Consider the following 57433-nt stretch of genomic DNA (forward strand, 5'->3'; position numbering starts at 1 on the left):
CCTTCGGGAACGGATCGCTCGGATCGAGGAAGTACTGGGCCGTGCCGGTCACCCAGGCGCGGCCGGTGATCGTGGGCACCACCGCGGCGCGGCCGGCGACCTCGGCGCCGGCGACGAGGCGGCCAGTGAACTGCGAGCCGATGTACGACTCATTGATGAAGTCCTGGTGCAGGGGGAGTTCTCCGCGCGCGTGCAGCTGCGCCATGCGCGCGCTCGTCCCTGTGCCGCACGGGGAGCGGTCGAACCAGCCCGGGTGGATCGCCATCGCGTGCCGCGAGTGCGCCGCGGTCGAGCCAGGCGCTTCGAGGTACACGTGGTGGCAGCCGCGGATGTCGCTGCGCTCGGGGTGGACGGGCTCGTCCGCGGCGTTGACCGCGTCCATGATCGCGAGCCCCGCGGTGAGCAGCTCGTCCTTGTTGGCGCGGTCGGAGCGGAACTCGATCCCCAGCTCCGCGAGCTTCACGATCGCGTAGAAGTTCCCGCCGAAGGCGAGGTCGTAGCGCACGGTGCCGAGCCCGGGCACCTCGACGCTCGCGTCGAGCCGATCAACGTACGAGGGCACATTGGTGATGGTCACGCGCTCGGCGCGGCCGTCCGCGACCGCCACCTCCGCGACGACGAGGCCGGCCGGGGTGTCGAGCCGGATCGTGGTGATCGGCTCCTGCACATCCACCATGCCGGTCTCGACGAGCACGGTGGCGACACCGATCGTGCCGTGCCCGCACATGGGCAGGCAGCCGGACACCTCGATGTAGAGCACGCCCCAGTCGGCGTCCGGGCGGGTGGGCGGCTGCAGGATCGCGCCGCTCATCGCCGCGTGGCCGCGCGGCTCGAACATCAGCAGCTGGCGGAGCTCGTCGTTGTGCTCCATGAACCAGGTGCGGCGCTCGGCCATCGTGGCCCCGGGAAACACCCCGACGCCGCCAGTGATGACGCGGGTGGGCATGCCCTCGGTGTGCGAATCGACGGCGTGGTACACGCGGGAGGTGCGCATGGGACTCCTTGCAATGCGATAGGACGGGGACGTCCGGGGAGTGGAACGCGGGACGCGGCCGGCCCATCCGCGCGGGACGAGCCGGCCGCAGCCCGCAGGGCTCAGGCTACTTGGCGTAGCCCTTCGCCGCGGCCTCGCGGGTGTCCGCGATGATCTGATCGGCGACGTCCTGCGGCAGCGGGAGGCGCGGCGGGCGGCTCGGGCCGCCGTACAGGCCGAGCACGTCCATCGAGAGCTTGATCGACTCGACGAACTCGGTCTTCGTGTCCCAGCGCAGCAGCTTGTGGAGATCGCGGTAGATCACCTTGGCGCGCTCGAGATCCTGCACGTTGCCCGAAGTGGAGAGGCGGTAGAGCTCGACGGTCGCCTGCGGGATCGCGTTCGGGTAGCCGGCGACCCAGCCGACGGCGCCGGCGATGCCGACCTCAAGCACGCTGTCGTCGGTGCCGATGAGGATGTCGATGTTCGGCGCGAGCTCCTGGATCTGGTAGATCCGGCGCGGGTCGCCGGTGAACTCCTTGACGCCCACCATGTGGCCGGCGTCGTGGATCTCGGCGATGAGGTCGGGCACGAGGTCGACCTTCGTGTCGATGGGGTTGTTGTAGCCGACGATGGGGAGGCCGGCCTGCGCGACCGTCGCGTAGTGGTGCTTCACCTGCTCGCGGTTCGCGCGGTAGGTGTTCGGCGGGAGCAGCATCACGCAGTCCGCGCCGGCTTCCGCGGCCTGCTCGGCCCAGCGCAGGGATTCGAGGGCGCCGTACGCGCCGCAGCCCGCCATCACGGAGAATCCCTCGGGGGCTGCGTCGACGGCGACCTCGATGACCTTCGCGCGCTCCTCAGCGGTGAGGTTCTGGTACTCGCCGAGCGAGCCGTTCGGGGCGATGCCGTCGCAGCCGTTCTCCGCGAGGAAGCGGACGTGGTCCGCGAAGCGGTCGTAGTCGACCGCCAGGTCCTCGGTGAAGGGGAGCGCGGAGGCGACGATGACGCCGTGCCATGGCTTCTGTTCGGTCATCGGTGTGAGTCCTTTCGAGTGGCCGGCGATCCGGACCGCGTGTATGACGTGTGACATTGCACACTGTAGCAGGGGGTGGGCGCGCGGCGCAATGAGGAGGGGTGCTGCGTGCGTGTGTGCTTGCTTGTGTGTTTGTGTGCCAGCCGGCTCCGCCGGTCTCGCCGTACCTCAGCGATTCGGCGTATCCAAGCCGCGACCCGGGGGACCGGGCTTGGATACGCCGAATCGCTGTGGGTGCGTGCGGCGGGCGGGCTGGCGGGGTGCGTGGGTGCGGCGGGCGGGCCGCCGCCGCGCGCTACTCCGCCGAGGCGTGTGCCGGTGCGCGCTCGGGCTCGTTCATGGCCAGGAGTACCGCGAAGCCGGCCCACAGCGTCACGATGCCCATCGCGGTGTCCTTGCCGTTCCAGGTGCTCGACTGCCACATCGCGAACCACTCGGATCCCACCACGATGAAGCCGAGGAACCAGATCGCGAAGCCGAGGCCGTACGCGGCGTAGCCCCAGCTCCGTGCAGCGTTGTAGCTGTGGATGTCGCTGTCGCGTCGCAGGAAGAGCTTCACCGCGCCCACCAGGGCGAGCGCGGCGAACGCGCCCTCGGCGATGATGATCCCGATGTACCCGACCGTCCACGCCCATGGCGCGTCGATGGCGCGCCACATGAGCGCGTTGCCGTCGAAGGTGTCGTCCATCGACAGTACGTGTTTCACGAACTGATAGTTCGAGTCGTAGTCCATGAGGTTGCCCAGGAACACGAACAGGCCGAACAGGCCGGCCGAGAACAGCGTGAATGCCTGCAGTATGCGAAGTGGATGTTTCATGCTCACTCTCCCTTGACGAACACGAGCTCCCAGTGGGGCTCGGGATCCGAAGTGAAGGGAATCGCCTGCGTGAACACCCATCCCCGTGCGGCGTGCTCGCGGATCACCTCGCGGTGATCGCGCTCGAGCGTGAGGCCCTCGCGGCTGCGTAGCGCCCGGATGCGAACAAATGTGTATGTGTGCATGCCATCACCCCTCTGTGCAGCTCAACTGTTGCACTCGGAACCGCGTCTGTCCAGGGATTTTGCCAAGTTGAGACGTTAGCGGAGCACGAAACCGTCGCCGAGCGCATCCGCGGGATCGAGGATGAAGCGGTGCTCGCCGGTGCGGTAGGCGGTGCCGGAGACCTCGGGGATCACCGGCGCGGCGAGCGTCGCGACGGGGGAGGCGCCGGCGAGCGTCGGCGTCCAGCGCGCAGCGAACTCGGTGTCGACGATGGAGCGGTGCTCGAGGGTCTCGTCGGCCGCGAGGGTGCCGTCGGCGGCGAGCAGGGCGACGCGCGCCCCCGTGCCGGAGCCGCAGGGGGAGCGGTCCACCTCCCCGTCCGCGAAGACGGTGATGTTGCGCTGGCGTGGGCCGGCGGAGCCCCGCCCCAGGTCCTCCCAGATGATGGTGCCGTACACCCCGGAGAGTCGCGGGTCGGCAGCGTGCTGCGCCTCGGGCGAATCGTTGAGCGCCCACTTGATCTCGCGGCCGATCGCGATCAGCTCGGTGTAGTGCGCGGGATCGACGGTGAGGCCGAGGTCCGCGGCGGAGACCGAGGCGTAAATGGCCCCGCTGAAGCTGAGGTCGGCCGACACCGTGCCGCGCGCGGTGCGCACGGGAACGGCGCGCGCGATCTCGTGGGACGGGACGTTACGGAACGTCGCGCGCACGAGTGCCCCGCCCGCGCGCTCCACGAGCGCGGCCACCCGCCCGGACGGCACGTCGATCCGCACCTCGGTGACCCCGTCGGGGTCGGAGGGGACGAGGCCGGTGTCCGTTGCCCACACGCCGAGCGCGATGGTGCCGTGCCCGCACGCGGTCGAGAAGCCGTCCTTGTGCCAGAACAGCACGCCGAAGTGCGCGCCAGCGTCGTCTGGCGGTGTGATGAAGCCGCCGTACATGTCCGCGTGGCCGCGCGGCTCCTGGCACAGCAGCCGCCGGATCGCGTCGGCGTCCGCGGCGTTCGCCATGGCGGCAACGCGCCGCTCGCCGACGGTGGCGCCCGGCGGGACCGGTCCGTTCTCGTGCACGATCCGGAAGGGCTCGCCCGCGGTGTGGTAGTCCGTGGTCGAGACACTGGTCGACGGGGGTGCGGTGGTGGCGGTGGTCGGCATCATTGCGGAGCGCTCCTTGGGTGCGTGGGACGGTCGCCGAATCGGCATGTCGTGTGACATGGTACACGCGGGACACGGCCGCTAGAGTATGTGCATGGCGAGCGCCGATGTCCCCTCACCGCAGCCGCGCGGCGGCGCACTGCTCATCCTGGGCGCCGCGGTACTCTGGGGCACCACCGGGACGGCCGCGACCTTCGCGCCGAGCGCCGGGCCGATCGCGATCGGTGCGGCCGCGATGGGGGTCGGCGGCCTCCTGCAGGCGGGGATCGCGGCCCCGCAATTGCGACGCTCGGTCGCGCGGCTGCGATCCCGCGCTGGGCTCATCGCCGTCGGGGCGCTCGCGGTGGCGATCTACCCGCTCGCCTTCTACGCGGGCATGCACCTCGCTGGGGTCGCGGTGGGCACGGTGGTCGCGCTGGCGGCCGGTCCCGTGTTCGCCGCGGTACTCGAGCGCGTGTTCGATGGCGCGCGGCTCGACGCGCGCTGGGCGGTGAGCGCCGGATTCGGGATACTCGGCACGCTCCTCTTGACGCTCGACGGCGGCGGGGCGGCGCGGGACCAGGCTCCACTCGGGATCGCACTCGCGCTGCTCGCTGGGCTCAGCTACGCGGTGTACACCTGGGTGGCCAGGCGCGTGATCGCCGCCGGAGTGGGGAGCCGCGCCGTGCTGGGGAGCCTCTTCGGGGTGGGCGGGGCGCTCCTGCTCCCCGTGTTGTTGGCGACGGGCGCCCCCTTCCTCTCGGACCCGCGCAATCTCGCCGTCGGTCTCTACATGGCGCTCGTGCCCATGTTTCTCGGTTACGTCCTCTTCGGTGCTGGGCTGCGGAGCGTCTCAGCGCGGGCGGCGACGGCGCTGACGCTCGCGGAGCCGGCTGTCGCCGCCGTGCTCGCGTGGTGGCTGGTGGGGGAGCGAATCGGCGCGCTCGGGGTGTTCGGGCTCGCGGCGATCGCCGCCTGCCTCGTCGGGCTCACCGCCCCGCGGCGCTAAAACCTGCACGATATGTATGATAAACCTCACGGGCTCAGAGCGAGCCCGAAGTGATGGAGGTTGCAATGACGCAGCATGTTCGTGTTTCGGAAGTGTTCGAGCGCATCCCCGCGGCTGGTCCGCTCGGTGCACCGCTCGGGATCCCCGTGTCCGGCGAGCCGCAGACCTGGCTCGAGGAGTTCACCTCGGACGCCGAGCGCGGGATCCACACCGGATTCTGGCGCTGCGATCCCGGCCTGTCTGAGTGGGATTTTGTCGAGATGGGTGAAGTGATCCACGTGCTCGCCGGGCGCCTCGTTGCTACCGAGCGCGGCGGCGAGCCGGTGGAGCTCGGGCCGGGGGATGTCGCATCCTTCCCCCGCGGGTGGCGCGGGACGTGGGAGATTCTCGAGCCGCTCGAGAAGTTCTACGTGATGCTCTGAGCTGGGGCTGAGGCGGCGCGTCCGGCGCGCCGACGTGCGTCTGTGCGCGCGTGGCGCCGGGCGCGCCGCGTGCATTTCATCGTGTTTTCCCGAACGCTTGCCCAATAAAACATTCACATGTAGGTTTATTCCAGTTCCCGCCAGCGGGAGCGACCTCACCGTCGATGTACAAGGGAGTACCACGCGACCATGACACACGAAAATTCAGTCCTCGAGCACGATGAGGACGCCGCCCACCTGGCGTCGCTCGGCTACTCGTACGACACCACGTTCAAGCGTGAGATGAGTTTCTGGGGCAACGTCTCGCTCGGTTTCACGTACCTGTCTCCGATCGCGGGCATCTACTCGATGTTCGCGATCTCTCTCGGCCAGGCCGGCCCACCCATGGCCTGGGCGCTCGTCATCGCGCTGGTCGGTCAGTTCTTCGTTGCGCTGATCTTCGGCGAGGTGGTATCCAACTACCCGGTCGCCGGTGGCGTCTACCCGTGGGCCCGGCGGCTGTGGGGTCGCAAGTGGGCCTGGATGAACGGCTGGATCTACGTCGTCGCCCTGGTCGGCACGATCGCGGCGGTGGCATACGGCGCGGCCCCGTTCGTCGCATCCGTGATCGGCGTCGAGCTGAGCGCGGGCGGCACGGTGCTCGTTGCGCTCGGCACGCTCGTCATCGCCACGATCCTCAACTTCTCCGGCACGCGCGTGCTGAGCCTCGCCGCGACGGTCGGACTCATCGCCGAGATGATCGGCGCCGTGGTGATCAGCCTCTACCTGCTGCTCTTTCACCGCAAGCACGACTTCTCGATCTTCTTCGACAACCAGGGGATCGGCAATGACGCGCCAGGCGGCTACCTCGGCGCCTTCGCCGCTGCCGCGCTCATCGGTATGTTCGCCTATTACGGCTTCGAGGCGAACGGCGACGTGGCCGAGGAGATCAAGGATCCGAGTCGCCGCGTGCCGCGCGCGATGCGGATGACCCTCTACATCGGTGGCTTCGCGGCCAACCTCCTCGTGTTTTCGCTCGTGCTCGCGGTGCCGAACTTCCAGGCGGTCGCGAGCGGCGAGTCCGCCGACCCCATCGGCGAGCTGCTGCACGAGGCATTTGGCCCGATCTTCCCGGTCGTCATGTTCGTGATCGTGGTCGCCTTCCTCTCATGCATTACGAGCCTGCAGGCCGCGGCGAGCCGACTGATCTACTCGATGGGCCGGGACGGCTTCCTGCCGGCGTCCGCGTTCCTCGCGAAGTTCAACGAGCGCCGCCACGTGCCGCACAACGCCCTGCTGATGGCGGCGTTCTTCCCCGCGCTCGTCGTGGTGTTCTCGCTGTTGCTCGAGAACGCGCTGACGGCGATGGTCGGCTTCGGCACCGTAGGCATCTACATCGGGTTCCAGATGGTGGTGCTCGCGGCGCTCCGCGCGCGGATCATGGGGTGGAAGCCGGCGGGCAAGTTCACGCTCGGCGCGTGGGCGTACCCGGTGAACATCATCGCGCTCGTCTGGGGGATCGCCGCGGTCGTCAACATTCTGTGGCCGCGGCCCACCGGCGGCGGCTGGACGGAGGACTACCTCCTCATCATGACCACCGTCGGTGTGATCGGCATCGGCTGGATCTACATGCTCGCCTCGAAGGCGTACCAGCGCGGCGACGCGCCGGCCGCCGATGCGAGCGGGCCGATCAAGACGGTCGTCTAGCCACTCCTCGGCGCGGGTGCGCCCCCGGTCCGCTCGGGCCGGGGGCGCACCCGCGCTACGCACGAACGAAAGGACCCACCATGCCCGACCTCGTCGTCGACCCGGCGCCCTTCCGCGACACCGCTGGCGAGGACCCCGCCGGGCCGCTAATCCCGCTCGTCGTGTCGCTCACGTTTCCCGGCATGGACCGCGGGGCGCACGAGCTGCAGGAATCGTTCACGCGGATCGCGTTCGACGCGGTGCGGCGGGCGGGCGGGCGGCCGCGCCTCGTCGACTCGGCCCAGCCGGAGCTGCCCGGCCAGGCCGAGCTGCTCGAACGGGCCGACGCGGTCGTGTTCCTCGGCGGGGGCGACGTCGCCGGCGCCTGCTACGGCTGGACCGGCCCGCCGCCAGCGAACGAGTACGGCGTCGATCAGCGCGCCGACGAGTTCTGCATCGCTGCGCTCCGGGAGAGCGTGCGCCGCGACCTCCCCACGCTCGCGATCTGTCGGGGATCGCAGCTCCTCGCCGTCGCCTTCGGCGGCACGCTGATCGGCGACATCGAGAACTGGCCACTGCACCGTGGAACCTCGCCGCTCTTCATCGATGAGGAGGTGCTGCTCGAGGCGGACTCCGAGATCGCGCGCGTGCTGGGGCGCACGCGCGCGACCGTGCGAAACGGGCACCATCAGGCCGTCGCGTCCATCGGACCCGAGCTGCGTGTGAGCGCTCGCGCCCACGACGGCATCATCGAGGGGACGGAGCACCGCACCGCGACGTGGGTGGTGGGGATGCAGTGGCACCCCGAGGAGCCGGCCGCCGATCCCGCTGACCGCGCCAGCATCTTCGGCGAGCTGGTCACGCGGGCGCGGGATCGCGCGGCGGGCGCGGCGTAGCGGCGCCGGGCGCGCTACGCCGTGACGCTCGCGGCTGCGAGCACCCCGGGCAGCCACTCGAGTGCGACGTCGCTGCCGAGGTCCCAGGACGAGGCGTCGTGGCGCCCGTACTCGCCGACGCGCTCGGCGCCCTGCGCGGCGAAGCGCCGGTCGAGGTGCTCGCTGCCCTGACTGTAGGTCTCCTCGTAGAACGTGTCGCCGAGGCCGAACATCGCGTAGCGCACGCCGGCGAGCGCCGGGGGTGCGGCGTCGAACGCCTCGATGAACGGCAGCGCCGTGTTGGGCGGGTCCCCCTCTCCGTGCGTGGAGCAGACCACGACGAAGAAACGGTCGGCGCTCAGATCGGCCGGGTCGACGTTCTGGAGGTCGAACACCTCGACGTCGTCGTGCTCCTCGCGCAGCTTCGCGCCGAGATCCTCGGCGATCAGCTCGGAGTTGCCGGATTCGGTGCCGTACAGAACGGTGAATTTCACGGGCTGGATTCCTTTCGTTGTGGTGGCCGTCATGCTGGAGTCTGCGTCTGCGTCTGCGTCTGCGGCTGCGCTGGTGTCTGCGTCGCGCCGCGGGCGATCGCGACCATGGCGGCGTGGTCGGTGAGCTTCCGTCGCACCCGGTCCGGCGCGGCGCCCGCGCGCTCGTGCTCGTCGAGCACCTGCCACTGCGCGAACGAGACGGCGCGCTCGCGCACGTGCGCCGGCAGGCCGGCGAAGCCGCGTTTTGCGGGGTCGGGAACGAGCTGTCCGGAGCTCACGTCGGCGATGATCTCCTCGGCGACGGACTTCGCGCACGCCCGGTTTTCGGGGATCGCGCCGATCGGCCCGCGCTTCGCCCAGCCCGTGCGGTAGCGCCCGGGGCGCAGCCTGCCCGTGTCGGCGGGCAGCGCGCTGGGAAGCTCACCGGACGCCTCCGTCCCGTCCGCGTCGAAGCCGATCGCCGTGAGCACCGAGGTAGCGGGGATCACGAGCTCCTCGTCTCCTGCGCGCACCGCGACGCCCGTCACAGCGGTGTCCCCGAGCACGCGCTCGGGGATCGCACCGAAGCGGAGCGTCACCCGCGGCCCCGGCGCCGCGCCGCGCGACGCCGCCGTGAGTTCCGCGTACGCCGCGGCCCGCGAGGCGACCGTGCGGTCGGCTGCCTCGGGCGCCGCGAGGGATCCGTGCGCGGTGTAGCTGCCGCGCGGCAGCGCGCTCAGTTCCCGGATCATCTGCGGGTCGCCCTTCGAGTGGGCCGCGTCGGAGCGGCTCAGCACGGTGATGCGCAGCGCGGGGTCCGCGAGGTAGGCGTCGAGGACGGGGTCGGCGACGTCGCTCGCGACGTAGCCCGAGCGATCCTTGACGAGGAAGCGCAGGAGGTCGAGTGCCACGTTGCCCGCGCCGACGATCACGATGTCGCTGCCGAGCGGGGGGAGCGGTGACGCCGCCGGGTGCGCGTTGAGCGCGCGGGTGATCGCCCCGGCGCCGAGCACGCCGGGGCGATCACCGCCCGGGATCGGGAGCGCGCGGTCGGCACTCAGCCCGGTGGCGAGCACGACCGCGTCGTACTGCGCGTCGAGTTCGTCCAGTGTGAGGTCCCTGCCGACACTGACGTCGCCGGCGAAGCGCACGCCTGGGGTGGCGAAGAGTCGCTCGAACTGGCGGGTGACGGCCTTGGTGTGCTGGTGGTCGGCCGCGACCCCGTACCGCACGAGCCCGAATGGCGAGGCGAGTCGGTCGAACAGCGTGAGCTCGCAGCCGGGCAGGGCGCGCGCGAGCGCGGTGGCCAGGTAGCAGCCGGCTGGGCCGCTGCCGACGATGGCGATGCGCGGGGTCGAGGGTGACGGCATCACAGCTCCTTCGCGTGATTCTGGGGAACGCTGCGTGCGGCGCTGCACGTTGCTCCGCCCCAGTGTACCCGCAAACATTGATTATGTGAATGATTTATGAGCAGCATTTTCATGGGAAGAATGCGATGTTTGCGAGTGCTTGCAAATTAAAACATTCACCGATAACTTATTTGCTACCGGCTCCGCAGCGACAGCGCGGGACCACGTTCGACAAAGGAGTACGAATGCCAGGATCACCGGTGGACACCGATCTGCCCTACCTCGACATTGCCGCACCCGAGTTCGCGATGAACTCGGAGGCGGTGCGCGACGCCCGTGCGCGGAGCTGGGTGGCGCGAACGAACTACGGCTTCGGCGTGCTCCGCTATCGCGAGGTCACCGAACTCCTCAAGCACCCGAGCCTCAACCAGGGCAGCGCGAAGTGGCCGGAGCACCACGGCGTGCACACGGGCGTGTTTCACGACTGGTGGGTAAAGAACCTGCTGGTGCTGGAAGGCGACGAACACCACCGCATCCGGCGCCTCCTGAACCCTGCGTTCTCCCCAACGGTGGCGCGCCGGCTCGAACCCGAGTTCGCCGAGATCGCCGGCGAGCTCATCGACGACATGATCGCCGCGCAGGAACGCGGCGACGACGTCGATTTCGTCGCCGCGTTCGCCGAGCCGTTCGCCACGCGCGCCCTCTGCGCCATGATGGGGCTCTCCCACGAGCACTGGCCGTTCATCGCCGACCGCGCGAACACGGTCGGTTACGCGCTCTCCGTGTCCATCAAGGAGGACATCGAGCGCGTCGACGTTGCCGTGCAGGAGCTCTACGACTTCGTCGAGCGGCTGATCGCCGAGCGCCGCGCTGAGCCGGGACAGGACGTCGTGTCGCGCCTCGTCCAGTTCTCCGAGGCGGGCGACAAACTCAGCGACGCCGAGCTGCGCAACGCGCTCGTGCTCATGCTGTTCGGCGGCATGGATACGACACGCAACCAGCTCGGCCTGATCCTGCAGACGTTCATGCGCAACCCCGAGCAGTGGGAGAAGCTCGCAGCTCGCCCGGGGGAGCTCGCGAAGCCCGCGCTCGAGGAGGGGCTGCGCGTCAACCCCACCACACGCTGGGTGACCCGCGAGGCCAACGAGGACTTCGAGTACGAGGGGCTCTCGATTGCGAAGGGCACCACCGTGCACCTGTTCACGATGTCGAGCGGCACGGATCCCGCGGCGTTCCCCGACCCGGAGATCGACATCGAGGCCGAGGACCGCAAGCCGCACCACACCTTCGGCGGCGGCGTGCACCACTGCCTGGGTCACTACATCGCGCGCGCCGACATGGGGATCGCGCTCCCCATGCTCGCGGAGCGGCTCACCGATATCAGCTGCCCTGGCGGCGACACGTGGCTGCCAGACTCCGGAAACCACGGCCCGATCCGGCTGCCCATCACCTTCTCGGTGCGCTAACCGCGGCCGCGGCGTGCAGGCGTCCACACGTCGCCCCGCGTCGCACCCGCGCCGGGCTCCCCAGGGAGCCCCGGGCAGTGCTGCCCGAATGACCCCTTCCAACGATGAAAGGAACACCTGCTCATGTCTGATCCCACCTCCGGCGGGAGCTTCGGCGCGGCGCTGCGCGAGATCCTCGCCGACACCACGGCGTTCGCCCGGCACCAAGCGGCCAACACCGAGCCAGAGACCGTCGCAGCGCTCGGCGAGCGCATCCGCGAGACCGGCGTGAAGTACATCTACTACATGATCCCCACCCTCGGCAGCCGCACCGTCGCGAAGGTGGTGCCGGCCGAGCACTTCGAGCGGATGCTGCGCAAGGGCATCGCCTTCCACCGCACTGCGCTCACCGACCTGCAGACCAGCCGCGAGGGCGAGCTCATCGGCGGTGGCGTCGACGCGCACGAGTTCTGGGGGCTCCCGGAGCCGGAAACGTTCCAGGTGCTGCCGTGGGACCCCGAGGTCGGCCGCATCTTCTGCACGGCGTACGATCCGCCGCAGCTGGGGGAGGGCTCCGGCTGCCTGATTCCGCTCGACACGCGTGCGCTGTTCCGCGCGGCGCACCGCTCGTTCACCGAGCGCACCGGCTTCGAGCTGCGCTCCGGCCTCGAACCTGAGATGACCTGGACCGGGCCGGGCATGGACGTGAAGTGCAAGGACGATCAGAGCCCGGCGTACCAGGTGGAGAACCTGGAGAAGATGCGCCCCGTGTTCAAGAAAGTGATCAGCTACGCGCAGGGGCTCGACTTCGCGATGATCCAGGGCGACTACGAGGACGATGGCCAGCTGGAGCTGAACTGGGACTTCGATCGTGCGGAGCGGACCGCTGAGCGCATGACGACGTACCGCCAGATCTGCAAGCAGGTGGCGCGTGAGCTGGGCATCCACGCGAGCTTCATGGCGAAGCCGTACAACGGCAAGATGGGCAACGGGTGCCACCACAACCTCAGCCTGTGGCGCGGCGACGAGAACGTCATCGAGGACGGCCGCGTCGAGCTGCACGTCACGGAGACCGCGCGCCACGCGATCGCCGGCATGCTGCTCCATACCCCGGGATCGATGCTCGTCATGGGCTCGACGGTCAACTCGTACAAGCGCTACTGGGACGCCGGCCAGTTCGCGCCCTCAGGCGCGGACTGGGGGCTCGACACCCGCGGGGTCGCGGTGCGGATCTCCGCGAACGGGCGCATGGAGTACCGCCTCCCCGACGCGAGCGTCAACCCGCACCTCTCGCACCTCTACCTGCTCGCCGCGATCGAGCACGGCCTCGAGCAGCAGCTCGACCCTGGCGAGCCAGGCGCGCTGAACCCCGCGCTCGGGGAGGTCGTTGTGCCCAACACCCTCGGCAGCGCCATCGAGGCGTTCGAAGCCGACAGCTACCTCATGGCCGCGATGCCCGAGGAGCTCACACGCATCTTCCTGCAGCTGAAGCGGGATGAGTGGGCGCGCTACTGCGGCCAGATTTCACAGTGGGAATTCGATCAGTACTGGGAGGCAATTCCGTGACCACCACACTTCGCACGCTCCGACTCGCGTGCATCGACTCAGAGGCGCTGCCGCTCTTCTCGAAGAGCACCGACGGGATCACGCGCGACGGCTACGAGCCGGCGGCTGCGGCGCTCGTCGCCGAGCGCATCGGCGCCACCATCGAGTGGGTGATGCTCCCGTGGGAGGACATGATCCCGGCCGTGCGTCGCGGCGACGCCGACGCCGTGTGGTGTGGCCAGGGCATCACGGCTGAGCGCGCGGCGCTCGTCGACTTCACCGAGCCGTACGCGGTGTTCAACGAGACGCTGATCGTCCGCGCGGACGATCCGGCCCGCTCGGCCGACGCACTCGCCGGGTACCGCATCGGCGCGATCGCGAACTCGACGAACATGAAGCTCGCTGAGACGTTCACGGGTGCCGAGCTCGTGAGCTTCGGGGCCAGCGATGACGTGTTCAGCGACATGATCGAGGCGACACGTTCCGGCGAGATCGACGGCTTCGTCGACGACGACGTGGTGATGATCCCGCTCGGCCAGGAGGACCCCGACTTCGTCGAGGCGTTCACCGTGCTCACCGGCAACCGCTGGGGCATTGGGGTCGCCCCGGGCAACGACGCCCTCCGCGTGGAACTCAACGCCGCGCTCGCCGGGGTCATCGCGGACGGCTCGCTCGCCGCGGTCTGGACGCGCTGGATGCCGCTCCTGCCCTTCCCGCTCGCGCCAGAGGTGTGATCATGCGCGCACCACGCATCGCCGTGCCGGGAATGTGGTCGCGGCAGATCCACGGGCTGCGCTTCGACGGCAGCGCCGTCGCGACCGCGGTGCTGCGCTCCGTGGTGCGCGCCGGCGGTGAGCCCCTCACCCTGTTCGCTGAGGGGCCCACCGCGGCAGCGGAGCGGCTGCGCGGCATGGACGGCCTCCTGCTGCCAGGCGGCTTCGATCTGGATCCTGCCAGGTACGGGCAGGCGGCGCTGCCGACGACGGTCACCGCCGACTTCGCGGCGCAGGATGAGTTCGAGGCCGGGCTGCTCGCCGCCGCGATCGAGCTCGGGATCCCCGTGCTCGCGATCTGCCGCGGCTTCCAGCTGCTCAACGTCGAGTGCGGCGGCAGCATGGTCCAGGACCTGGCGCAGGACAGCGTGCACCGCAACAGCGTGCACGCGGTCTCGGTCGCGCCGGGCTCTGCGCTCGCCGCGGCGCTCGGGGTGACCGAGCTCAGCGTGTCCTCCTACCATCACCAGGCGGTCGATACGATCGGAGCGGGCCTCCGGGTCGTGTGCCGCGCCCCCGACGGTGTCGTCGAGGGGCTCGAACATGAGACCGCCGAGCTGATCGCGGTGCAGTGGCACCCCGAGGACACCGCTGCGAGCGATGCGACGCAGCAGGCACTGTTTGCGTGGTTGGTGGCGCGGGCGAGCGTTCGCTCGGCCGCGGAGAACGAAAGGGTGGTGGTGCGATGACTGCGCACGCGCAGCCGCGTGTCCTGATTGTTGAGCATCAGGAGAACGCCGGCATCGGGCACTTCGCCGAACGGCTCAGCGCGAGCGGCGTCGAGCTCCGCACCGTCGGCCCGGCGACGGGGGAGCCGCTCCCCGCCTCGCTCGACGGGGTGGACGGACTCATCGTGCTGGGAGGTTCGATGGGGCCGACCGACGACGCGGACGCCCCCTGGCTGCCGGCCGCACGCGCGCTCCTCGCCGAGGGCGTGGCCAACGAGGTACCCACCCTCGGCATCTGTCTCGGGGCGCAGCTCCTCACGACCGCGCTCGGGGGAGCCGTGCGCCTCATGCCAGGCGGCCCCGAGGTGGGGCTCGCGAGCGTGTCGTTCGACGAGGCAGCCGCGACGGATCCGCTCTTCGGGGAGGTCGCGGGCGCGCGGCTGCCGACGGTGCAGTGGCACTGGCTCGAGGCCGCCGAGCTCCCGCCAGGCGCGGAGCGGCTCGCCTCGAACGCGGCGTGCCGCAATCAGGCGTTCCGCGTCGGTCCCGCGGCGTGGGGGGTGCAGTTCCACCCGGAGGCGCTCGCGGGCACCGCGGCGGACTGGGTGGTCGAGGAGGGCGATGGCCTCGCGGAGATCGGGCTCGCGGGCGACGCCGTGGTCGGCGAGGTGCGCGCCGCCGAGGCGCAGCTGCGCGCTGTGTGGGGCGGCGTGGCCGAGCGCTTCGCCGCGGTGGTGCGCGGCGCGCGCAGCTAGGGCGTCCCGGCCGCCGCGACGAGCAGGGACACGCCAGCTGACTCCGGGCCGAGCGCGACGCGCTCGGCCCCTGGCAGCTCCGCGGGGACGAACTCGCCCGGCATGAAGCGTGAGCTGTTGCCCAGGATCACGTTGCCGTGCCTGCCGACGAGCGCGAGCGTCTCGGAGCTGCGCAGCAGCACGGGCAGCAGCTCGGCCTCGAGATCGCTCACCTGAATGTCGGTGCCGACGGCGCCGAGGCGCGTGTCGCCCTGCGCGGCGGGCACGGTGAGCGTGATGACGTACGCCTCGACGCCCAGGTAGTCGACGTACGGCCCGACGAGTGCGGGCACGCCGTGGTGGAACGCCCGGATGAACCACTCGTGATGCTCGTAGTCGTAGTAGCGATCGCCGCCGGGCACCACACCGAACGAGTAGCGCGCGAAGCGCGCCTCGTCCTCGCGCACCCACCACTCGAGATGGCCGTTCTCGGTGCCGAGTGCCGCGCGGGCGAAGATGAAGCCGCAACCGTCGAGCACCGGGTGCTCCGCGAGCGCGCGCACCGCGACGGCCTTCATGCGACGCCGCGTGGACTCGGTGAGTTCGAGCTGGCGCTGCGCATCGAACCGCAGCGCGGCGATCATTTCAGCGGCGAGGGTCTCCAGGTGGGTGAAGCGGTCGGCGAACCACGCGGAGATCTCCTCCGCGATCGCGGCGAGCTCCGGGCTCAGCTCCTGGCCCAGCCTCTGGCTCAACTCCCGGCTCATGCGCCCACCTCCCGACGGCCGAGGGCGAACTTGCCCTCAATGATCAGCCGCATGTTCTCGCGCACGTGCGCGACGGCGAGGCGCTGCGCCTCCTCGGGCTGGCGCTGCTCGATGGCCATCACGAGCGCGAGGTGCTCGGTGAACGCGAGCTGCGTCGAGGCGCGGCAGATCTCCTCGCACCAGAGGAACGGAGACAGCTCGGACTGCAGGCGCTGCTCCGCTGCGAGGAGCCGCTGCGAGTGGCTCTGCACCGCGATCTCGAAGTGGAAGCGGCTGTCCGCGAGCGCACGCGCGTGGCCGGCCGGGGCCTCGCGCGCCTCGAAGGCGAACTCGGCGAGCCGGGTGCGCATGCCGGGCACCGCACGCTCGGCCGCGAGCCGCGCGGCCATCCCCGAGACGGCGGCGTGCTCGTCGAAGAAGTCGCGCAGCGCGACCGTGCTGATCTGCGTGAGCGCGGCGGTGAGCGTCTCCGGGGAGGGAAACGGCGCCTGCACGACGAAGGTGCCGCCGTTGCGGCCGCGGCGCGTCTCAACAATGCCCTGCTCGCGCAGGGCGGCGAGCGCCTTGCGCAGGGTCGCAACGGCGACACCGAACTGGCTCGCGAGCTCCGCCTCTGGCGGCAGCCGCTCGCCGACGCTCAGCATGCCGAGCGAGATCGCCGTCGCGATCCGCTGAGCGATCCCGTCGCCCTGCGGCACCGACACGGGGTCAGTGCCGCGGGGCGACGAGCCACTCAGGAGCGGGTGCTGCACGCGGACCGTCAGTCCTCGAACCGCAGTGCGCGCGCGATCAGCGCCTCCTGCTCGACCGCGTGCACCTTGGCGGAACCGGTCGAGGGCGCGGCCGACGCCGGACGCGAGATCACGTCGATGCGGTCGTTCGCGAGGTGCTTCGACAGCTCCAGCGAGATGAACGGCCACGCGCCCTGGTTCTCCGGCTCGTCCTGCACCCACACGAGCTCAGCGCCGCTGTACTGGGTGAGCACGCGGCCCACCTCCACGATGGGCATCGGGTAGTACTGCTCGACGCGCACGATCGCGATCCGGGGGTCCGGGTTCTTGTCGAGTGCGACGCGCAGGTCGTAGTAGATCTTGCCGGAGACGAGCAGCACGCGCTGCACGGCGGCGGCGTCGGTGACCTGCGGGTCGTCCAGCACGGGCTGGAAGTGCCCGGTCGTGAAGTCCTCGACGTTCGACGTCGCGCCGCGCAGGCGCAGCATCGACTTCGGCGTGAACACGATCAGCGGCTTCCTCGGGCGCGCGTACGCCTGACGGCGCAGCAGGTGGAAGTAGTTCGCCGGCGTCGACGGGCGGGCGACGATCATGTTGTCCTCGGCGCACAGCTGCAGGTAGCGCTCGATGCGCGCCGACGAGTGATCGGGTCCCTGGCCCTCGTAGCCGTGCGGCAGCAGCATCACGACGGAGGAGCGCTGCCCCCACTTCTGCTCGGCCGCGGCGATGTACTCGTCGACGACCGCCTGCGCCGTGTTCGCGAAGTCGCCGAACTGCGCCTCCCAGAGCACGAGCGCGTCCTCCCGCTGCAGCGAGTAGCCGTACTCGTACGCGAGCGCGGCGTACTCGGAGAGCAGCGAGTCGTAGATCCAGAATCGGGCCTGCTCCTCCGAGAGGTTCAGGAGCGGGATCCACTCCTGGCCGTTCGCGCGGTCGTGGAACACGGCGTGCCGCTGCGCGAAGGTGCCGCGGCGCGCGTCCTGGCCGGCGAAGCGCACCGCGGTGCCCTCCATGAGCAGCGAGCCGAGGGCGAGCAGCTCGCCGAAGCCCCAGTCGATGCCGCCCTCGCGGCTCATCTCCGCGCGCTTGTTGAGCAGCTGCTGCAGCTTCTGGTGCACGGTGAAGCCGGCCGGCTTGTTCGCGTGCGCGTCGCCGATGCGCTCGATGACGCTGCGGTCGACGGCGGTCTCGAGCGGGGCGGGGCCGGGGCCGCCGATCTCGGCGACCTGCCCGATCCCGCTCTGATCGATGAGCGGGATCGACCCGGTCTGCGCGGCGTGCGTCTCCTGGAACGCGAGCTCCAGGCGGTCCTGGAAGTCCTGCTTCGCCTTCTCGTACTCGTCCTCGGTGATGTCACCGCGGCCGACGAGCGCGCTCGTGTACAGCCGACGCGTCGAGCGCTTCGCCTCGATCAGGTCGGTCATGAGCGGCTGCGTCATCGAGGGATCGTCGCCCTCGTTGTGCCCGCGGCGGCGGTAGCAGATGAGGTCGATGATGACGTCGATGTGGAAGCGCTGGCGGAACTCGTACGCGAGCTTCGCGACGCGCACCACTGACTCGGGATCGTCGCCGTTCACGTGGAAGATGGGCGACTGCACCACCTTGCCGACGTCGGAGGAGTACACCGCGGAGCGCGAGTCGCTCGGCAGGGTGGTGAAGCCCACCTGGTTGTTGATGATGATGTGGATCGTGCCGCCCGTGCGGTAGCCGCGCAGCTGCGACATCTGCAGCGTCTCGTAGACCACGCCCTGGCCGGCCATCGCCGCGTCGCCGTGCACGAGGATCGGCAGTGTCGTGAACGAGCCGATCGGCTTCAGATCCTGCTTCGCGCGGACGATGCCCTCGAGCACACCGTTGACGGTCTCGAGGTGCGACGGGTTCGCCGCGAGGTGGATCGGCACCTGCGTGCCGTTCGGCGCGGTGAACACGCCGGAGGTGCCGAGGTGGTACTTCACGTCGCCTGAGCCGGCCTTCGCCGACTGCGCGCCCTCGAACTCGCGGAAGATCTGGCCGTACGTCTTGCCGGCGATGTTGGAGAGCACGTTGAGGCGGCCACGGTGCGCCATGCCGATGTCGACCGAGTCGACCCCGTCCTCTGCCGCGTCGATGAGCATCGCGTCGAGCAGCGGGATGACCGACTCGCCGCCCTCCAGGCTGAAGCGCTTCTGGCCGACGTACTTCGTCTGCAGGAAGGTCTCGAAGGCCTCGGCCTCATTGAGCTTTTCGAGGATGCGCATCTGCTCGTCGCGGCTGGGCTTCGCGTAGTTGACCTCGAGCTGCTCGCGCAGCCAGAGCCGCTGCGCGGGATCCTGGATGTGCATGTACTCGATGCCGATCTTGCGGCAGTACGAGTCGCGGAGCACGCCGAGGATGTCGCGCAGCTTCATGCTGCGCTGCCCGCCGATGCCGCCGGTCACGAACTCGCGGTCGAGATCCCAGAAGGTGAGGCCGTGCGACTCGATCTCGAGGTCGGGGTGCGTGCGCTGCACGTACTCGAGCGGATCGGTGTCGGCCATGAGGTGCCCGCGCACGCGGAACGAGTTGATGAGTTCCTGCACTCGCGCGGTCTTGTCGACCGCGCCGGAGATGTCGACGTGGATGTCCGACGCCCACTGCACCGGCTTGTACGGGATACGCAGCGCGGCGAAGATCTCCTCGTAGAAGTCGTGGCCGCCGGTGAGCCGCTCGTGCACGAGCTTCAGGAACTCACCGGAGCCAGCGCCCTGGATGACGCGGTGGTCGTACGTGCTCGTGAGCGTGATCGTCTTCGAGATGCCGAGCTGGGTGAGCACGTCCTCGGACGCACCCTGGAACTCGGCGGGGTACTCGAGCGCGCCGGCGCCGATGATGCAGCCCTGGCCCTGCATGAGACGGGGCACCGAGTGCACCGTGCCGATGCCGCCGGGGTTCGTGAGCGAGACGGTGCCGCCCTGGAAGTCGCCAGCGGCGAGTTTGCCGGCGCGCGCGCGCTTCACGAGGTCCTCGTACGCGGCGAGGTACTCGTTGAAGTCGAGCGTCTCCGCGCGCTTCACCACGGGCACCATGAGCGAGCGCGTGCCGTCGGGCTTCGGGAGGTCGATCGCGATCCCGATGCCGACGTGCGCGGGGACGAGCAGCGACGGCTTGCCGTCCACCTCGGTGTACGCGACGTTCTGGCTGGGGAACTCCTTCAGCGTCTGGATGAGCGCCCAGCCGATGAGGTGCGTGAAGGAGACCTTGCCGCCGCGGCTGCGGCGGAGGTGGTTGTTGATGACGATGCGGTTGTCGATCAGCAGCTTCGCCGGGATCGTGCGCACGCTCGTCGCCGTGGGGACCGTGAGCGACTGGTCCATGTTCTTCGACAGGGTGCGCGCCATGCCCTTGAGCGGGGTGACGACGTCCTCGTGCGTCTCGGGGGCCTCCGGCTCATCCTGCGCGCGCGCGGCGCGCGGCGCGCGAGGGGCGTCAGCCGGGATGGGCGTCTGGCGCGGCGCGGCGTTCGTGGTGCGCGCCGGCTGCGCCGGGGTGGTCAGGGGAGCCGTGACGGGCGGAACTGCTGGCGGCTGCGTCGTCGCTGCCTGTGCTGCCTGGGCGTCGCTGCCCTGCTGCGTGCTCTGCTGTGCACCTGGCTGAGCGCCCTGGCCGGCCGCGACGGAGGCACCGTACCGCTCCAGCACCGGCCACCACGATTGGTCGACCGAATTCTTGTCGACCTGGAACTGCTTCCACAATTCATCGACGAGCCAAGCATTTGCGCCAAAATCTTCTGCGGGACCCGCCTGGTCGGGGGTCTCCGTGCGCTCTGCCAAAGCGATTCCTCTCGGTCGTGCCAGTTGTGTGGCATGTTTCCTGGATCGGGGTGCAGCACCGTAGCCGTACCACACACCAGCCTACGCCTTTCACGGCGAACTTTCGGCAACACTCGCTCTCACCTTTCCCAGTCCAGCCTGATAAAATCGTCTGACCATGGACTCTGACTCTCGAAGACCCTCCGACCCTCCGAGTAGTTGCCGCGCCTGGGCGCGGCAACCCGAACGTCTGGGGAGTCGCAGGTGAACGACTGGCTCCTCCTGCTGATTGGCCTCATTCTCACGGTGGGCACTGGCATTTTCGTCGCGGCCGAGTTCTCGCTCGTCGCGCTCGACCGGCAAGACCTTGAGCGCCGCCGCGAAGGCGGGGAGCGCGGACTCGACCGCGTGATCCGCGGGCTGTCGATCACCTCGACGCACCTCTCCAGCGCCCAGCTCGGCATCACCCTGACGACCCTGCTCGCCGGCTACACGCTCGAGCCGGCAATCAGCGGCTTCCTGAACGGCCCGCTCGGCGCGCTCGGCGTGCCGGAAGAGCTGCGCCGCGCGATCAGTGCGCCCGTCGCGATCGCGCTCGCGACCGTGTTCTCGATGATCGTCGGCGAGCTCGTGCCCAAGAACTTCGCGCTCGCCCGGCCGCTCGCAACCGCGAAGCTCGTCATGCCGGCGCAGGGCGCATTCACCGCGACCTTCAAACCGGCGATCGTGGTGCTGAACGGCAGCGCGAACGGAATGCTCCGCGCGATCGGCATCGAGCCGAAGGAGGAGCTCTCGGGCGCGCGTTCGGCCGAGGAACTCTCCTCGCTCGTTCGCCACTCGGCGAGCGCAGGTCTGCTCGAGGCCGACACTGCGACGCTGCTCGACCGCACGCTGCGCTTCTCCGAACTCACCGCGGGCGACGTCATGACGCCGCGGCTGAAGATCGAGAGCGTGCAGCGGCTCGAGCCGGCGCAGGCGGTGCTTGAGCTGTCCGGGCGATCCGGCTACTCCAGGTTCCCCGTGATCGACGAGGACCGCGACGATATCGTCGGCGTCGTGCACGTGAAGCACGCCGTCGCGGTGCCGCGAGCGAAGCGCAGCGAGGTGCCCGTCGCCGCCCTCGTCGAGGACGTCGTGCGCGTCCCCGACACGATGCGGCTCGACCAGCTGCTCGGCGCGCTCCGCTCGAGCGGGTACCAGCTCGCCATCGTCGTCGATGAGTACGGCGGCACCGCCGGCATCGTGACGCTCGAGGACCTGGTCGAGGAAATCGTCGGCGAGGTCGCTGACGAGCACGACCGTGCCGCGGCAGGCGTCGTCGGCACCGCCGAGGAGATGACCTTCCCCGCAGACCTCCGCCCCGACGAGGTGCGCGAACAAACCGGGGTGGAGATTCCGGAGGACGACGACTACGACACCGTCGCCGGCTTTGTGCTGCGCGAGCTCGGCAGGATCCCCGAGGTGGGGGAGATCGTCGAACTCGCGGACGGTGGCACGCTGCGCGTCGAGCGCATGGACGGCCGCCGCATCGCACGCCTGCGCTACACCGGGGCCCCGCTTCCCGCCGATGCCGAAGTCTCGGACGCCGAGCAGGAAGGGGCTGAACGATGAGCGACTGGATGGGAATCGTCTGGCTCGTGATCCTGCTGGTCGCGAACGCCTTCTTTGTCGGCGCGGAGTTCGCCGTGATCTCCGCGCGCCGCTCGCAGATCGAACCTCGGGCCGAGGCTGGCTCGAAGCGCGCGAAGACCGCGCTCTACGCGATGGAGCACGCGACGCTCATGCTGGCGACGAGCCAGCTCGGCATCACGGTGTGCTCGCTGCTGATCCTGAACGTCTCGGAGCCGGCGATCCACCACCTGCTCGAGGGGCCGCTCGCGTGGACCGGGCTCTCCGGTGAGGTCGTGAGCATCACGGCGTTCGTGCTCACTCTGCTCATCGTCACGTACCTGCACGTCGTGTTCGGCGAGATGATCCCGAAGAACGCCGCGTTCTCGGTGCCGGATCAGGCCGTCCTGCTGCTCGCGCCGCCGCTTGTCGCGGTGTCGCGGGTGTTCAGGCACGTCATCGCCGCGCTCAACGCCATCGCCAACGGCGTGCTTCGCCTCTTCGGCGTCGAGCCGAAGTCGGAGACGAACAGCACGTTCACCCTCGACGAGGTGGCGAGCATCGTGAACCACTCGACGCGCGAGGGCGTGCTCGAGGACCGCAGCGGTGCCCTCACCGCGGCGTTCGAGTTCACCACGAAGCGCGCCGTCGACTTGCTCGTGCCCGAGGAGCGCCTCGTGGTGCTGCCGTGGGGCGCGACGCCGGAGGACGTCGATGCCGCGGTCGCGAAGCACGGCTTCTCCCGCTACCCGATCGCGGGGGAGGGCGGCGGTCTCGCCGGTTACGTGCACATCAAGGACCTCGTGCGCCTCGGCGAGGACCGGATCAGCGAGCCGATCCCGGCGAAGCGCATCCGCGAGATGGTGTCGCTCCACGCGGAGACCGAACTGGAGGACGTGCTCGCGCGGATGCAGGCGCGCGGGATCCACCTCGCGCGCATCCACGATGCCGAGGGCACCGAGCTGGGCGTCGTATTCCTGGAGGACGTCATTGAGGAGCTCGTCGGCGAGGTGCACGACGCCACGCGGCGCCAGCGCCACGTCGAGCACTAGCGGGAACCGAGGTGATCGCGGCCCGCGCGGTCACCTCGGTGCGCTGAGATCCCGCGCGGTCACTGTGGTGCGCTGGGGTCCCGCGCGGTCACTGCGGTGCGCTGGGATTCCGCGCCGTGAGCACCAGGTGCGCCGCAACCTGATCGATGCCCGGCTCCTCGCCGGCGAAGAACGGGTTGTCGGGCACCGCGAGGCTGAGGTCGAACTCGACGGACTCTGCGCCGAGGAGCGTCGGTGTGAGCTTCAACCGGATCCCCGGCCGCTCCGCACCGCCGACCGAGAGCGTCCCGACCGCGGTGATCGTGCCGTCCGGGCTGTCCTCCGGCCGCAGCACCGCCGGCTCCGTGAGCACGAAGGTGGCCTCGGGCAGCCCGGACAGGGCGAGGCCGAACCGTGCCTCAGTGATCACCCCGTCGGTGAGCACGAGCGAGCCGTGCGACTCGAGATCACCGTCGACGATGCCGCCGAGCGGCAGCGTGATCGGTTCCGTGAGCGTGGTCTCGGCGATCTCGTACTCGCGCTCGGCCGGCCGGGACAGAAAGTCGGAGTCGCTCGATGCGCGGAGCTCGGTGGCCGGCGCAGGCACCGACTTGGGCGCTGGCGCGCAGCCGGTGAGGCAGAGCGGGATCGAGGCGGTGACCGCCGCGGCGAAGCCGAGCGTGCGCACCGAACGCGTGACGGTTGAAACCACCACCACCTCCTCAGCTCTGCTCGGGCGACTCTCTCCAGGCAACCGAGTGCGAGCATACGCTGGGAAAGTGTGAGCGGGCCGATAGCCCGGTGCGTGAGCGCTCAGGAATCGCGCAGGGCGTCCACCGGCTCGACGCGCGCGGCCTTGATAGCCGGGTAGCCGCCGGCGAGCAGGCCAACGAGTGCGCCGACCACCACGCCAACCGGCGCGGCCCAGATCGCGAGCACCGGCGTCCAGTTCTGGACGAGGCACACCCCGATGAGCGCGAACAGCCCCACCACGACCCCGATGAGGCCACCGAGCACGCCAACGGTCACCGACTCCAGCATGAACTGTTGCGCGATGTCCCGGGTGCGCGCGCCGAGCGCGCGTCGCAGGCCGATCTCGCCGCGGCGCTCGGTGACGGAGAGCAGCGTCACGTTGGCGATGCCGATGCCGCCGCCGATGAGCGCAACGATGCCGATGGCGAGGAACAGGACGTTGATGTCCGACTCGACGCTCTCCTGCAGCGAGCTCGTGTTCGTCGGCGCACCCACCTTGAACGCGTCGGGCGAGTTCGGGTTGAGCGCGATGGGCGCCTGCTTCGCCACGACCGAGCCCGCGCCAACATCGATGCGAATGTCGAGGTTCTGCGCGGCGCCGAGCCCGAGTTCCGAGCGCGCGGTCTCGAGCGGCACGATCACCGCGTCGAGCAGATTCTCGCGGGTGCCGACCTTCCCGAGGATCCCGATCACCGTGTACGCGCGGCCGTCGACGAAGACGGCGGGTTGCCCGGTGACGCGGTTAACGCCCAGCCGCTTCGCGGCCTCAGCGCCGAGCACCGCCACGCGGTCGTGGCGCGCGTCGTGCCCGCTGTCGAAGAAGCGGCCAGCGCGGATCTTGCCCTGGACGACCTCGAGCAGCTCGGGGGACGCGGCGAGCACGGGCGGGGACGCCTTCTGCGACTCGGACGGATCCTTCACCTGCACGGCCTCGACCTCCAGCGAGGTGGGGAGCTTGCCGATGAGGGCGGCGCTCTCCACCCCGGCCAGCGGGGTCACGCGGTCGACGGCGTCCCACGGGAGCTTCGCCGTTGCGCGCTCCTTCCCGCCTGCGGCTTTGGCCGTGCCGGGCTCCACCGTCACGCGTGTGGCTGCGAGCGCGTCGAACTGCTGCGAGATCTGGCCAGCCGCGGTCTGTGCGAAGCCGATCGTCGCGACGAGGGACGCGATGCCCAGCACGGTGCCGATGAGGGTGATCACGAGCCGCGATGGTCGCGACCCGATGCCTTCGAACGCCTCGTGGATCAGCGCGCGGAATGGGATGCGGCCGCTCATGCCAGCTCCTGCAGCTCGCCGTCGCTGATGCGCACGCGACGGCGCGCGGCCTCGGCTACCTTCGCGTCGTGGGTGATCATGACGACGGTGAGTCCGTCGGCACCGAGCTCATCAAACAGCCGCATGATCGAGCGTGAGTTCTCGCGGTCCAGGTTGCCGGTCGGCTCGTCGGCGAGGAGGAGCCGCGGGGAGGTGCAGACCGCGCGGGCGATGGCAACACGTTGCCGCTCGCCGCCGGACAACGTGTTCGGGGAGAAATCGACGCGGTGGCTCAGGCCGACGCGCTCCAGCGCGGCGCGGGCGAGCGGCTCGCGCTCTTCGCGGGTGAGGCCGGCATAGGTGCCAGCGAGCATGACGTTCTCGAGCACCGAGCGGGTGGGCATGAGGTGGAACGACTGGAACACGAAGCCGACGGCTCGCCCGCGCAGCGCGGAGCGCTGGTCGTCGCTCAGCTGCGCAACGTCGATTCCCTCGAACAGGAATGTGCCAGTGCTCGGGCGGTCGAGCAGTCCGAGCGTGTTGAGCATGGTCGACTTGCCCGATCCGGACGGGCCGACGATCGCGAGGTAGTCCCCGCGCTCGACAGAGAGGTTCACACCGCGGAGCGCGTTCACCGGCGGCGGGCCGGGGAAAAAGCGCGTGACCTCGTCGAGCTGCACGATCGGACCGTCGAAGTCCGGGTTGCCAGCAGCGAGCGCGCCGCCGTCGCTCTGCGCCTCGCGTGCGTTGGCGCGTGCGCGCTTCCGCGCGCGCCGCACGACGGCGCGGTCGGACTCGGCCTGCCGGCCTGGCGCCGGTTCTGGCTGCTCGGGTGCAGGATCGGTGTCCGCGAAGAGGGAATCGAGCGAGCTCATCGACCGACCACGACGCGGGCACCCGCGGCGATCCGCGAGTCCTCGGAGCTGATCTCGACGTATCCGTCGGCCGCGAGCCCGGTCTTCACGGTCACGATCTCGGTCTCCGCGTCTGCGCCCTGGTCCTCGGAGACGAGCAGCTCAACGCGGTCCTCGCCGCTCGATCCAGCGGAGAGTGCGGCGATCGGCACCGCGAGCACCTCGCCGTCGGTCGCGGCAACGGGCACGCGCACGCGCACGTTGGTGCCGCGCAGCGCGTCGATCTGCTCCGGCTTCAGGTCGACGGGGGTGAGGCGCACGGTGTAGCGAGTGGAGTCCCCACCGCCGGCACCGCCAGCACCGCCGGCACCGCCCCCTCCGGAGCCGTCGCCGCCGTCGCCGCCCTCACCGTCGCCGCCCGACTTCGCGCTCTTGGGTGCGACGATCTGCGTCACCTTCGCGTTCAGGTCGGTGCCGTCGGGGCCGGGGTACGTTGCGATGAGCCCCTCGCTCAGCAGCTCGGCGTCCTGCTTGGAGATGCTGCCCTCGATGGTCAGGGTCGCGCCCGACACGGTCATGGGCGAGCCGGAGAGGATGTCGCCGCGTGCTACCGAGACCTCATCGACGCGGCGGGGGAGGCCACCGAGGAAGAGCGCCTCGCTCGACGGCAGCGTGGGTAGCACGCCCTGCTGCGCGGTCGCGAGCGCCTCCTGCGCGTCGACGAGCGCGTCGTTCGCGGAGGTGACGGCTGCCTGCTCTGAGAGCACGTTCTTCGCGCCACCGTCGCTCGCCTCCTGCAGCGCGGCCTGCGCCTGCGCGAGCTGCACCCCGGCGTCGCGCGCCGCGCGCTCGGCACTCTGCAGCGCGTCCTGTGCTTCAGCGCCGCCCGCGGCGGCCGAGTAGCCGATCTGCTCGTAGAGCGCGCCGAGCGCGGTCGCCGTGTCGTATTCGAAGACGTCGGACGCGGTGTCGCCGGCCCAGAACCCCATGCCGTCAAGCGCGGTCTTCAGCTGGGTGACGTCGGGTCCCCGCATGCCGATGCTGAGCGAACGGTACGCGGGGAGCGTGCCAGGCAGCACGATGACGGGCCGGCCGGCAACCTCAAGGGCGATGTTCGCGGCTTTGAAGACCGTACCGACCTCAGGAACATGGCCCGTGACGACGGGTCGGTCCTCGGAGCCCGCGGCGTCGATACTGACGCTCACGGCGTCGGCATAGGTCACTTCGCCGCGCGTCACGACGGTGTTCTCCAGTTCGCGCTCCTCGACCGGGGCCGTGACCGGCCCGGCCTTCGGCGGCGCAGTGCGTGCGGCGAGCTCGGCGGGGGAGACGATGAACTGCATCACGGCAACGCCGATCAGCAGTGAGACGACCGCGACCGCGGCGATGAGGCCGACGAGCCGGGTTCCAGACCAGTTTCCCCGCAGCCCGCGACGCGCACGCCCCGGTGCGGCGTCTGCGCCGTCGCTCGATGGTTCGTCCGCCTCGGTGAGGCCGGCCGAGGTGACCGTCGAGTCGGCATGCTGCTGCGCCGCCCGGGCACGCTTGCGCTTCGGGCGCTGGGGGAACTTCACCGGAGTTAGTCCTTCGTCTTCGTGCTGTGCTTTGAGGTCAGTGCTTCGAGCTCGGACTTGTGCTCGTCAACGAACTTCTGCTGCGCGTCGAACATGATCTTCTGCTCGGTCTTTTCGAAATCGACCTTCTTCTTGCAGCTGAGGTCTGCGGTGGCCATCTCGATCTCGCGCTTCTGGAACTCGTCCTTCTGCTTTTTGCTCGGCTCCTTGTACTCCTCATCCGTGGAGCCACCCAGGCCGTAGTACTCCTCGTTCATGGAGTTCTGCGCAGTCATGGGGGACGTGAGGTCAGGGTAGCCCGCCTCAGCCATGCAGTCTGACCACTTCGCGTTGAGCTTTTCGATCTCCGGGGCGGGGTTCTCCTCGTCCCACATGCCGCTGTACATCTCGTTCATCGCGGCGAAGAGATCAGCGAACTCAGGGTCCTCGTAGGCCGCGGCCATGTCGCCGTTCACCTCGTGCTGTGCGGCGCCGTAGCAGCCCTCTTGCGTCCAGTCGCTCTGGTAGCTGCCGCTCTCTTCCATCTCGGCCATCTGTTCTTCGGTGGGGCCGGTGCCGTGGAGGGTCTCGTAGTAGGCCTGTTGCTCGGACTCGCTGAGGGACTCTACATAGTCCTGGTTCGGATCCACCCACTCCTCGCTGGGATCCTCGGTCTGATCGTTCATGCCAGGCCAGTTGACGATGCCGTAGCCGTACTCCTTGACGAACTCCTCGCTGCCCCAGACCGGGCCGTCCTGCTCGTCTTCCGAGCTGATCACCACGCCGCCTGACTGCGTGTTGGGCTTGTATTCGAAGCCCTCCTTCGTCATGCACTCGGCGACGAGCTCTTCGATCTTCAGCTGATCCTTGTCGAGCTTTTCCTGCGTGTACTCCTCGCCGTCCCAGAGCACGGAGAGGTACTTGTCGAGTGGCCCCTCCTCGATCTCAGCGCTCGTACCTTCGGACGAGCTGCTGCAGCCGGTGAGCACCAGTGCCGTCAGCGCGATGGTAGCGGGAAGCCAGATCCGTGCGGAACGCGTGCGTGAAGTCATGCCACCTCATAGTGTGAGTAGGTCGTTGCGGCGCGCGCCGCAACGGGGTCGAGTAATTCGTCAAGTTAGCACAGCCGTCTCACGCTGCGTGCGGTTTTCCACAAGGTCGGTACCGGGGTACCACGAATGGAGTAGATCGCGGTGCCGCGCCGCTACTGAGGGCTGCGCTCAGCGCAGGTTATGCGTGGTGCCGGCCGCGGCGCATCCCTCGGGCGAGGGGGCACCCCGACCTATACTTGACACCATGCAGACCCCGCAGTTTGGCGCTGATCAGGCGTCTCTCTCCAGTTCGCGCCGTGCGCATGTCCGACTCCGCTGAGCGAGCGACCCCGGGCTGGTCACTCCCAGCTTGGGCGGAGCGCTCACCCGTCCTCGCGAGGGTGATGCGCTGGCTGCTCGGCTCACGCTTTGTCGATCCACCCATTCGCGGTTTCGCGCTGCTGCTGGGGCTGTCGACCCTCCTGCCCTCCGCTGCGGAAAGCTCGGACCCGCTGTACCTCGTCTTCCACTACGCCTCCGGGCTGCTCATCATCGCGAGCGCGTTCGCGCCGCTCGCGAGCGGCGCGGTCGCGGCGGCACTCTTCGTCGTGTTCCTCATGGTGTTCCCCGAATACCTCAACCCGTTCTCCACCGCGCTCGAGTTCGCCTCCGGGCTCCTGCTTGTCGCGTTCGCGTGGCGCTGGTCGCTCGTCATGCTCGGCGTGCTCATCGGGGCCGGCTGGTTGGCGCGGACGTTCGCGCCGGACACCGTGATGCCGCTCGGGATGCAGCTCTACTCGTGGGCGTACATCGCCCTGCTCGGCGCGGCGGCCTGCCTCGTCGAGATGCGGATCCGCCGCGAGATCACCGCGCGCGAGCGGAACGCGCGCGAGCACGAGCGCGAGTTGCAGCGCATGCGCCTCGGCGTCGCGACCGATGTGCACGACACGGTGTCGCACGGCCTCGCGACGCAGCTCGCGATCGTTCGCCTGCTCGCGGTCGAGCAGGATCGCGGCGAGTCCCAGCGCATGCTCGGCGAGCTCGCGGTGCGCACCGAGAGCGCGCAGGACGAGCTCCGCGCCCTCCTGTCCGGGCTGCACGGCGGTGCCGGATCCGGCGCGTCAGCGCTGCCCGTCGGCGCCGCAGAACTGCGCAGCGCCGTTGCGCGCCTCGGTGAGGCCGCTGCGGCCGGCGGCTCGCGCATCAACGCGCACTACGGGGAGCTGCCCGAGGTGCTGAGTCAGGACGCGCTCGACGACGCCGTGCTGGTGCTCCGCGAGCTCGTGACGAACATCATCAAGCACGCAGCCGGGTCGGGGGAGCGCGAGCTCAGCGTCGACACGGTCACCGACGCGCGCGGGAGCTGGCTGCTCCTGCAGTCGGAGAATCCCGTTGCCCAGTCGGTCACCCAGGTGCCGTGGAGCCTCTCGGCCCGCGTCGCCCAGCGCGGCGGGATCTGCGAAGCGGAGACGCGCGCCTCCCGCTACCGGGTTCGCGTGCTCCTGCCGCTCGCGGGCGCGCAGCAGCAGGCCGCGGGAGCCGGCGCCGATTCGTCCCCCGAACGGGGGATGCCGGATCCCGGGAAGGTCGATGAAATGAGGGTGTGAAGCCCCTCAGCATTGCACTCGCCGCGCCCCTCCGTGCCGCCGCGCTCCGTGCCAGCGCGCTCTGCGTCACCGCCGCCTGCCTCACTGCCCTCTGCGCGATCGGCGTGGTGGCCCAGCCCGCCGCCGCGGTCGTCACGACGGAGGCCAGCCAGACCGAGGCGAGTCAGACCGAGGTCACCCAGACCGAGGACGAGATCCCCGGCGATCCGTATGCTGGCCAGGAGAACGTCCTCGCCACGGTCGCTGAGTGCAAGTTCTGGTTCGTCCACAACAAGCCCCTGTATCGGAAGTACTGCCTGTGAGCATCAACGCCCCAGCCGCCGCGCACGCGCCGGTCGCCGCGCAGGAACCGCTGCGCGTGCTCGTCGTCGACGACGACCCGTGGACCACGCGCGCCGTGGTGCACGCGCTCGCGGGCGATCCCGGGCTGCGCCCGCTCCTTCCCGTGCACAGCGGGGAGGCCGCCGTCGCGGCGTACGAGGAGCATCGCCCCGACGTCGTGCTCATGGACCTCAGCATGCCGCCGGGGATGAGCGGGATCGAGGCCACGGCGCTCATCAGGCGCATCGATCCCGGCGCCTGCGTCGTCGTGCTCACGACGGTGTCGCCCGGACCAGGGGTGGCGCGCGCGCTCGAGGCCGGTGCGATCTGCGCGCTGCAGAAGACCGCACCGCCAGACACGCTGTGCGCGGCCGTGAAGCTCGCCGCCGACGGCGGTGCCCCGACGCTCCTGAAGCGCCTCGCGAGCGACATCTCAATCGCGGGGGATCCGCTCCCCGACGCGCCGATCGTCGCGCCGGTGCTGACGCCGGCCGAGTACGCGATCCTGCGGCTCGTGTGCGAGGGGCGCAGCTACGAGGAGATCGGCGAGCAGCAGGGAATCACGGTGTGGACCGCGAAGTCGCACGTCAAGCGGCTCCGCGAGAAGCTCGCCGCCGAGAACCTCGCGCAGCTCGTGGTGCGCGCCCTGCAGTTCAGCTTCATCGGGGGATGAGCGCGGCGCGCGAGCGCCGCAGCGCCTCAGCGCGCCGGCGTGTCGATGAGCCGGGAGAGCTGCGCTCCGACGCGCTCGAACTCGATCAGGAACGCGTCGTGGCCGAACGGTGAATCAATGCGCGTGGCCTGATCCCCATCGAGACTCCCCGGGGTGTGCCGCGCGATCTCGTCCTGCCCGTCGATGGTGAACAGGCGGTCGCTCGGGATCCCGATGACGAGCGTCGGGAGATCGAGGGTCGCGAGTGCTGCGCGCACGCCCCCGCGCCCGCGCCCAACGTCGTGCGAGTTCATCGCCTGCACGAGCGTGACGTAGCTGCCGGCATCGAAGCGGCGGGTGAATTTGTTCCCGTGGAAGTCGAGGTACGACTCGACGGCGAAGCGGCCGCCGCCGCCGAGCGGGCTCACCGCGGACTGCCACGACCGGCCGAAACGCTCGTCGAGCTCGGTGTTGCTGCGGTAGTTCAGGAGCGCCAGCCGGCGCGCAGTCGCGAGGCCGTGGTGCGGGCCGACGCCGTCAGGGGCGTCGTAGTAGTTGCCGTCGCGGTAGCTCGGATCCGAGCGGATCGCCTCGAGCTGCACGAGGTTCAGCCCGATCTGGTCCGCGGTCGTGACGGGCGGCGCGGCGATCACCGCGAGCCGGTCGACACGGTCGCGATGGGTGAGGCCCCACTCGAGCGCGTGCATCCCGCCCATCGAACCGCCGATCACGGTGTGGAAGCGCGCGATGCCGAGCGCGTCGGCGAAGCGCGCCGTCGCCTCGACCTGATCCCGGATCGTGAGGTAGGGGAAGCTGCCGCCCCACTCCTGCCCGGCTGGGGAGAGCGATGCTGGGCCGGTGCTGCCCTGGCAGCCGCCCAGCACGTTCGGGGCGACGATGCAGAAGCGGTCGGTGTCGAGCGGGCGCCCCGGCCCGACGATCTCGGTCCACCAGCCGTCCGTTGGGTGCCCGGGCCCTGCCGAGCCGACGAGGTGACTGTCGCCGGTCAGCGCGTGGAAGACGAGGATCGCGTTGTCACGCGCCTCGTTCAGCTCGCCGAACGTCTCGTACGCGATCCGCACGGCCGGCAGTTCGCCGCCGAACTCCGGCTGGAACGCGCCGATCGACACGAACTTCCGCGCGCCGACGGGGTCGCCGTCTCGCCACGCGCCCGAGATCGGAGGGCGACCCATGAGCGCGCGCAGCTGCGCATCGGTGATGAAGTCTGTGGGGAACGAATCCTCAGGGGTCTGCCAGTCCATAGCTCCTCATTGTGCCCGGCTCGCGGACGCGGCGGGCGAATATTACGACGCGGGGGTGGGGTGCTGTCGAAAACACCCCACCCCCGCGTGGAATCCGTGCCCTGGCGGGCGCGGGCCGTGCCCGTGTTACGCGCGGGCCGCCGCAACGACCGCGCGCGCCGCGGCGAAGCCCTTCTCCAGGTCGGCCTTGATGTCGTCGATGTGCTCCAGGCCAACCGAGAGTCGCACGAGCCCCGGCGTGACGCCGGCGGTGAGCTGCTGCTCCGGCGTCAGCTGCGAGTGCGTGGTCGACGCCGGGTGGATGATCAGCGAGCGGACGTCGCCGATGTTCGCGACGTGGCTGAACAGCTCGACGTTCTCGACGACCGCGCGGCCAGCGTCGACGCCGCCCTTCAGCTCGAAGGAGAGCACCGCGCCGACGCCCTTCGGTGCGTACTGGTTCGCCGCCGCGTACCAGGGGCTCGTCGGCAGGCCGGAGTAGTAGACCGTCGCGACGTCGTCGTGGGAGTCCAGCCACTCGGCGATCGCCTGCGCGTTCTGGACGTGGCGCTCGATGCGCAGCGACAGCGTCTCGATGCCCTGCAGCAGCAGCCACGCGTTCAGCGGCGCGATCGCCGAACCGAGGTCGCGCAGCAGCTGCACGCGCGCCTTGATGATGTACGCGATCGGGTCGCCAACCGCGCCCGTGTAGCTCACGCCGTTGTACGAGGGATCCGGCTCGGTCAGCCCCGGGAACTTGTCCGCGTGCTGCGACCAGGGGAACGTGCCACCGTCGACGATGACGCCGCCGAGGGTCGTGCCGTGGCCGCCGAGGAACTTCGTCGCCGAGTGCAGCACGATGTCGGCGCCGTGCTCGAACGGGCGAACGAGGTACGGGCTCGCGACCGTGTTATCGATGATGAGCGGCAGGTGGTTCTCGTGCGCAACGTCGGCAACCGAGCGGATGTCGAGCACGTTCGAGCGGGGGTTCGCGATCGACTCCGCGAAGAACAGCTTCGTGTTCGGGCGGACGGCGCGCTGCCACGCGGCCGGATCGTCCTGATCCTCAACGAAGGTGACCTCGATGCCGAGCTTCGCGAGCGAGTACTTGAAGAGGTTGTACGTGCCACCGTAGATCGAGCTCGACGAGACGATGTGGTCGCCGGCGTTCGCGATGTTCAGCACCGCGAACGTCGACGCCGCCTGGCCGCTCGCGAGGAGCAGCGCGCCCGTGCCGCCCTCGAGCGCGGCGATGCGCTGCTCGGCGACCTCCTGCGTCGGGTTCGTGATGCGCGTGTAGATGGGGCCGAGCTCAGCGAGCGCGAAGCGGTTCGCCGCCTGCGCCGAGTCCTCGAACACGAACGCCGTGGTCTGGTGAATCGGCAGCGCGCGCGAACCCGTCGTTGGGTCCGGCTCCTGGCCGGCGTGGATCTGCTTGGTCTCAAAGCCCCAAACGTTCTGCTCAGTCATGACTGCTCCTTGCTGCGTGTGCGCCAAGCGGCGCGAAAGTCTGTGAAAGAAAGGGAAGTGGTGCTGGGAACGAGCGTACGAGGTGCGCCCCCTCCCGGCAACGTGACCCGACACCGCACGTAATGAAGCCTGTCGGTGGTGCCCGCTACGCTGAGACGAACAGCGAGCGGGACGGAGCAGCGCATGACACAGCGAGTAGTGGTGACCGGGGCGAGCTCAGGCATCGGAGCGGCGACCGTGCGGCGCTTCGCCGCGCGCGGCTGGCAGACCGTCGCGGTGGCGCGCCGCGCGGACCGGCTGGCCGCGCTCGCGGCGGAGACCGGCGCGCACCCGATCGTGTGCGACGTCACCGACGAGGCGCAGGTGGCGGCGCTCGCCGCAGCGGTCGCGGCGAGCGGCGGGGCGACCGGCCTCGTGAACAACGCGGGCGGCGCCATCGGCACCGAGTCCGTCGAGGCGTCGTCGAATGACGACTGGCGGCGCATGTTCGAGGTCAACGTGCTCGGGCTGCGCTCGGTCACCGCGGCGCTCCTCCCCGTCCTCCGCGCCGGGGCCACCGAGACGGGCTGGGCCACGATCCTCAACGTGACCTCGACCGCCGGGCACAGCGTGTACGCGGGCGGCGGGGGCTACAACGCGGCCAAGTTCGCGGCGCACGCCGTCACCGGGGTGCTGCGGCTCGAACTCGCTGGCGAGCCGATCCGCGTCATGGAGCTCGCGCCGGGGCTCGTGCACACGGAAGAGTTCACCCTCAACCGGCTGCGCGGCGACGCGGCGGCCGCCGCCGCGCCCTACGCCGATGTGCAGCCGCTGCAGGCCGAGGAGGTCGCCGAGGTGCTCGTGTCCGCGTTCGAGCAGCCGCCGCACGTCAACCAGGACCTCATCGTGCTGCGGCCCGTCGCGCAGTCGAGCGTCTTCCACACGCACCGCGGCCCGCTCACGCCGCGGAGCTGAGGGGCGAGCATGACCACCGAGACCGGGGTGACAGGGTCCGGGCTGCCCGCCGGCGCGCTCCGCGAGCTCGTCACCGCCGGCCGCATCGCCCGCGACTGGGGGAGCGCGCTCGCCGCCGTCGCACCGCAGTTCGATGCGGTCGCCGAAGTCGTCGCGGCGGAGCGCGCGGCCCACCGCGTGCTCCCGGATCCCGATCTGGTGTTCGCGGCGTTCGAGCGGCCGCTCGCTGACGTGCGCGTGCTCATCGTCGGGCAGGACCCGTACCCAACGCCCGGGCACGCGATCGGCCTGTCGTTCGCGACCGACGCCGCGGTGCGGCCCCTGCCGCGCAGCCTGCAGAACATCTCGCGCGAGCTGAGCGCGGATCTCGGGATCGAGCCGCTGCCGAACGGGGATCTGCGCCCCTGGGCTGAGCAGGGCGTGCTGCTGCTCAACCGCGTGCTCACGGTGCGCGCGGGCGAGGCCGGCTCGCACCGGAAGCTCGGCTGGGAGGCGATCACCGAGTGCGCCATCCGCGCGCTTGTCGCACGCGGTGGGCCGCTCGTCGCGATCCTGTGGGGGAGCGACGCGCGCGGCCTCGCGCCGCTGCTCGGCGAGACGCCGGTGATCGAGAGCGCGCACCCGTCGCCGCTGTCCGCGTCGCGCGGGTTCTTCGGCTCGCGGCCGTTCAGCCGCGCGAACGCGGCGCTCGCCGCGCAGGGCGCTGCGCCCATCGACTGGCGGATCGCTGGTGCGCCGCCGGCGCAGCCGACGCTCTCGCTCTGGGCCTGAGCGCGCGCTGCCCTGCCCTGCGCTGCCCTGCCCTGCCCTGCCCCGGCCCTGCGCTCGCCTCCCGCGCGCTCGCCTGCCTTCCTGCCCCCAATTCGCACGGAGAAATCGCGAATCTCGGAGGGTTTTGACCGCAGGGCTCTGAGAAAACAGATTTCTCCGTTCGGGTTGGTGGGGTTCTTCGGGAATCTGCGGGGTTCCCTGGAACCCCCAGAAGCCCGCAAGCCCCGAAGCGCTGGGGACGGGCGTCCCCGGGATCGTGTAGACTTGGCAGCTGTACTTCGGCGAGGGGCGCTTCTGCGCCCGTTATCGACGCGGGACGGAACGCCTCTGCGGGCCATCTTGCTGCGTTGCAACGCAAGTGCGAGACACCAGATCTGGCGGCCCGGCCGCCCTGACCGGGCTTCGGCCCGCAAGGAGAACATCATGACGGACACCAACACGCTCGTCGCAACCGCTCGCGAGAGCTTCGGCAAGGGCGTCGCCCGCAAGCTCCGCGCCGTCGGCCAGACCCCCGCGGTCATCTACGGCCACGGCACCGACCCCGTGCACATCTCGGTGGAGACGCACCCGCTGAGCCTCATCATCCGCCACGCGAACGCGCTCATCGAGCTCGACATCGCCGGCAAGAAGCAGCTCGTGCTCGTCAAGGACGTGCAGAAGGATCCGGTACGCCAGATCATCGAGCACGTTGACCTCGTGATCGTCAAGAAGGGCGAGACCGTCGAGGTCGAGGTGCCCCTGCACGTCTCGGGTGAGCCCTTCAACGGCGCGAACGCGCTGCAGGAGCTCAACACCGTGCGCCTGAGCGTTCCCGCGACCGCGATCCCCGAGAACATCACCGTTGACGTTGAGGGCCTTGAGGACGGCACCCAGATCCTCGCCGGCGCGATCGCGCTGCCCAAGGGCGCGAGCCTGCTCGACGCTGAGGACGCACTCGCCGTCAACATCGTCGCACCCCGTGCCGCTGCCGCGGACGAGGAGGAGCAGGACGAGGCGGCTGCCGAGTAAGCAGCTCAGACCTTCGGGCCCGTCGGCTCGGCGTTCGCGCCGGGCCGACGGGCCGTTTGTCTCTGTGCCCGTCGTGGCGCCGCGCCACGCGCCCAGTGAATGTCGGTGGTGTCTGCGAGGATGGTCTGCGCGGAGGTGCGAGTGTTCTGGCGAAAATTGCAGGGGAAAGTGGAGAAGCACGTGGCTGAAGACAGCTGGCTGATTGTGGGGCTCGGAAATCCGGGAGCCAAGTACGAGGCGACCCGTCACAACGTTGGCCAGATGGCGCTCGACGTGCTCGCTGAGCGCATCGGCGGCCGCTTCTCTCCGCACAAGACGGGCGCGCGCATCGCCGAGGGGCGACTCCGTCCCGGCGGCGTGAAACTGATCCTGGCGAAGTCGAACGGGTACATGAACACGTCGGGCGGCCCGGTCAGCGCGCTCGCGAAGTACTTCGGCGTGCCCGCGGAGCGCGTCATCGTGCTGCACGACGAGCTCGACCTGCCGTTCGACACGCTGAAACTGAAGCAGGGCGGCGGCCACGGTGGCCACAACGGCCTGCGTGACATCGCGAAGGCGCTCGGCACCCCCGACTACCTGCGCGTGCGGATCGGGATCGGGCGGCCCCCCGGGCAGCAGGATCCGGCAGACTTCGTGTTGAAGCCGTTCGGCTCCGCGGAGCGCAGCACCCTCCCCGTGCTGCTTGAGGAGGCGGCCGACGCAGCGGAAGCGCTCGTCGACGATGGCCTGCTCGCCGCGCAGCAGCGATTCCACGGAGCGGGCAAGTGAGCCTCGCCGGGCTGGACCAGCTGCTCGAGCGCTCCGCATCGTTCGCGCGCGCGCTCGACGCCGCGGCGACGGACGCCGAGTTCTCCGTCGCCGACGGCCTGCGCGCGCCGCTCATCGCGGGGCTGCTGCGTCGACGGCGAGCAGCTGGGGATCGCGGCGCGCTGCTCATCATTGCCGCGACAAGCCGCGAGGCTGACGCCATCCGACAGGCGGTTGGCTCCCTCGTCCCCGACGCGGTGACCGCGGAGTTCCCCGCGTGGGAGACGCTGCCGCACGAGCGGCTGAGCCCCAGCGCCGAGACGGTGGGCCGCCGTGCGCACGCGCTGCGATTGCTCCGCGAGCACGACATCACCGACGCGGCAGCGCCTCCGCTCGTGCTCGTCGCCTCGGTGCGCGCCGCGCTGCAGCCCGTCTCGCCGCACGCGGCGCAGGCCGAGCCGGTCGTGCTGCGCACCGGGCAGGACCTCGTGCTCGCGGACACCGCGATCGGCGGCATCGGCGGCGCGGAAGCTGGCGCCGGCGGCGGGCTCGACGCGCTGTCGCGCAGGCTCGTCGACTACGCGTACACCCGCGTCGATATGGTCACCAGGCGAGGCGAGTTCGCGGTGCGCGGCGGCATTCTCGACGTCTTCCCGCCGACCGTCGACCAGGCGGTGCGTGTGGACTTCTTCGGCGACGAGGTCGACCAGATCCGCCGCTTCTCGGTGTCCGACCAGCGTTCCGCTGGCGACCCGATCGCCGAGATCGAACTCTGGCCGGCGCGCGAGCTCCTACTCACCGACGACGTGCGGCAACGCGCCGCCGAGCTGCTGCCGCGCTTCCCCGCACTCGGCGCCATGCTCGAAAAGATGAGCGCGGGGATCGCCGTCGAGGGGATGGAGAGCCTGCTGCCGCAGCTCGTGCCCGGGCTCGCGCCGATCACGCAGCTGCTGCCGGCCGGCGGTGCGGTGCTCGTGGTTGCGCCAGAGCGCGTTGCCGGCCGCGCGGTGAGCCTCGCGGAGACGAACCGCGAATTCCTTGAGGCCGCGTGGCACGCCGCGACGGCCGGCGCCGACACCCCGGTGCCCGTCGACGACGCCGGCCTGCTCTCGGTGACCGAGCTGCGCGCTGCATCGGTGGGGCGCCCCTGGTGGAGCACCACCGGATTTGTGCGCGACGCCGACGACGATGGCACGGCGGACGGGACGCCCGCGGAGGCGTCGGCTGAGCCGGCTGAGCCGACCCCAACCCCACCGGCCGAACCAGGAAACGCGACCGCTGCGCCAGCAGCGGCGGCAGCATCCGAGCCGCGCGGCCTCACGGTCATCGACGGCGTCGACGACGCGATCTACACGGTGCACGGCGGGGCCGTCACGCGGCCGCCCGGCGCGGAGCCCACCGCGGCAGCGATCCAGCACCTCAGCCGCCGACTCGGTGAGGGCTGGCGCGCCGTGGTCACCGCGCAGGGCGCCGGGCTCGTTGAGCGCGCACGCGACCTGCTCGCCGAGGCCGGGGCCGCCGCGCGCATCGTCGACGCGCTCCCCGGGGACCTCGAGACCGGGGTGATCTACCTCGTCACCGGCACCGCGTGGCAGGGCTTCGAGAGCGACGAGGCGCAGCTCGTGCTCGAGACCGAGGCCGAGTTCTTCGGCCGCACGGTCTCCGGCCAGGCGGCCACCGGGCAGAAGCTCGCGCGCCGCCGCGGCAAGAACGTGGTCGACCCGCTGAAGCTGACCGCTGGCGACTATGTGGTGCACGAGACGCACGGCATCGGGCAGTTCGTCGAGCTCACGCAGCGCATGGTGCCGACGGGCATCGGCCGGGACGCCACGAAGGCGCTGCGCGAGTACCTCGTCATCGAGTACGCCTCGACGAAGCGAGGCATGCCGAAGGACAAGCTGTACGTGCCGACGGATCAGCTGGATCAGCTCTCGCGCTACGTCGGTGGTGAGGCGCCGGCGCTCTCGAAGATGGGCGGCAGCGACTGGGAGGGCGCGAAGAAGAAGGCGCGCAAGGCGGTGCGCGACATCGCGGTGGAGCTCGTGAAGCTCTACTCGGCGCGCATGGCCTCGCCCGGCTACGCATTCTCGCAGGACACCCCGTGGCAGCGCGAGCTGGAGGAAGCGTTCCCGTACGCGGAGACGATCGACCAGCTCACCACCATCGACGAGGTGAAGCGTGACATGGAGCGACCCGTACCGATGGACCGCCTGCTCGCCGGCGACGTCGGCTTCGGAAAGACCGAGGTCGCGATCCGGGCGGCGTTCAAGGCCGTGCAGGACGGCAAGCAGGTCGCCATGCTCGTGCCGACGACGCTGCTGGCCAACCAGCACTTCGAGACGTTTCAGACGCGGTTCGCCGGCTTCCCCGTGCAGTTGCGCGCCCTGAGCCGCTTCCAGACCGACAAGGAGGCGAAGGAAACGCTTGAGGGGCTCGCCGCCGGCACGGTCGATGTGGTGATCGGCACGCACCGCCTGCTCTCGAACAACATCATCTACAAGGATCTCGGCCTCCTCATCATCGACGAGGAGCAGCGCTTCGGCGTCGAGCACAAGGACGCGCTGAAGAAACTGAAGACCGGCGTGGACATTCTCGCGATGAGCGCGACGCCGATCCCGCGCACGCTCGAGATGGCGGTCACCGGCATCCGCGAGATGTCGACGCTCGCCACCCCGCCGGAGGATCGCCACCCGATTCTCACCTTCGTCGGGCCCCGCAGCGACAAGCAGATCACCGCGGCGATCCGGCGCGAGCTGCTGCGCGAGGGCCAGGTGTTCTTCGTGCACAACCGGGTGTCCTCGATCGGGCGGGTCGCCGCGAAGATCGCCGAGCTCGTGCCCGAGGCGCGCGTCGCGGTCGCGCACGGCAAACTGAGCGAGCACCAGCTGGAGCAGGTCGTCCAGGACTTCTGGGAGCGCAAGTTCGACGTGCTCGTTTCGACGACGATCGTGGAGACCGGCCTCGACATCGCGAACGCGAACACGATCATCATCGACCAGGCCGACAAGTACGGGCTCAGCCAGCTGCATCAGCTCCGCGGGCGCGTGGGGCGCAGCCGCGAGCGCGCGTACGCGTACTTCCTGTACGACCCGGAGAAGCCCCTCACCGAGCACGCGAACGAGCGGCTCGAAACTCTCGCCGCGAACAACGAACTCGGATCGGGGATGCAGGTCGCCCTCAAGGACCTCGAGCTGCGCGGGGCGGGCAACCTGCTGGGCGGCGAGCAGTCCGGCCACATCGCTGGCGTCGGCTTCGACCTGTACCTCCGCATGATCGGCGAGGCGGTCAACACCTTCAAGGGCGAAGAGGTCGCCGGCACGGTCGAGCTCGTGCTCGAGCTGCCCGTCGACGCGCACATCCCCGAGGAGTACGTGGAGAGCGAGCGCCTCCGCCTCGAGGCGTACCAGAAGTTCTCCGCGGCCTCGCACCCGCAGGCGCCCGAGGATCACGTCGGCCTGGTGCTTGAGGAGCTCACGGACCGCTACGGCGCGCCACCCGAGGAGGTCGAACGCCTCGCCGCGGTGTCCGCGCTCCGTCGTCGCGCCTCGCGCCTCGGGCTCACGAAGGTGGTGGCCGCCGGGCCAACGCTGCGGCTCGAACCGGTGAAGCTGCTCGACTCGCGCCGCATGCGCATGAACCGGATTTACCCCGGCGCGCGCTACACCGAGGCGACGGGATCGCTGCAGATCCCGCTGCCCGGCGGCACCGCGTCGTCGCGGAGCCCGCTCGCCGGGGTGGGGCAGCGCCACGTCGGGGACGAGGGCGACATCGTCGCGTGGACGGGCCGGGTGCTCGCGACGCTGCTCGAGGAGGATCCGCCGGCCGCATAGGGCGCGGCGGTGCTGAGGTGCCGCCGCGCTACTCGGCCGTGCAGGCCGCCTGCAGCTCGGTGCCGGTCTGCTGCAGCGCGGGGAGGCGCTCGGTGTACAGGGCGGAGACATCCTCACCGTAGGCGCGCAACTCGCCGATCGCGCTCACATCGCCCGAACCGAGTCCGCTCAGGTCTGGAGTGCCGAGCGCCCCGAGATCCTCGGCGAAGCCGCTCCACTCGACGCGCGCCGCGTCGAGCGCCTCACGCACCGCGGGATCGGTGATCGACGCCGACGCCGCGTCGAGCGCCTCGACGACCGGATCGACGAGCGCGAGCAGGTCGAGCGGCTGCCCCGCGAGGCCGTCCGCGACGAGCTGCGGAACCGCCCGCCCTGCCTCATCAGTCACGCGCTGGATCGCCTCGTTCGCTATCTGGCACTTCGACTGTCCGCCAGAACTGCTGACACTTCCGCCCGTGCCCCCGGACGCGTTCCCGCCAGCCGAGTTCCCGCCGAACACCGGCAGCGCGCAGCCGGTGAGCGTGAGGGTGCCGAGCGCGAGCGCGGTCGCCGCTGCCGCGATGCGTGGGCGGACGCTGGTGAAACGAGGCATACGTGTCCCTTCGAGCGTAAGCATTGGCGGGTCGCCGCGATCCCAGCGTAACCGAGCCGCCATGTCGCCGAGCTGCGCCCTCGCGCAGACTCAGGTGCTCTCCAGGCGCGTGAGTAGGCTGGAAGGCATGGACAGCGCGAGCGCAGGGGCCAAGGTCGGCAGCAAATCTTCGGAGGCGGACAGTCCAGCGACCGTTCCGTCTCCTGCCAGACCCAGCGCGGCGGCCGACGCAGTCGCACGCGCCGCGCAGACCGTCCGCACGATGGTGGAGCCGGGCGGCTGCGCGTGGCACGCCGCGCAGACGCACGCCAGCCTGACCCCGTACCTCATCGAGGAGAGCGCTGAGTTTGTCGACGCGATCGAGCGCGATCTGCCGGCCGCCGAGCTCAGCTCTGAGCTGGGCGACGTGCTCTACCAGGTGCTCTTCCACGCGGCGATCGCGGAGCGCGACGGTGAGGGTTACGACCTCGCGAGCGTCGCGGATGGGCTCTCGGAGAAGCTGATCGCGCGCCACCCGCACGTCTTCGGAGACCGCGGCTACATGAGCGTCGAGGAGCTCCACGCCGAGTGGGAGCGGCTCAAGGAAGACGCCGCGGGGGAGGCGCGTGGCTCGCGCGGGGCGCTCGACGGGATCCCCGCAGGGATGCCGACGCTCGCGCGCGCCGCGAAGGTCGTTGAGCGGCTGAAGCGCGCCGGCCTGGTCGAGCCGAGCGCTGGGGAGGGGAGCCCGGAGGATCCACTCGCCGCGGCCATCGGGCCGGACGAGCAGCGCCTCGCCGAGGTGGGCATCGGCGATGCCATGCTCGCGCTCGTGATGCGTGCAAACGCGGCAAGCATCGATCCGGATCGTGCCCTCCGTCAGGCGGTCGACCGGCTCGCCGCCCGCGTCATGCACAACGGCGACGGCTAGGGCAGGATCCCCAGCCGCCGCGCCGCAGCGACGGCCGCGTGGCGCGTGTTCACGTCGAGCTTCGACATCGCGGTGCGCAGGTAGCTTTTCACGGTGCTCTCGGCGAGCTGGAGCGCGCGGCCGATATCCACGTTCGTCGCCCCGAGCGCTGCGTGCGCGAGCACGTCGACCTCGCGCGGCGAGAGGTGCACCGCATCGGCGCTCGGATCAGGGGTGCCCAGTCGCGCAAGGCGGTCGCCGAGCGCGCTGATCCGCTCACGTACTTCCTCGTCCGAGACCGCCGCGGCAATGCTCCGCAGCTCTGCGTGCTCGCAGCGGAGCCGTTCGAGCGCCTCGCCGTCGATCCCGACGGGGGCCGCGCGCGAGTCCCCGAGCTCGGTGGCGAGCGCCTCGCTGCCGTCCCGTGAAACCGCGCTCCGACCAAGCGAGAGAGCCCCGTTGCGCTCCGCTCCGTGTGTGGTGGCGCGCGCCCGCGGCTCCGACACGCGATCCTGTACGCGGATCTCGCGCGCAAGTGCACGCGCGACGGCGGCTCCCGCGCTGAGGCGCGGTGCCTGGGCGAGCCGCGAGCCGCGGCTGCCGCCGTAGAGGACCGCACGCACAGCGCCGCCAACGATCACTGGGACGGCGAGGAGGGTGACCAGACCTTCCCCGCCGATCTGCTCGTCATAGTCATGGGTGATGAGGCCGGAGTTTGCGTAGTCAGGGGTGAGTCGCGCTCGGTGTTCTGACATGGCGCGTCCGCCGAGGCCGCGGTCCGCCTGCACGCGAAGACCGGCGAGACTGCGGGTCCGGGTGCCGGCGAACGCAGTGACGCTCGTGAGGTCTCCGGTATTGAACCCGCCAAAGGCGACGGGGAATCGTGTCTCGTGCGCGAACTCCTCAACGGCGGCGTCCAGGGTTTCGAGCAAGAGGGGGTGAGGGGGATGGGTCATCGTTGCTCCCAACTTCCGGGGGTATTCGATGCTATCCCGACTTTCTAACATCGGGACAACACTTCGCATCGAAGCGAAGCGGTCGCAACCGCGTGGCCGGTCCACCATGAGGCAAGGAGGCCCCATGAATGTCCCCAGCACGCCAGAGTCAGAGTCCGGATCATCCATGCATGATCAGTCGGGAATTGACTACATCGCGTTCCAAGAAAGTGACGGGTTTCGGACGTTCAAGCACCGATTCCGACGCTTCGTGTTCCCCCTGGCGATCGCGTTCCTCGCCTGGTTCCTCACCTACGTGCTGCTCGCCGCGTATGCGCACGACTTCATGGCGCAACCGTTGTGGGGACTCAATGTCGGTCTGTGGTTCGGGCTCGGCCAGTTCGTGACCACGTTCATAATCACGATGAGCTATGTGGCCTACGCGAACCGGCGGCTTGATCCGCTCTCGCAGGAGCTGCGCGCTGAGCTCGAGCACCTGGCCGTGGCGGCGGGGGACACCGAGGGGAGCGGCGCATGAGTGCTACACACCTCTCCACCATCAGACCGCTCATCGGGGACACCGCGGCGGAACAGAATCCGGTGTTGAACATCACGATCTTCATCGCGTTTGTCGCGGTGACGATGGTCATCGTGATTCGCGCGAGTCGGAGCAACCGAACAGCCGCCGACTTCTACGCCGGCGGGCGTTCTTTCACGGGGCGTCAGAACGGGCTGGCGATCGCCGGCGACTACCTCTCTGCGGCCTCATTCCTTGGTATCTGCGGCGCGATCGCGATCGCTGGCTACGACGGCTTTCTCTACTCGATCGGTTTCCTCGTCGCCTGGCTCGTCGCGCTGCTCCTCGTCGCTGAACTGATGCGGAACACCGCGAAGTTCACGATGGCTGACGTGCTCTCGTTCCGGCTGCGTGAGCGGCCCGTGCGCATGGCTGCCGCACTGACGACGCTCGCGGTCAGCTTCTTCTATCTGATCGCGCAGATGGCCGGCGCCGGCGGGCTCGTCTCGCTGCTGCTCGGCGTTGAGGATCAGCTCGGCCAGTCCGTGGTGATCGCTGTCGTTGGGGTCGTCATGATCCTGTACGTGCTCATCGGCGGGATGAAGGGCACCACCTGGGTGCAGATCATTAAGGCGGTGCTGCTCATCGCCGGAGCCGGCGCGATGACCGTGTGGGTACTTGCGCTCAAGAGTTTCAACTTCGCGGCGCTCCTTGAGACCGCGGTGAATCATCCCGAGAACGCCAACGGCGCAGCAATCCTCGCGCCGGGACTCCGGTACGGCGAGAACCCGATCGACTTCGTGTCACTCGCGATCGCCCTCGTGCTCGGTACTGCCGGGCTGCCGCACGTGCTGATGCGCTTCTACACGGTGCCGACGGCGCGGGAAGCGCGGCGATCGGTTGTGTGGGCGATCTGGCTCATCGGGATCTTCTACCTGTTCACGCTCGTGCTCGGGTACGGGGCAGGCGCACTCGTCGGGCCAGAGACGATCGCGAAGGCCCCCGGCGGTGAGAACTCGGCGGCGCCGCTCCTCGCTGCGGAGCTCGGTGGGCCACTCCTGCTTGGCTTCATCTCAGCGGTCGCGTTCGCGACGATCCTCGCGGTCGTCGCGGGGCTCACCATCACCGCGTCGGCGTCGTTCGCGCACGACGTCTACAACAGTGTGATCAAGCGTGGCACCGCGACCGCCAAGCAAGAAATTCGCGTCGCGAAAAGCACGACGCTGGTGATTGGCGTCGTCGCCGTGGTCGGCGGCATCGGCGCGCAGGGACAGAACGTTGCGTTCCTGGTCGCACTTGCGTTCGCGGTTGCAGCGTCCGCCAACCTGCCGACGATCCTCTACTCGCTGTTCTGGAAGAAGTTCACTACGCGCGGGGCACTCTGGTCGATGCTGGGCGGATTGATCACCGCCGTCGGCTTGATCGTGCTCTCCCCGGTGATGTCTGGCAATCCGACGGCGATGCTCGGCGAGGGCGTCGACTTCGCGGTGTTCCCGTTGAAGAATCCCGGCATCATCTCGATTCCGGTCGGCTTCTTCCTCGGCTGGCTCGGCTCGGTCACGCAGCGCGGTCAGGAGTCGCGCAAGCTCGCCGCGGAGATGGAAGTGCGCGCGCTCACCGGGCACGGCGCCGAGCCCCCGGTGACCGAAGAGCACCGTGCGCAGGCGGCGCTCGAGGAGGGGGAGCGCAGGTCTGAGGGTGCTGACTCGTAGCCTCGGCCGGTGGTGCGCAGCCCCGGTCGGCCCGCGAGCGGGTCGGCCGGGGCTCGGTCCGTGCGCGCGGCTGCCTCGCGAAGATGGAAGAATGGGGGAATGGCCTCCCCAGTGAACCCGCCCCGCGGCATGCGCGACTTCCTGCCAGCAGACAAGGCGCGCCGCGAGCACGCGCTCGGCATCATCAAGGGTGTCTACCGCGCGCACGGCTTCGACGAGATCGAGACGCCCGTCGTCGAGGACTGGGGGCGGCTCCACGCCGGCCTGGGCGGCGACAACGAGAAGCTGTCGTTCTCGATTCTGAAGCGCGGGATCACGGCCGAGGCGCTCGCAGCTGCCGCGGCCGCCGGCGACGTCGAACAGCTCGCCGATCTCGGCCTGCGGTTCGACCTCACGGTGCCGCTCACCCGTTTCTACGCCTCGCACCGCGCGGAGCTGCCCCCGGTGTTCCGCTCGATCCAGATCGCGCCGGTGTGGCGCGCCGAGCGCCCGCAGAAGGGGCGCTACCGCCAGTTCGTGCAGGCGGACATCGACATCATCGGTGAGCCGGGGATCCTCGCCGAGATCGAGCTGATCACCGCGACGTCGCAGGCGCTCGCCGAGCTCGGCCTCGCCGGCTGCGTGATCCGCGTGAACGACCGCCGCATTCTCTTCGGCCTGCTCGAGCACTGCGGCTTCGCGGCGGAGACGCACGAGCGCGCGCTCATCACGGTCGACAAGCTCGACAAGATCGGCGCAGCTGGCGTGGTCGAGGAGCTGCGCGAGATCGATGCGGCAGCCGCGGATCGCATCGGCGCCGTGCTCGCAGCGGTGGAACCCGCGATCGCGGGCGACGGGATCCCGCTCACCGGGGACCGGATCGCCGCCGTGCTGCCCGAGGGCGCCGCCGCTGACGGCATCGCGAACCTCGCGGAGCTCGGCGCGGCGCTCACCGGAGCGCTTCCCGCGGGCGTCGAGCTGCGCTTCGATCCAACGCTCGTGCGCGGCATGGGGTACTACACCGGCACCATCTTCGAGATTGCGCACCCGGGATCCGGCAGCTCGGTGGGCGGCGGCGGCCGCTACGACGGCATGGTCGGCCGCTTCCTCGGGCAGGACGTGCCGGCGGTCGGCTTCTCCATCGGCTTCGAGCGCGTGGTCGACCTCATCACGCTGCCCGAGGCGACGGGGCCGGACGCCGTTGCGCTCATCGCCGACGCTGACGTCGAGCTCGCGCAGCTCGTCGCGCTGAAGCGTGAGCTCGTCGGACGCGGGCACCGCGTGCGCATCGAGAAGCGGCAGAAGAACATGAAGACGCTGCTCGCGCGGGTGGCGGCCGAGGGCTTCACGAGCGTCGCCAACGTGCGCGCCGGCGTGTCCTCGGCCGACGAGCTCGAGCTGCGGCCGCTCGCCGGCTAGGTGCGCGCGACCCTGCCGGCGGGTTCCACACGGAACCCTTGACGGGGGCGCCGCGCGGTGCGACGCTTTCCGCGAGGGTTGCACCGCGCGGCCGGATGGGAAGTCGACCATGTCCACTCAGATCTTCGTCAACATCGCAACGAGCGACCTCGAGCGCTCGAAGGCGTTCTACACGGCGCTCGGCTGCGAGATCAACCCGCTGTTCAGCGACGAGAACGCCGCGTGCATCGTCTGGGACGAGCAGGTGTACTTCATGGTGCTGACACGCGAGTACTTCGCGACGTTCACCGACAAGCAGGTGGTCGACGCGAGCGACAGCGCACAGGTGCTCATCGCGCTCTCGCGCGACTCGCGCGAGGACGTCGACGCGGTGCTCGCCGCGGGCCTCGCGGCCGGTGGCTCCGAGCCGCGCGACCCGCAGGACTACGGCTTCATGTACTCGCGCGACCTCGAGGACCCGGATGGCACGATCCTTGAATTCCTCTACATGGACCCGGCGGCCGCGGAGCAGGGCCCGGAGGCGTTCCTCGCCGAGAACGGGTAGCCCCCGCCGGGGCGGAGTGCGCAGGTGCCGCGCCGGGGAGTGCCACTAGACTTGTCGGCAGCGGCGACCAGCCGCACACGCTTGCCCGGAGATCCGGCACTGGTACGAACCCCAAGGAGCGCATGGTGGCATTTATTGACGCAGTGATCGCACGTGAGATTCTCGATTCGCGCGGCAACCCGACCGTCGAGGTCGAGGTTGGCCTGACCGACGACTCGGTGGGCCGCGCCGCGGTCCCCTCCGGCGCCTCCACCGGCGCGTTCGAGGCGTACGAGCTGCGTGACGGTGACTCGGATCGCTACCTCGGCAAGGGCGTCACGAAGGCCGTCGACGCGGTGTTCGAGGAGCTCGCGCCGGCGATCGAGGGCTTCGCCGCCGACGATCAGCGCATCATCGACGGGGTCCTGCGCGAGATCGACGGCACCGACAACAAGTCGCGCGTCGGGGCGAACTCGATCCTCGGCGTCAGCCTCGCGGTCGCTCACGCCGCTGCCGCGTCGGCCGAGCTGCCCCTCTACCGCTACCTCGGCGGCCCGAACGCGAGCACCCTCCCCGTGCCGCTCATGAACATCATCAACGGTGGCGCGCACGCCGACACCGGCGTGGACATCCAGGAGTTCATGGCCGTGCCGCTCGGCGCGACGACCTTCTCCGAGGGCCTCCGCTGGGGCGTCGAGGTGTACCACTCGCTGAAGGCGCTGCTCAAGGAGCAGGGGCTCACCACCGCGCTCGGCGACGAGGGCGGCTTCGCCCCCGACCTGCCCACCAACGCGGCAGCGCTCGACCTGATCGTCGAGGCGATCACGCGCGCCGGCCTCACGCCGGGCACGGACGTCGCGCTCGCGCTCGACGTCGCGTCGACCGAGTTCTTCGCCGACGGCGTGTACACCTTCGAGGGTCAGCAGCGCACGGCCGCCGAGATGAGCGCATACTACGCCGATCTCATGGACAAGTACCCGCTCGTCTCGATCGAGGATCCCCTCGCGGAGGACGACTGGGAGGGCTGGAAGATCCTCACCGACGAGATCGGTGATCGCGTGCAGCTCGTCGGCGACGACCTGTTCGTCACGAACCCCGAGCGCCTCGCGGACGGCATCGCGCGTGGCACCGCGAACTCGATCCTCGTCAAGGTGAACCAGATCGGCACGCTCACGGAGACGTTCGACGCCGTGCAGCTCGCGCAGCGTGCGGGCTACACCGCCGTGATGTCGCACCGCTCCGGCGAGACCGAGGACGTCACGATCGCCGACCTCGCGGTTGCGACCGATTGTGGTCAGATCAAGACGGGCGCCCCGGCGCGCTCGGACCGCGTCGCAAAGTACAACCAGCTGCTCCGTATCGAGGAGGAGCTGGGCAACGCAGCGAAGTACGCGGGACGCAGCGCCTTCCCGCGCTTCACGGCGTAAGCCACCCACCCACGGAGACGCAGCACGGTGAAACGCGGAGCGGGGGAGTTCGGGGCCTGGGCCTCGAGCCTGCGCTTCAGCGTCTTCACCGTGCTGATCGTCGGGCTGGTGCTGGCAGGCGCCGTCATCGTCAGCCCCAGCCTCTCCACCTTCGTGCAGCAGCGGCGCGAGATCGCGGAGCTGCGCGAGAGCGTGCGCATCCACCAGGAGGCCGTCACCGAGATCGACGCGGAGCGCGCGAAGTGGAAGGATCCGGTCTACGTCCGCGCGCAGGCCAGGGACCGCCTGTTCTACGTCCTGCCTGGCGAGACCCAGCTCAACGTCATCGACGATGTGACCATGCCGATCGAGTCGGACGAGGAGACGAGCGACACGCTCTCACGCATCGAGACGAACTGGGCTGAGGGGCTCGTCGGTTCCTTCCTGAGCGCGGGGACCGCAGCCCCGAAGGACGACACCGCCCCGTAGCGACGCGGTTCCGCCCCGATCCCGCGCGGCTGTTCTGGCCGCCCCAGCCCGCACACACCACCACCCCGACGCCCGAGGAGATCCCCATGAGCCGTCCGCCGTTTCCCGCACCAACCGAGGCCGACATCGCCGCGGTGAGCGCGCAGCTTGAGCGCGAGGCACGCGGCGTCATCGGCATCGCGGCGCGCACCTCCGACGGGGTGCCGACCGTCGTGGCGACCGCGCCCCGGCTGCCGGACGGCTCGCCGTTCCCCACCTTCTACTACCTCTCGCACCCGGAGGCGGTCGCCGCCGCCTCGCGCCTCGAAGCCGCAGGCGTGATGGTGGAGTTCAACGAGATGCTCGCGGAGGACGAGGAACTGCGCGCGCGGTATCAGGCCGCGCACGAGCAGTACATCGCGGATCGGGATCAGATCGGTGAGGTGCCAGAGCTCGCCGGGGTGTCTGCGGGCGGGATGCCGACTCGCGTGAAGTGCCTGCACGCCCTCATCGGCCACGCGCTCGCGGCCGGACCCGGGGTGAACCCGATCGGCGACCTCGCACTCGAACGCTGCGGGTGGCGCCCCTAACCTCCCATTCAAGATCGCGGAACGTTCGACGACCAGGGGGAACGTCCGAATTTTCGACTGCGTTTGCGCGCTTGGCCGCGGAAGTGGCTGAGCAGCCAGGAATTGCACGATAGACTGAGCCGTAGGGCAGCAGTCTGCCCGTTCCGCTGTGTCCGCACTCGGACAGTTCCCGCACAGAGCATCAAGGAGACCGCCCCGTGGCGAAGAAGATTCTGATCGTTGGCGGTGGCTACGCCGGCTTCTACACCGCATGGAAGCTGGAGAAGCTCCTCCGCGCCGGTGAGGCCGAGGTCACGATCGTCGACCCGCTGCCCTACATGGCGTACCTGCCGTTCCTCCCCGAGGTCGCGGCAGGCTCGATCGAGCCGCGCCACGCGGTCGTCGCGCGTCGTCGCCACCTGAAGCGCACCGCGAACATCGCGGGCAAGGTCACTGGTATCTCGCACGCAACGAAGACCGCGACGATCACGCCGAACGTTGGCGAGGCGTACGACTTCGAGTACGACCAGATCGTGATCACCACGGGCTCCGTGTCCCGCACTTTCCCGATCGCTGGCATCGCCGACAACGCGATCGGCATGAAGACGATCGAGGAGGCCGTCGCGATCCGCGATCGCATGGTCGGCAACTTCGAGCGCGCAGCGTCGCTGCCGAAGGACTCCGCCGAGCGTGCCCGACTCCTCACCGTGACCGTCGTTGGCGGCGGCTTCGCCGGCATCGAGTCGGTGTCCGAGCTCCGCTCGTTCGCGACCAGCCTGTTGCGCCGCTATCCCGAGATCACGTTCGACGAGACGAAGTTCCACCTCGTCGAGGCCATGGGGCGCATCATGCCCGAGGTCACCGAGGGCCTCGCCGACTGGGTGGTCAAGGACCAGACCCGTCGCGGCGTCGACATCCACCTCAACACGCAGCTCTCCTCGGCGGTTGACGGCAAGATCGAGCTCTCCACCGGCGAGAACTACGAGTCCGACCTCATCGTCTGGACCGCCGGCGTCATGCCCCGCCCGTTCCTCCGCGGCACCGACCTGCCGATCGGCGCGCGCGGCCACGTCGTGGGCACTCCGTCGCTCCGCGTTGCGACCGAAGAGGGCGAGATCGTCGAGGGCGCGTGGACCGCAGGCGACACGTCGCAGGTTCCCGACATCTCCTCGACCCCCGGCCCCGGCGGCTTCTGCGTGCCCAACGCGCAGCACGCGGTGCGCCAGGGCAAGCTGCTCGCGAAGAACATCGTTGCGTCGCTGCGCGGCGAAGGCGTCGCGGAATACAACCACAAGAACGCTGGCGCGGTGGCCGGTCTCGGTATGAACACCGGTGTGTTCCGCTCGGGCAACTTCACGCTCAAGGGGTACATTGCGTGGCTGGCGCACCGCTTCTACCACGGCCTCGCGATCCCCACGTGGGAGCGCAAGTGGCGCGTGTTTGGCGGCTGGGTGAGCCACTTCTTCCTGGGCCGCGACATCGTCAACATCGAGGCGACGCAGGAGCCGCGCGCGATCTTCGAGGAGTTCGCGTCGCGCCCGAAGCCCGCAGCCGAGTAACCACTCGCAGCACGCAGTGCGCCCCCGGCAGCCGTTCGGCTGCCGGGGGCGCACTGCGTTCTCCCGGCCCGTCCGCCCGGGGCCGGCCTGGCCCGGCCCCGGCTTGGCACACAACCGGATCGGGGTCACTTTGGCAGGGTGTCGCGTCCCGGACCTCGACGACACCCTGCCAAAGTGACCCCGATCCAGCCGGTGGGAGTGGGCGAGGGTGGGGGAAGTGGGGACTACTCCTCCGGGGCGTGCTTGCTGAGGAACTCGTACATCTCCGTGTCATCCACGCCGGGGAACGTGCCCGCCGGCAGCGGCGAGAGCACGTGCGCGTGCATGCGCGCGCTCGGCCAGGCCTTCCCCTCCCACCGCGAGAGCAGCCCGGGCTCCGGGGTGCGGCAGCACGCGGGATCCGGGCAACTCGACGCCTTTCGCACGGCGGTGTCGCGGCCGCGGAACCACTTCGCGTCGTCGAACGCGACCCCACACGCGATCGCGAAGGGGCCGAGCTCGGCGTCCCCGGTCTGCACGCTCGTCCAGAACGTGCCGTTCGGAGTGTCCGTGTACTGGTAGAACTCGCTCGTGCGGTTGGTGCGGCTGAACGCGGTGCGGCCGCCCCACTTGTGGCACAGCGACTCGCCCTCGATGGAGCCCTGCGCATCGCTCGGGAAGGGAAGGCCGTCGTTCTCGTAGCCGCGCACGAGCGCGCCAGCGCCGTCGGCGCGGTAGTGGTGCACGCGGAGGCCGAGGTGGCGGGTCGCGATGTTCGTGAAGCGGTGGGCCGCCGCCTCGTGCGTCACCCCGAATGCGTCCCGGAAGTCCTCGATGGCGAGGTTGCGATTGCGCTTCGCCTGCTGCAGGAAGTCGACGGCGCGGGCCTCCGGGATGAGGCAGGCCGCCGCGAAGTAGTTGATCTGCAGCCGCTGTTCGAGAAATTCCGCGTAACTTTTCGGCTCGGAGTGCCCGAGCACGCGGTGCGCCATGGCCTGGAGCGCGAGGGAGCGGAGGCCGTGGCCCCCGGGGATCGATGCCGGCGGCAGGTAGATGCGGCCGTTCTCCAGATCGGTGATGCTCCGGGTGTTCGAGGGGAGGTCGTCAACGAAGATGAGCGTGAAGCCCAGCATCTCGGCAAGCATGGCGACCTGCCGGTGCGTGACCGCGCCGGTGGTGTGGCCGATCCGGCGCATGAGGTCCGAGGCAACGAGCTCGATGTCCTGAATGTAGTTGTCCTGCTCGCGCATCTTGAGACGGATCTCGGTGTTCGCGCGCCTGGCCTCCTCGGAGGTGGTCGCGGCGGCCCGCGAGCGCTGCGCGAGCTCGCGGTGGAGGCCGATGAGCGCCTCGAGGGTCTCGTCGCCGAGCGTGCGCGGCGCGCGCACGTGGGGGAGGCCCAGGCGCTGATAGGCGGGGGTGGCCTGCGCGCGCTCGAGCTCCACCTCGAGCGCGCTGCGCCGATCCGGCGCCTCGCCCGTCAGAAACGCCGCGGGATCGGTGCCGAGCTCGCGCCCCAGCGCTTGCAGCAGGCTGAGCTTGGGCTCGCGCTTGCCGTTCTCGATGAGCGAGAGCTGACTCGCCACGACGCCCACGCGCTCGCCCAGCTGCTCGAGGGTCAGGCCCGCCTGCGTGCGGAAGAATCTGAGGCGTTTTCCGAGCACCAGTCGGTCGAGCTCGGCCTCTGCGGCTGGAGAAACACTGTTGGGAGCCATAACTTGACTATACGACAAAAACACGGAAAATTTACGCCTCATTTGGTGAACGGAGCGTGAATGCCTTCATCAGAATGGAGATGTCACCGATTCTTCGCCGGTGGGATCTTGAGGAGCACGACATAGACATGGGTATCAGCCAGATCGTCGAGAACGAGATTTCGTTCGCAGACCTCGTCGCCGCAGACGCGACCACGAACAACACCGAGGTCATCCAGTGGGTCACCGAAGTCGCCGAGCTCACGCAGCCCGACGCGGTCGTGTGGTGCACCGGGTCCCAGGACGAGTGGAACCGCATCACCTCGGAAATGGTCGAGGCTGGCACGCTGATCCCGCTCAACAAGGATCTCCGCCCCGGCAGCTTCCTCGCGCGCTCGCACCCCGCGGACGTCGCACGCGTTGAGGACCGCACGTTCATCTGCTCGGAGAACGAGGCCGACGCCGGCCCCACGAACAACTGGGTCGCGCCCGACGCGATGAAGGCCGAGCTCATGCCGCTCTTCGCCGGCTCGATGCGCGGCCGCACGATGTACGTCGTGCCGTTCTCGATGGGCCCCGTCGGCGGCGCGATCACGCAGCTCGGCATCGAGATCACCGATTCCCCCTACGCCGTGCTCAACATGCGCATCATGACCCGCATGGGGCAGGCGGCGCTCGACGGGATCCTCCCCGGATCCGAGTGGGTGCGCACCGTGCACTCGGTCGGCGCTCCGCTCGAGCCCGGCGAGGAGGACAGCGCCTGGCCCTGCAACGACACGAAGTACATCACTCACTTCCCCGAGACCCTTGAGGTCTGGTCGTACGGCTCGGGCTACGGCGGCAACGCGCTCCTCTCGAAGAAGTGCTTCGCGCTGCGCATCGCCAGCGTGATGGGCAAGAACGAGGGTTGGCTCGCCGAGCACATGCTGCTCCTCAAGCTCACGAACACCGAGACGAACAAGGCATACCACCTGTCCGCAGCGTTCCCCTCGGCGTGCGGCAAGACGAACCTCGCGATGCTCCAGCCGACGATCCCGGGCTGGAAGGTCGAGACCATCGGCGACGACATCGCCTGGCTGCGCCCCGGCACCGACGGTCGCCTCTACGCGATCAACCCGGAGGCGGGCTTCTTCGGCGTGGCTCCCGGCACCGGAGAGTCGACGAACCCCGTCGCCATGGAGACGCTCTGGGGCAACACGATCTACACGAACGTCGCCCTGACCGACGACGGCGATGTGTGGTGGGAGGGTAAGACCGACGAGGTGCCCGCGCACCTGATCGACTGGCAGGGCAACGACTGGACCCCAGAGTCCGGCCGCGTCGCCGCTCACCCGAACTCGCGCTTCACGGTGCCGATCCAGCAGACGCCGACGCTGGCGCAGGACTGGTACGAGCAGAACGGCGTGCCCCTCGACGCGATCCTGTTCGGTGGCCGCCGCGCCACCAACGTGCCGCTCGTCGCGCAGTCGCTGTCCTGGGATCACGGCGTCTTCGTTGGCGCGACGATCTCCTCGGAGAAGACCGCTGCGCAGGAGGGGACCGTCGGCGAGCTCCGCCGCGACCCGTTCGCGATGCTGCCCTTCTGCGGCTACAACATGGCCGACTACTGGGGTCACTGGCTCGAGATGGGTGAGCAGCTCGGCGACAAGGCACCGAAGATCTTCCAGGTCAACTGGTTCCGCAAGGGCGCCGATGGTCGCTTCCTGTGGCCGGGCTTCGGCGACAACTCGCGCGTGATCGACTGGGTGATCCGCCGAGTCGAGGGCGACGTGTCCGGTCGCGAGACCGCCGTTGGCACCGTGCCTGCCGCCGGCGAGCTGAACCTCGACGGCATCGAGGTGCCCGAGGCCGACCTCGCCGAGCTCTTCGCGATCGATCCCGCCTCGTGGCTCGCCGAGTCCGACCTCACCGAGGAGTTCTTCGCGCAGTTCGGAGACCGCGTGCCGGCTGCGCTGCGTGAGCAGCTCGCAGCTCTCCGCACTCGCCTGAGCGCGTAGCGCGCGGCGCCACTCAGGCGCGCACCGACCCGTAGGCCCCGTCGTTCTGCCCAACGACGGGGCCTACGTCTGCTCTGCACTGACACCTGCGTGGTTCGCTCTCATTTCACGGTCTCTCCTACTCAGTTCTCGTAGCCCGGTCTCTGGTGTGCTACTTACACACTCATTCCGAACGTACCGTCGAAGTGTGGGGGCACTCGTGCCCGCATGGCGCCCCGAGCGGCTGAGTCCTCGGGTGAGCGCCGTCGGCGTCGCCTGAGGCGAGCCGGCTCATCGACAAGGGGGCACTGCTATGACGAAGACACACTCGCGCCGCACGCTCGGCGCACGAAGCGCGGTCGGCGCCGCGCTCGGCGGCGCACTCGCGCTGCTGCTCGCGACGCCCACGCTCGCGCTGGAGATGCCGACGGACTCCGCAGCGACAGTGAGCGGGGCAACCTCGCGCGCGGCGACGTCGTTCACGCCCGATCTGCAGACCGAGATCCACATCGGTGACGAGGTGCGCCCGAGCGACTTCGTCGCCGCACCGGACGGTCTCACCGGCTATGTCGTCGCCGACGAGCTGAACGAGCTCGTCTTCATCGACCTCACGACGCGCACGGTCATCGACCGGCTCGAACTCCCCGCGAGCGGCGCGAAGTACATTCGTATCACCGCCGACGGCTCGCGCGCCGTGATCGCGCTGACGAACAGCACCTGGTCGAAGGGGATCGCGGTCGTCGACCTCGTCGAGCGGCGCGTGCTGAGCACCGCGACCGACGTGGTCGAGAACATCCAGGAGTTCGCGGTCGCGAGCGACGGACAGTCCTTCACCGTGCTCGGGCTCAACGGCGACCTCGAACGGATCGACATGACCACGGGTGAGGTGCTGGTGAGCCGGACGCTCACGGGCATGAACTTCCACGCTATGCAGCTCATCGCGGGCGACTCGCAGCTGCTCGTCGGCCACGATGACACGGTCTACACCCTCGACGCCGCGACGCTTGCCGATGTCTCGGTGACCACGATCGAGGGGATCGAATCGGTCGGCATGCTGCGCACGGACGGCTCGGACGAGCGCGTGTACTTCTCCGACAGCTCTGGCTCACGCCTGGGCCTCATCAACCCGGCGAGCGGGGAGACGCTCGGCTCGGTCGCGGTCGGCAACCTGATGCACGACGTGGTCGGCTCGGACGCGGAGAACCGCGCGTTTGGCAACGTGCCCTATTGGGACATGGTGATGGCCGCCGACTTCACGAGCGGCGCGCGCTCCGAGAGCTTCCGCGCGACCCCGACGGCCCCGTTCTCGATTACCCGGAACCCCGTCACCGGTGATCTCCTGACCGCCAACGGCGGCTGGAGCAACGCGGAGAAGGGGAGCACCGTCTCGATCATGAACGCGCCGAGCGTCACGAACCCGGGTGACGTTTCCGTCACCGAGCCGGGCGAGCAGGTGCGGTTTGAGATCGAGGCGGTCGGCATCAAGCGCAGCCACGGCGGCGGCGTGCAGTGGCAGTCGTCCGCCGACGGGGAGACCTGGACCGATATCGAGGGCGCGACCGACGAGCAGCTGGATGTCGTGGTCGAGGCCGAGAACCTCAATCTTTCCTACCGGGTGCGCTGGAGCGACGACTTCTGGGGCCAGTCCGGCGCGAGCGCGTCGGCACGGGTGAACGCACCCGCACCAAAGATCACGTTCGACGGACCGCTGGCCGACGGCACCGTCGGCGCGCCATACCCAGCGGTGACCATCACGGCGACCGGCCTCGCAGACCTGCGCTGGAGCGCCAACGATCATGACGCGGCGAGCCGCGCCACCGTGGTCGGCCTGCCGGCCGGAATGCAGCTCGACGCGGAGAACGGCGCGCTCAGCGGCACCCCGGAGGCCGCGGGGGAGTACACCTTCACGGTTCGCGTGACCGACAGCTTTGGTGCCGACGAGCGTGACTACACCCTCACGGTGCGCGAGGCCGACGGCGGTACCGGGCCGACAGGACCGACTGATCCGACCGGGCCGACGGGGCCGACCGGGCCGACCGGTCCCGCCGATCCGAGCGGCCCAGGCACCACGCCGGGGACCGACAGCACGAGCACTGGGCAGCCGGGCGGAGCGAAGACCGGCGTGCTGAGCACGACGGGCGGGGCAGCACCCATCGCGCTCGGGGTGCTCGCAGCGACCGGGATCAT

Annotated in this window: 50 protein-coding genes (1 of these 50 cut by a window edge); 30 read left to right on the forward strand and 20 right to left on the reverse strand. The window is 69.8% G+C overall.

Annotated elements, in window-relative coordinates; all coding sequences use genetic code 11:
* The 5 genes from EGM46_RS06985 to EGM46_RS07005 form a co-directional block, all read right to left on the reverse strand.
* The coding region (locus tag EGM46_RS06985; RefSeq protein WP_125099443.1) for a proline racemase family protein at nucleotides 1-994 on the reverse strand (994 nt) is incomplete at its 3' end.
* Between the two features lie 106 nt (nucleotides 995-1100).
* Entirely contained in the window at nucleotides 1101-2006 is a 906-nt protein-coding gene (locus EGM46_RS06990) for a dihydrodipicolinate synthase family protein (protein WP_125099444.1), read from the reverse strand.
* A 295-nt stretch (nucleotides 2007-2301) separates the two neighbouring features.
* Complete coding sequence (locus tag EGM46_RS06995; protein ID WP_125099445.1) at nucleotides 2302-2823, reverse strand: DUF2165 family protein; 522 nt, start codon at nucleotides 2821-2823, stop codon at nucleotides 2302-2304.
* Between the two features lie 2 nt (nucleotides 2824-2825).
* A complete protein-coding gene (locus EGM46_RS07000) occupies nucleotides 2826-3008 on the reverse strand; it encodes a DUF4177 domain-containing protein (protein ID WP_125099446.1) in 183 nt (60 codons plus the stop codon).
* Nucleotides 3009-3083: 75 nt separating this feature from the next.
* The gene (locus tag EGM46_RS07005) at nucleotides 3084-4145 is read right to left on the reverse strand and encodes a proline racemase family protein (RefSeq protein ID WP_241156226.1); all 1062 of its coding nucleotides are present in this window, start codon (nucleotides 4143-4145) and stop codon (nucleotides 3084-3086) included.
* A gap of 91 nt (nucleotides 4146-4236) precedes the next feature.
* Between EGM46_RS07005 and EGM46_RS07010 the strand changes: the two genes are divergently transcribed.
* The 4 genes from EGM46_RS07010 (at nucleotide 4237) to EGM46_RS07025 (ending at nucleotide 8113) form a co-directional block, all read left to right on the forward strand.
* Nucleotides 4237-5130 carry a DMT family transporter gene (locus EGM46_RS07010; RefSeq protein WP_206427525.1) on the forward strand — a complete coding sequence of 298 codons (894 nt, stop codon included), beginning with the start codon at nucleotides 4237-4239 and terminating at the stop codon, nucleotides 5128-5130.
* A 65-nt stretch (nucleotides 5131-5195) separates the two neighbouring features.
* Nucleotides 5196-5552: a cupin domain-containing protein gene (locus EGM46_RS07015; protein WP_164512833.1), complete on the forward strand. Its 357-nt coding sequence runs from the start codon at nucleotides 5196-5198 to the stop codon at nucleotides 5550-5552.
* A 189-nt stretch (nucleotides 5553-5741) separates the two neighbouring features.
* Nucleotides 5742-7238 carry an APC family permease gene (locus EGM46_RS07020; protein ID WP_125099449.1) on the forward strand — a complete coding sequence of 499 codons (1497 nt, stop codon included), beginning with the start codon at nucleotides 5742-5744 and terminating at the stop codon, nucleotides 7236-7238.
* An 80-nt stretch (nucleotides 7239-7318) separates the two neighbouring features.
* Nucleotides 7319-8113: a gamma-glutamyl-gamma-aminobutyrate hydrolase family protein gene (locus EGM46_RS07025; RefSeq protein WP_125099450.1), complete on the forward strand. Its 795-nt coding sequence runs from the start codon at nucleotides 7319-7321 to the stop codon at nucleotides 8111-8113.
* A 14-nt stretch (nucleotides 8114-8127) separates the two neighbouring features.
* Here EGM46_RS07025 and EGM46_RS07030 read toward each other — a convergent pair whose 3' ends face one another.
* The gene (locus EGM46_RS07030; protein ID WP_125099451.1) at nucleotides 8128-8586 is read right to left on the reverse strand and encodes a flavodoxin domain-containing protein; all 459 of its coding nucleotides are present in this window, start codon (nucleotides 8584-8586) and stop codon (nucleotides 8128-8130) included.
* A 29-nt stretch (nucleotides 8587-8615) separates the two neighbouring features.
* On the reverse strand, nucleotides 8616-9935 hold the full coding sequence (locus EGM46_RS07035) for an FAD-dependent oxidoreductase (protein ID WP_125099452.1): 1320 nt from the start codon (nucleotides 9933-9935) through the stop codon (nucleotides 8616-8618).
* A gap of 224 nt (nucleotides 9936-10159) precedes the next feature.
* Here EGM46_RS07035 and EGM46_RS07040 point away from each other — a divergent pair, with 224 nt between their 5' ends.
* The 5 genes from EGM46_RS07040 to EGM46_RS07060 all read left to right on the forward strand — a co-directional run bounded on the left by EGM46_RS07040 (nucleotide 10160) and on the right by EGM46_RS07060 (nucleotide 15100).
* On the forward strand, nucleotides 10160-11380 hold the full coding sequence (locus EGM46_RS07040; protein ID WP_125099453.1) for a cytochrome P450: 1221 nt from the start codon (nucleotides 10160-10162) through the stop codon (nucleotides 11378-11380).
* 123 nt (nucleotides 11381-11503) lie between these two features.
* Nucleotides 11504-12925, forward strand: a complete 1422-nt coding sequence (locus EGM46_RS07045) for a glutamine synthetase family protein (RefSeq protein WP_125099454.1) — start codon at nucleotides 11504-11506, stop codon at nucleotides 12923-12925.
* Nucleotides 12922-13638, forward strand: coding sequence for a substrate-binding periplasmic protein (locus EGM46_RS07050; RefSeq protein ID WP_164512834.1), 717 nt, complete (start codon nucleotides 12922-12924; stop codon nucleotides 13636-13638). The genes EGM46_RS07045 and EGM46_RS07050 overlap by 4 nt, the downstream gene beginning before the upstream one ends.
* Before the next feature lie 2 nt (nucleotides 13639-13640).
* A complete protein-coding gene (locus EGM46_RS07055) occupies nucleotides 13641-14366 on the forward strand; it encodes a gamma-glutamyl-gamma-aminobutyrate hydrolase family protein (protein ID WP_125099455.1) in 726 nt (241 codons plus the stop codon).
* Nucleotides 14363-15100, forward strand: a complete 738-nt coding sequence (locus EGM46_RS07060) for a type 1 glutamine amidotransferase (protein ID WP_125099456.1) — start codon at nucleotides 14363-14365, stop codon at nucleotides 15098-15100. The genes EGM46_RS07055 and EGM46_RS07060 overlap by 4 nt, the downstream gene beginning before the upstream one ends.
* On the opposite strand, the gene EGM46_RS07065 is transcribed toward EGM46_RS07060, so the two are convergent.
* From EGM46_RS07065 to EGM46_RS07075, 3 genes are read right to left on the reverse strand one after another with little or no spacing between them, the layout of a single operon-like run.
* Nucleotides 15097-15846: a cache domain-containing protein gene (locus EGM46_RS07065; RefSeq protein WP_125099457.1), complete on the reverse strand. Its 750-nt coding sequence runs from the start codon at nucleotides 15844-15846 to the stop codon at nucleotides 15097-15099. The two genes, EGM46_RS07060 and EGM46_RS07065, sit on opposite strands and share 4 nt — an antisense overlap.
* Nucleotides 15843-16598, reverse strand: coding sequence for a FadR/GntR family transcriptional regulator (locus EGM46_RS07070; protein WP_241156227.1), 756 nt, complete (start codon nucleotides 16596-16598; stop codon nucleotides 15843-15845). Before EGM46_RS07070 ends, EGM46_RS07065 begins: the two co-directional genes overlap by 4 nt.
* Nucleotides 16599-16606: 8 nt before the next feature.
* Nucleotides 16607-20365, reverse strand: coding sequence for a multifunctional oxoglutarate decarboxylase/oxoglutarate dehydrogenase thiamine pyrophosphate-binding subunit/dihydrolipoyllysine-residue succinyltransferase subunit (locus tag EGM46_RS07075; protein ID WP_125099458.1), 3759 nt, complete (start codon nucleotides 20363-20365; stop codon nucleotides 16607-16609).
* Between the two features lie 243 nt (nucleotides 20366-20608).
* Between EGM46_RS07075 and EGM46_RS07080 the strand changes: the two genes are divergently transcribed.
* Nucleotides 20609-21955, forward strand: a complete 1347-nt coding sequence (locus tag EGM46_RS07080; RefSeq protein WP_125099459.1) for a hemolysin family protein — start codon at nucleotides 20609-20611, stop codon at nucleotides 21953-21955.
* A complete protein-coding gene (locus EGM46_RS07085) occupies nucleotides 21952-23004 on the forward strand; it encodes a hemolysin family protein (RefSeq protein WP_125099460.1) in 1053 nt (350 codons plus the stop codon). The genes EGM46_RS07080 and EGM46_RS07085 overlap by 4 nt, the downstream gene beginning before the upstream one ends.
* Nucleotides 23005-23092: 88 nt before the next feature.
* On the opposite strand, the gene EGM46_RS07090 is transcribed toward EGM46_RS07085, so the two are convergent.
* The 5 genes from EGM46_RS07090 to EGM46_RS07110 form a co-directional block, all read right to left on the reverse strand.
* Entirely contained in the window at nucleotides 23093-23695 is a 603-nt protein-coding gene (locus tag EGM46_RS07090) for a hypothetical protein (protein ID WP_125099461.1), read from the reverse strand.
* 101 nt (nucleotides 23696-23796) lie between these two features.
* Complete coding sequence (locus EGM46_RS07095; RefSeq protein WP_125099462.1) at nucleotides 23797-25011, reverse strand: ABC transporter permease; 1215 nt, start codon at nucleotides 25009-25011, stop codon at nucleotides 23797-23799.
* Nucleotides 25008-25865 carry an ABC transporter ATP-binding protein gene (locus EGM46_RS07100; RefSeq protein WP_125099463.1) on the reverse strand — a complete coding sequence of 286 codons (858 nt, stop codon included), beginning with the start codon at nucleotides 25863-25865 and terminating at the stop codon, nucleotides 25008-25010. Before EGM46_RS07100 ends, EGM46_RS07095 begins: the two co-directional genes overlap by 4 nt.
* The gene (locus EGM46_RS07105) at nucleotides 25862-27418 is read right to left on the reverse strand and encodes a hypothetical protein (RefSeq protein ID WP_125099464.1); all 1557 of its coding nucleotides are present in this window, start codon (nucleotides 27416-27418) and stop codon (nucleotides 25862-25864) included. Before EGM46_RS07105 ends, EGM46_RS07100 begins: the two co-directional genes overlap by 4 nt.
* A gap of 5 nt (nucleotides 27419-27423) precedes the next feature.
* Nucleotides 27424-28449 carry a hypothetical protein gene (locus EGM46_RS07110; RefSeq protein WP_125099465.1) on the reverse strand — a complete coding sequence of 342 codons (1026 nt, stop codon included), beginning with the start codon at nucleotides 28447-28449 and terminating at the stop codon, nucleotides 27424-27426.
* A 302-nt stretch (nucleotides 28450-28751) separates the two neighbouring features.
* Here EGM46_RS07110 and EGM46_RS07115 point away from each other — a divergent pair, with 302 nt between their 5' ends.
* The 3 genes from EGM46_RS07115 to EGM46_RS07125 are packed head-to-tail and all read left to right on the forward strand — an operon-like array spanning nucleotide 28752 to nucleotide 31029.
* Nucleotides 28752-30035: a histidine kinase gene (locus EGM46_RS07115; protein WP_125099466.1), complete on the forward strand. Its 1284-nt coding sequence runs from the start codon at nucleotides 28752-28754 to the stop codon at nucleotides 30033-30035.
* Nucleotides 30032-30337: a hypothetical protein gene (locus EGM46_RS07120; RefSeq protein WP_125099467.1), complete on the forward strand. Its 306-nt coding sequence runs from the start codon at nucleotides 30032-30034 to the stop codon at nucleotides 30335-30337. Before EGM46_RS07115 ends, EGM46_RS07120 begins: the two co-directional genes overlap by 4 nt.
* On the forward strand, nucleotides 30334-31029 hold the full coding sequence (locus tag EGM46_RS07125) for a response regulator transcription factor (RefSeq protein ID WP_241156228.1): 696 nt from the start codon (nucleotides 30334-30336) through the stop codon (nucleotides 31027-31029). The genes EGM46_RS07120 and EGM46_RS07125 overlap by 4 nt, the downstream gene beginning before the upstream one ends.
* Before the next feature lie 26 nt (nucleotides 31030-31055).
* On the opposite strand, the gene metX is transcribed toward EGM46_RS07125, so the two are convergent.
* Both metX and EGM46_RS07135 read right to left on the reverse strand, forming a co-directional pair.
* The gene (metX, locus tag EGM46_RS07130) at nucleotides 31056-32270 is read right to left on the reverse strand and encodes a homoserine O-acetyltransferase MetX (protein WP_125099468.1); all 1215 of its coding nucleotides are present in this window, start codon (nucleotides 32268-32270) and stop codon (nucleotides 31056-31058) included.
* A gap of 126 nt (nucleotides 32271-32396) precedes the next feature.
* A complete protein-coding gene (locus EGM46_RS07135; RefSeq protein WP_125099469.1) occupies nucleotides 32397-33719 on the reverse strand; it encodes a bifunctional o-acetylhomoserine/o-acetylserine sulfhydrylase in 1323 nt (440 codons plus the stop codon).
* Nucleotides 33720-33902: 183 nt separating this feature from the next.
* On the opposite strand from EGM46_RS07135, the gene EGM46_RS07140 reads away from it, so the two are divergent.
* The 5 genes from EGM46_RS07140 (at nucleotide 33903) to mfd (ending at nucleotide 41029) form a co-directional block, all read left to right on the forward strand.
* On the forward strand, nucleotides 33903-34673 hold the full coding sequence (locus tag EGM46_RS07140) for an SDR family oxidoreductase (protein WP_125099470.1): 771 nt from the start codon (nucleotides 33903-33905) through the stop codon (nucleotides 34671-34673).
* 9 nt (nucleotides 34674-34682) lie between these two features.
* A complete protein-coding gene (locus EGM46_RS07145; protein WP_125099471.1) occupies nucleotides 34683-35444 on the forward strand; it encodes a uracil-DNA glycosylase in 762 nt (253 codons plus the stop codon).
* A gap of 423 nt (nucleotides 35445-35867) precedes the next feature.
* Nucleotides 35868-36452 carry a 50S ribosomal protein L25/general stress protein Ctc gene (locus EGM46_RS07150; RefSeq protein ID WP_206427526.1) on the forward strand — a complete coding sequence of 195 codons (585 nt, stop codon included), beginning with the start codon at nucleotides 35868-35870 and terminating at the stop codon, nucleotides 36450-36452.
* Nucleotides 36453-36632: 180 nt separating this feature from the next.
* On the forward strand, nucleotides 36633-37220 hold the full coding sequence (gene pth, locus EGM46_RS07155; protein ID WP_241156229.1) for an aminoacyl-tRNA hydrolase: 588 nt from the start codon (nucleotides 36633-36635) through the stop codon (nucleotides 37218-37220).
* A complete protein-coding gene (gene mfd / locus EGM46_RS07160) occupies nucleotides 37217-41029 on the forward strand; it encodes a transcription-repair coupling factor (RefSeq protein WP_125099472.1) in 3813 nt (1270 codons plus the stop codon). Before pth ends, mfd begins: the two co-directional genes overlap by 4 nt.
* A gap of 28 nt (nucleotides 41030-41057) precedes the next feature.
* On the opposite strand, the gene EGM46_RS07165 is transcribed toward mfd, so the two are convergent.
* Nucleotides 41058-41621: a hypothetical protein gene (locus tag EGM46_RS07165; RefSeq protein WP_125099473.1), complete on the reverse strand. Its 564-nt coding sequence runs from the start codon at nucleotides 41619-41621 to the stop codon at nucleotides 41058-41060.
* A gap of 127 nt (nucleotides 41622-41748) precedes the next feature.
* On the opposite strand from EGM46_RS07165, the gene EGM46_RS07170 reads away from it, so the two are divergent.
* Nucleotides 41749-42531 (forward strand): MazG nucleotide pyrophosphohydrolase domain-containing protein, encoded by a 783-nt coding sequence (locus EGM46_RS07170; RefSeq protein ID WP_125099474.1) that lies wholly within the window; start codon nucleotides 41749-41751, stop codon nucleotides 42529-42531.
* Here the strand turns inward: EGM46_RS07170 and EGM46_RS07175 are convergent.
* The gene (locus EGM46_RS07175; RefSeq protein ID WP_125099475.1) at nucleotides 42528-43466 is read right to left on the reverse strand and encodes a response regulator transcription factor; all 939 of its coding nucleotides are present in this window, start codon (nucleotides 43464-43466) and stop codon (nucleotides 42528-42530) included. The genes EGM46_RS07170 and EGM46_RS07175 overlap by 4 nt on opposite strands.
* A gap of 166 nt (nucleotides 43467-43632) precedes the next feature.
* Here EGM46_RS07175 and EGM46_RS07180 point away from each other — a divergent pair, with 166 nt between their 5' ends.
* The 8 genes from EGM46_RS07180 (at nucleotide 43633) to EGM46_RS07215 (ending at nucleotide 51597) form a co-directional block, all read left to right on the forward strand.
* The gene (locus EGM46_RS07180) at nucleotides 43633-43983 is read left to right on the forward strand and encodes a DUF485 domain-containing protein (protein ID WP_241156230.1); all 351 of its coding nucleotides are present in this window, start codon (nucleotides 43633-43635) and stop codon (nucleotides 43981-43983) included.
* The gene (locus tag EGM46_RS07185) at nucleotides 43980-45674 is read left to right on the forward strand and encodes a solute symporter family protein (protein ID WP_125099477.1); all 1695 of its coding nucleotides are present in this window, start codon (nucleotides 43980-43982) and stop codon (nucleotides 45672-45674) included. The genes EGM46_RS07180 and EGM46_RS07185 overlap by 4 nt, the downstream gene beginning before the upstream one ends.
* 99 nt (nucleotides 45675-45773) lie before the next feature.
* Nucleotides 45774-47072 (forward strand): histidine--tRNA ligase, encoded by a 1299-nt coding sequence (gene hisS, locus EGM46_RS07190; protein ID WP_125099478.1) that lies wholly within the window; start codon nucleotides 45774-45776, stop codon nucleotides 47070-47072.
* Between the two features lie 109 nt (nucleotides 47073-47181).
* Entirely contained in the window at nucleotides 47182-47616 is a 435-nt protein-coding gene (locus EGM46_RS07195; protein WP_125099479.1) for a VOC family protein, read from the forward strand.
* 125 nt (nucleotides 47617-47741) lie between these two features.
* Entirely contained in the window at nucleotides 47742-49022 is a 1281-nt protein-coding gene (gene eno / locus EGM46_RS07200) for a phosphopyruvate hydratase (protein ID WP_206427527.1), read from the forward strand.
* Between the two features lie 27 nt (nucleotides 49023-49049).
* Complete coding sequence (locus tag EGM46_RS07205) at nucleotides 49050-49490, forward strand: FtsB family cell division protein (protein ID WP_125099481.1); 441 nt, start codon at nucleotides 49050-49052, stop codon at nucleotides 49488-49490.
* Nucleotides 49491-49576: 86 nt separating this feature from the next.
* The gene (locus EGM46_RS07210; RefSeq protein ID WP_125099482.1) at nucleotides 49577-50059 is read left to right on the forward strand and encodes a DUF501 domain-containing protein; all 483 of its coding nucleotides are present in this window, start codon (nucleotides 49577-49579) and stop codon (nucleotides 50057-50059) included.
* A gap of 197 nt (nucleotides 50060-50256) precedes the next feature.
* Nucleotides 50257-51597, forward strand: a complete 1341-nt coding sequence (locus EGM46_RS07215) for an NAD(P)/FAD-dependent oxidoreductase (protein WP_125099483.1) — start codon at nucleotides 50257-50259, stop codon at nucleotides 51595-51597.
* Between the two features lie 224 nt (nucleotides 51598-51821).
* Here EGM46_RS07215 and EGM46_RS07220 read toward each other — a convergent pair whose 3' ends face one another.
* On the reverse strand, nucleotides 51822-53291 hold the full coding sequence (locus EGM46_RS07220; protein WP_125099484.1) for a helix-turn-helix domain-containing protein: 1470 nt from the start codon (nucleotides 53289-53291) through the stop codon (nucleotides 51822-51824).
* Nucleotides 53292-53419: 128 nt separating this feature from the next.
* On the opposite strand from EGM46_RS07220, the gene EGM46_RS07225 reads away from it, so the two are divergent.
* Together EGM46_RS07225 and EGM46_RS07230 are read left to right on the forward strand one after the other, a co-directional pair.
* A complete protein-coding gene (locus EGM46_RS07225) occupies nucleotides 53420-55267 on the forward strand; it encodes a phosphoenolpyruvate carboxykinase (GTP) (RefSeq protein WP_206427528.1) in 1848 nt (615 codons plus the stop codon).
* Nucleotides 55268-55559: 292 nt separating this feature from the next.
* A protein-coding gene (locus EGM46_RS07230; RefSeq protein WP_206427529.1) for an Ig domain-containing protein crosses the window boundary here: on the forward strand, nucleotides 55560-57433 show its 5' portion. Its footprint extends 46 nt past the window's final position; only the first 1874 of its 1920 coding nucleotides appear in the window; the start codon lies at nucleotides 55560-55562; its stop codon lies off the right edge, out of view.

The sequence above is a fragment of the Leucobacter chromiireducens genome, assembly GCF_003917135.1.
GTDB lineage: Bacteria > Actinomycetota > Actinomycetes > Actinomycetales > Microbacteriaceae > Leucobacter > Leucobacter chromiireducens_A.

Coding starts and splice junctions, on each gene's coding strand:
- EGM46_RS07115 (WP_125099466.1), top strand. CDS start 28,752: ATGTCCGACTCCGCTGAGCGAGCGACCCCGGGCTGGTCACTCCCAGCT.
- EGM46_RS07040 (WP_125099453.1), top strand. CDS start 10,160: ATGCCAGGATCACCGGTGGACACCGATCTGCCCTACCTCGACATTGCC.
- EGM46_RS07225 (WP_206427528.1), top strand. CDS start 53,420: ATGGGTATCAGCCAGATCGTCGAGAACGAGATTTCGTTCGCAGACCTC.
- EGM46_RS07000 (WP_125099446.1), bottom strand. CDS start 3,008: ATGCACACATACACATTTGTTCGCATCCGGGCGCTACGCAGCCGCGAG.
- EGM46_RS07085 (WP_125099460.1), top strand. CDS start 21,952: ATGAGCGACTGGATGGGAATCGTCTGGCTCGTGATCCTGCTGGTCGCG.
- EGM46_RS07110 (WP_125099465.1), bottom strand. CDS start 28,449: ATGACTTCACGCACGCGTTCCGCACGGATCTGGCTTCCCGCTACCATC.
- EGM46_RS07165 (WP_125099473.1), bottom strand. CDS start 41,621: ATGCCTCGTTTCACCAGCGTCCGCCCACGCATCGCGGCAGCGGCGACC.
- metX (WP_125099468.1), bottom strand. CDS start 32,270: ATGGACTGGCAGACCCCTGAGGATTCGTTCCCCACAGACTTCATCACC.
- EGM46_RS07035 (WP_125099452.1), bottom strand. CDS start 9,935: ATGCCGTCACCCTCGACCCCGCGCATCGCCATCGTCGGCAGCGGCCCA.
- EGM46_RS07095 (WP_125099462.1), bottom strand. CDS start 25,011: ATGAGCGGCCGCATCCCATTCCGCGCGCTGATCCACGAGGCGTTCGAA.
- hisS (WP_125099478.1), top strand. CDS start 45,774: ATGGCCTCCCCAGTGAACCCGCCCCGCGGCATGCGCGACTTCCTGCCA.
- EGM46_RS07065 (WP_125099457.1), bottom strand. CDS start 15,846: ATGAGCCGGGAGTTGAGCCAGAGGCTGGGCCAGGAGCTGAGCCCGGAG.
- EGM46_RS07145 (WP_125099471.1), top strand. CDS start 34,683: ATGACCACCGAGACCGGGGTGACAGGGTCCGGGCTGCCCGCCGGCGCG.
- EGM46_RS07100 (WP_125099463.1), bottom strand. CDS start 25,865: ATGAGCTCGCTCGATTCCCTCTTCGCGGACACCGATCCTGCACCCGAG.
- EGM46_RS07045 (WP_125099454.1), top strand. CDS start 11,504: ATGTCTGATCCCACCTCCGGCGGGAGCTTCGGCGCGGCGCTGCGCGAG.
- EGM46_RS07055 (WP_125099455.1), top strand. CDS start 13,641: ATGCGCGCACCACGCATCGCCGTGCCGGGAATGTGGTCGCGGCAGATC.
- EGM46_RS07175 (WP_125099475.1), bottom strand. CDS start 43,466: ATGACCCATCCCCCTCACCCCCTCTTGCTCGAAACCCTGGACGCCGCC.
- EGM46_RS07210 (WP_125099482.1), top strand. CDS start 49,577: ATGAGCCGTCCGCCGTTTCCCGCACCAACCGAGGCCGACATCGCCGCG.
- EGM46_RS07185 (WP_125099477.1), top strand. CDS start 43,980: ATGAGTGCTACACACCTCTCCACCATCAGACCGCTCATCGGGGACACC.
- EGM46_RS07135 (WP_125099469.1), bottom strand. CDS start 33,719: ATGACTGAGCAGAACGTTTGGGGCTTTGAGACCAAGCAGATCCACGCC.
- EGM46_RS07150 (WP_206427526.1), top strand. CDS start 35,868: ATGACGGACACCAACACGCTCGTCGCAACCGCTCGCGAGAGCTTCGGC.
- EGM46_RS06995 (WP_125099445.1), bottom strand. CDS start 2,823: ATGAAACATCCACTTCGCATACTGCAGGCATTCACGCTGTTCTCGGCC.
- EGM46_RS07220 (WP_125099484.1), bottom strand. CDS start 53,291: ATGGCTCCCAACAGTGTTTCTCCAGCCGCAGAGGCCGAGCTCGACCGA.
- EGM46_RS06990 (WP_125099444.1), bottom strand. CDS start 2,006: ATGACCGAACAGAAGCCATGGCACGGCGTCATCGTCGCCTCCGCGCTC.
- EGM46_RS07005 (WP_241156226.1), bottom strand. CDS start 4,145: ATGATGCCGACCACCGCCACCACCGCACCCCCGTCGACCAGTGTCTCG.
- EGM46_RS07195 (WP_125099479.1), top strand. CDS start 47,182: ATGTCCACTCAGATCTTCGTCAACATCGCAACGAGCGACCTCGAGCGC.
- EGM46_RS07060 (WP_125099456.1), top strand. CDS start 14,363: ATGACTGCGCACGCGCAGCCGCGTGTCCTGATTGTTGAGCATCAGGAG.
- EGM46_RS07140 (WP_125099470.1), top strand. CDS start 33,903: ATGACACAGCGAGTAGTGGTGACCGGGGCGAGCTCAGGCATCGGAGCG.
- EGM46_RS07170 (WP_125099474.1), top strand. CDS start 41,749: ATGGACAGCGCGAGCGCAGGGGCCAAGGTCGGCAGCAAATCTTCGGAG.
- EGM46_RS07025 (WP_125099450.1), top strand. CDS start 7,319: ATGCCCGACCTCGTCGTCGACCCGGCGCCCTTCCGCGACACCGCTGGC.
- EGM46_RS07010 (WP_206427525.1), top strand. CDS start 4,237: ATGGCGAGCGCCGATGTCCCCTCACCGCAGCCGCGCGGCGGCGCACTG.
- EGM46_RS07015 (WP_164512833.1), top strand. CDS start 5,196: ATGACGCAGCATGTTCGTGTTTCGGAAGTGTTCGAGCGCATCCCCGCG.
- EGM46_RS07180 (WP_241156230.1), top strand. CDS start 43,633: ATGCATGATCAGTCGGGAATTGACTACATCGCGTTCCAAGAAAGTGAC.
- EGM46_RS07020 (WP_125099449.1), top strand. CDS start 5,742: ATGACACACGAAAATTCAGTCCTCGAGCACGATGAGGACGCCGCCCAC.